58 protein-coding genes, 1 tRNA gene and 1 riboswitch (1 of these 60 running past the window's edge) are annotated in these 57,671 nt (G+C 42.2%); of the genes, 51 read left to right on the forward strand and 8 right to left on the reverse strand.

What is annotated here, in order from left to right; all coding sequences use genetic code 11:
• Positions 1–124: 124 nt before the first annotated feature.
• Positions 125–196 (reverse strand) — tRNA-Gln (locus DFR59_RS13275).
• A 145-nt stretch (positions 197–341) separates the two neighbouring features.
• On the opposite strand from DFR59_RS13275, the gene comGA reads away from it, so the two are divergent.
• Genes comGA through DFR59_RS13320 form a run of 9 tightly spaced genes read left to right on the forward strand, consistent with a single transcriptional unit; the run spans position 342 to position 5,008 of the window.
• On the forward strand, positions 342–1,436 hold the full coding sequence (gene comGA / locus DFR59_RS13280) for a competence type IV pilus ATPase ComGA (protein WP_114746276.1): 1,095 nt from the start codon (positions 342–344) through the stop codon (positions 1,434–1,436).
• Positions 1,402–2,406: a competence type IV pilus assembly protein ComGB gene (gene comGB, locus DFR59_RS13285; protein WP_158538387.1), complete on the forward strand. Its 1,005-nt coding sequence runs from the start codon at positions 1,402–1,404 to the stop codon at positions 2,404–2,406. The genes comGA and comGB overlap by 35 nt, the downstream gene beginning before the upstream one ends.
• 14 nt (positions 2,407–2,420) lie before the next feature.
• A complete protein-coding gene (comGC, locus tag DFR59_RS13290) occupies positions 2,421–2,729 on the forward strand; it encodes a competence type IV pilus major pilin ComGC (protein ID WP_114746277.1) in 309 nt (102 codons plus the stop codon).
• Positions 2,656–3,150, forward strand: a complete 495-nt coding sequence (gene comGD / locus DFR59_RS13295) for a competence type IV pilus minor pilin ComGD (RefSeq protein ID WP_114746151.1) — start codon at positions 2,656–2,658, stop codon at positions 3,148–3,150. Before comGC ends, comGD begins: the two co-directional genes overlap by 74 nt.
• Positions 3,140–3,472 (forward strand): competence type IV pilus minor pilin ComGE, encoded by a 333-nt coding sequence (gene comGE / locus DFR59_RS13300; RefSeq protein ID WP_114746152.1) that lies wholly within the window; start codon positions 3,140–3,142, stop codon positions 3,470–3,472. The genes comGD and comGE overlap by 11 nt, the downstream gene beginning before the upstream one ends.
• Positions 3,465–3,902 (forward strand): competence type IV pilus minor pilin ComGF, encoded by a 438-nt coding sequence (comGF, locus tag DFR59_RS13305; protein WP_114746278.1) that lies wholly within the window; start codon positions 3,465–3,467, stop codon positions 3,900–3,902. Before comGE ends, comGF begins: the two co-directional genes overlap by 8 nt.
• A complete protein-coding gene (locus DFR59_RS13310; protein ID WP_158538388.1) occupies positions 3,895–4,266 on the forward strand; it encodes a competence type IV pilus minor pilin ComGG in 372 nt (123 codons plus the stop codon). Before comGF ends, DFR59_RS13310 begins: the two co-directional genes overlap by 8 nt.
• 10 nt (positions 4,267–4,276) lie before the next feature.
• Entirely contained in the window at positions 4,277–4,786 is a 510-nt protein-coding gene (locus DFR59_RS13315; RefSeq protein ID WP_114746154.1) for a shikimate kinase, read from the forward strand.
• A gap of 39 nt (positions 4,787–4,825) precedes the next feature.
• On the forward strand, positions 4,826–5,008 hold the full coding sequence (locus DFR59_RS13320; protein ID WP_114746155.1) for a YqzE family protein: 183 nt from the start codon (positions 4,826–4,828) through the stop codon (positions 5,006–5,008).
• A 22-nt stretch (positions 5,009–5,030) separates the two neighbouring features.
• Here the strand turns inward: DFR59_RS13320 and DFR59_RS13325 are convergent, their stop codons facing one another.
• Together DFR59_RS13325 and DFR59_RS13330 are read right to left on the reverse strand one after the other, a co-directional pair.
• Positions 5,031–5,813, reverse strand: a complete 783-nt coding sequence (locus DFR59_RS13325; RefSeq protein WP_114746156.1) for a YqhG family protein — start codon at positions 5,811–5,813, stop codon at positions 5,031–5,033.
• Positions 5,782–7,482, reverse strand: coding sequence for a DEAD/DEAH box helicase (locus DFR59_RS13330; RefSeq protein ID WP_114746157.1), 1,701 nt, complete (start codon positions 7,480–7,482; stop codon positions 5,782–5,784). Before DFR59_RS13330 ends, DFR59_RS13325 begins: the two co-directional genes overlap by 32 nt.
• A 162-nt stretch (positions 7,483–7,644) precedes the next feature.
• A riboswitch (glycine riboswitch) is annotated at positions 7,645–7,733 on the forward strand.
• A gap of 305 nt (positions 7,734–8,038) precedes the next feature.
• Between DFR59_RS13330 and gcvT the strand changes: the two genes are divergently transcribed.
• Genes gcvT through gcvPB form a run of 3 tightly spaced genes read left to right on the forward strand, consistent with a single transcriptional unit; the run spans position 8,039 to position 11,967 of the window.
• Entirely contained in the window at positions 8,039–9,145 is a 1,107-nt protein-coding gene (gene gcvT / locus DFR59_RS13335; RefSeq protein WP_114746158.1) for a glycine cleavage system aminomethyltransferase GcvT, read from the forward strand.
• Between the two features lie 22 nt (positions 9,146–9,167).
• Positions 9,168–10,517 carry an aminomethyl-transferring glycine dehydrogenase subunit GcvPA gene (gcvPA, locus tag DFR59_RS13340; protein ID WP_114746159.1) on the forward strand — a complete coding sequence of 450 codons (1,350 nt, stop codon included), beginning with the start codon at positions 9,168–9,170 and terminating at the stop codon, positions 10,515–10,517.
• Complete coding sequence (gene gcvPB, locus DFR59_RS13345; protein ID WP_114746160.1) at positions 10,510–11,967, forward strand: aminomethyl-transferring glycine dehydrogenase subunit GcvPB; 1,458 nt, start codon at positions 10,510–10,512, stop codon at positions 11,965–11,967. The genes gcvPA and gcvPB overlap by 8 nt, the downstream gene beginning before the upstream one ends.
• 132 nt (positions 11,968–12,099) lie before the next feature.
• Here gcvPB and DFR59_RS13350 read toward each other — a convergent pair whose 3' ends face one another.
• Positions 12,100–12,519 carry a rhodanese-like domain-containing protein gene (locus DFR59_RS13350; RefSeq protein WP_114746161.1) on the reverse strand — a complete coding sequence of 140 codons (420 nt, stop codon included), beginning with the start codon at positions 12,517–12,519 and terminating at the stop codon, positions 12,100–12,102.
• 112 nt (positions 12,520–12,631) lie between these two features.
• Between DFR59_RS13350 and DFR59_RS13355 the strand changes: the two genes are divergently transcribed.
• The 3 genes from DFR59_RS13355 to DFR59_RS13365 all read left to right on the forward strand — a co-directional run bounded on the left by DFR59_RS13355 (position 12,632) and on the right by DFR59_RS13365 (position 17,521).
• Entirely contained in the window at positions 12,632–13,468 is an 837-nt protein-coding gene (locus DFR59_RS13355) for a lipoate--protein ligase family protein (RefSeq protein ID WP_114746162.1), read from the forward strand.
• A 443-nt stretch (positions 13,469–13,911) separates the two neighbouring features.
• On the forward strand, positions 13,912–16,476 hold the full coding sequence (locus DFR59_RS13360; RefSeq protein ID WP_114746163.1) for a vitamin B12-dependent ribonucleotide reductase: 2,565 nt from the start codon (positions 13,912–13,914) through the stop codon (positions 16,474–16,476).
• A gap of 160 nt (positions 16,477–16,636) precedes the next feature.
• Positions 16,637–17,521, forward strand: a complete 885-nt coding sequence (locus DFR59_RS13365) for a patatin-like phospholipase family protein (RefSeq protein WP_114746164.1) — start codon at positions 16,637–16,639, stop codon at positions 17,519–17,521.
• A gap of 7 nt (positions 17,522–17,528) precedes the next feature.
• Here DFR59_RS13365 and DFR59_RS13370 read toward each other — a convergent pair whose 3' ends face one another.
• Both DFR59_RS13370 and DFR59_RS13375 read right to left on the reverse strand, forming a co-directional pair.
• Positions 17,529–17,867: an SA1362 family protein gene (locus tag DFR59_RS13370; protein WP_114746165.1), complete on the reverse strand. Its 339-nt coding sequence runs from the start codon at positions 17,865–17,867 to the stop codon at positions 17,529–17,531.
• A gap of 64 nt (positions 17,868–17,931) precedes the next feature.
• Positions 17,932–18,876 (reverse strand): DUF1385 domain-containing protein, encoded by a 945-nt coding sequence (locus DFR59_RS13375; protein WP_114746166.1) that lies wholly within the window; start codon positions 18,874–18,876, stop codon positions 17,932–17,934.
• Between the two features lie 188 nt (positions 18,877–19,064).
• Between DFR59_RS13375 and DFR59_RS13380 the strand changes: the two genes are divergently transcribed.
• The 12 genes from DFR59_RS13380 to DFR59_RS13435 all read left to right on the forward strand — a co-directional run bounded on the left by DFR59_RS13380 (position 19,065) and on the right by DFR59_RS13435 (position 27,060).
• Positions 19,065–19,592 (forward strand): YqhR family membrane protein, encoded by a 528-nt coding sequence (locus DFR59_RS13380; protein WP_114746167.1) that lies wholly within the window; start codon positions 19,065–19,067, stop codon positions 19,590–19,592.
• Between the two features lie 92 nt (positions 19,593–19,684).
• Positions 19,685–20,131, forward strand: coding sequence for a type II 3-dehydroquinate dehydratase (aroQ, locus tag DFR59_RS13385; RefSeq protein ID WP_114746168.1), 447 nt, complete (start codon positions 19,685–19,687; stop codon positions 20,129–20,131).
• A 1-nt stretch (position 20,132) separates the two neighbouring features.
• The gene (locus DFR59_RS13390; protein WP_114746169.1) at positions 20,133–21,194 is read left to right on the forward strand and encodes a M24 family metallopeptidase; all 1,062 of its coding nucleotides are present in this window, start codon (positions 20,133–20,135) and stop codon (positions 21,192–21,194) included.
• Between the two features lie 22 nt (positions 21,195–21,216).
• Positions 21,217–21,774, forward strand: a complete 558-nt coding sequence (efp, locus tag DFR59_RS13395; protein WP_114746170.1) for an elongation factor P — start codon at positions 21,217–21,219, stop codon at positions 21,772–21,774.
• Positions 21,775–21,907: 133 nt separating this feature from the next.
• The gene (spoIIIAA, locus tag DFR59_RS13400; RefSeq protein WP_114746171.1) at positions 21,908–22,834 is read left to right on the forward strand and encodes a stage III sporulation protein AA; all 927 of its coding nucleotides are present in this window, start codon (positions 21,908–21,910) and stop codon (positions 22,832–22,834) included.
• 3 nt (positions 22,835–22,837) lie between these two features.
• Complete coding sequence (gene spoIIIAB, locus DFR59_RS13405; protein WP_114746172.1) at positions 22,838–23,353, forward strand: stage III sporulation protein SpoIIIAB; 516 nt, start codon at positions 22,838–22,840, stop codon at positions 23,351–23,353.
• 18 nt (positions 23,354–23,371) lie between these two features.
• Entirely contained in the window at positions 23,372–23,578 is a 207-nt protein-coding gene (spoIIIAC, locus tag DFR59_RS13410; RefSeq protein ID WP_114746173.1) for a stage III sporulation protein AC, read from the forward strand.
• A gap of 12 nt (positions 23,579–23,590) precedes the next feature.
• Entirely contained in the window at positions 23,591–23,983 is a 393-nt protein-coding gene (spoIIIAD, locus tag DFR59_RS13415) for a stage III sporulation protein AD (protein ID WP_114746174.1), read from the forward strand.
• 25 nt (positions 23,984–24,008) lie between these two features.
• Positions 24,009–25,205, forward strand: a complete 1,197-nt coding sequence (spoIIIAE, locus tag DFR59_RS13420) for a stage III sporulation protein AE (RefSeq protein ID WP_114746175.1) — start codon at positions 24,009–24,011, stop codon at positions 25,203–25,205.
• A 15-nt stretch (positions 25,206–25,220) separates the two neighbouring features.
• Positions 25,221–25,859, forward strand: a complete 639-nt coding sequence (gene spoIIIAF / locus DFR59_RS13425; RefSeq protein ID WP_114746176.1) for a stage III sporulation protein AF — start codon at positions 25,221–25,223, stop codon at positions 25,857–25,859.
• Positions 25,849–26,508 carry a stage III sporulation protein AG gene (spoIIIAG, locus tag DFR59_RS13430; protein WP_114746177.1) on the forward strand — a complete coding sequence of 220 codons (660 nt, stop codon included), beginning with the start codon at positions 25,849–25,851 and terminating at the stop codon, positions 26,506–26,508. The genes spoIIIAF and spoIIIAG overlap by 11 nt, the downstream gene beginning before the upstream one ends.
• 15 nt (positions 26,509–26,523) lie before the next feature.
• On the forward strand, positions 26,524–27,060 hold the full coding sequence (locus tag DFR59_RS13435; RefSeq protein ID WP_114746178.1) for a SpoIIIAH-like family protein: 537 nt from the start codon (positions 26,524–26,526) through the stop codon (positions 27,058–27,060).
• 49 nt (positions 27,061–27,109) lie between these two features.
• Here DFR59_RS13435 and DFR59_RS13440 read toward each other — a convergent pair whose 3' ends face one another.
• Positions 27,110–28,585: a methyl-accepting chemotaxis protein gene (locus tag DFR59_RS13440; protein ID WP_114746179.1), complete on the reverse strand. Its 1,476-nt coding sequence runs from the start codon at positions 28,583–28,585 to the stop codon at positions 27,110–27,112.
• A gap of 201 nt (positions 28,586–28,786) precedes the next feature.
• Between DFR59_RS13440 and accB the strand changes: the two genes are divergently transcribed.
• From accB to DFR59_RS13510, 14 genes are all read left to right on the forward strand, one after another.
• A complete protein-coding gene (accB, locus tag DFR59_RS13445) occupies positions 28,787–29,293 on the forward strand; it encodes an acetyl-CoA carboxylase biotin carboxyl carrier protein (protein WP_114746180.1) in 507 nt (168 codons plus the stop codon).
• A 12-nt stretch (positions 29,294–29,305) separates the two neighbouring features.
• Complete coding sequence (gene accC / locus DFR59_RS13450; RefSeq protein WP_114746181.1) at positions 29,306–30,658, forward strand: acetyl-CoA carboxylase biotin carboxylase subunit; 1,353 nt, start codon at positions 29,306–29,308, stop codon at positions 30,656–30,658.
• A gap of 19 nt (positions 30,659–30,677) precedes the next feature.
• Positions 30,678–31,094, forward strand: coding sequence for an Asp23/Gls24 family envelope stress response protein (locus DFR59_RS13455; protein ID WP_114746182.1), 417 nt, complete (start codon positions 30,678–30,680; stop codon positions 31,092–31,094).
• Positions 31,095–31,382: 288 nt separating this feature from the next.
• Positions 31,383–31,775 carry a transcription antitermination factor NusB gene (gene nusB / locus DFR59_RS13460; protein WP_114746183.1) on the forward strand — a complete coding sequence of 131 codons (393 nt, stop codon included), beginning with the start codon at positions 31,383–31,385 and terminating at the stop codon, positions 31,773–31,775.
• Between the two features lie 160 nt (positions 31,776–31,935).
• Positions 31,936–33,294, forward strand: a complete 1,359-nt coding sequence (gene xseA / locus DFR59_RS13465; RefSeq protein ID WP_114746184.1) for an exodeoxyribonuclease VII large subunit — start codon at positions 31,936–31,938, stop codon at positions 33,292–33,294.
• Complete coding sequence (gene xseB / locus DFR59_RS13470) at positions 33,284–33,511, forward strand: exodeoxyribonuclease VII small subunit (RefSeq protein ID WP_114746185.1); 228 nt, start codon at positions 33,284–33,286, stop codon at positions 33,509–33,511. The genes xseA and xseB overlap by 11 nt, the downstream gene beginning before the upstream one ends.
• A gap of 3 nt (positions 33,512–33,514) precedes the next feature.
• Positions 33,515–34,399, forward strand: a complete 885-nt coding sequence (locus DFR59_RS13475) for a polyprenyl synthetase family protein (protein WP_425454714.1) — start codon at positions 33,515–33,517, stop codon at positions 34,397–34,399.
• A gap of 161 nt (positions 34,400–34,560) precedes the next feature.
• Positions 34,561–36,453 (forward strand): 1-deoxy-D-xylulose-5-phosphate synthase, encoded by a 1,893-nt coding sequence (dxs, locus tag DFR59_RS13480; RefSeq protein WP_114746186.1) that lies wholly within the window; start codon positions 34,561–34,563, stop codon positions 36,451–36,453.
• A gap of 2 nt (positions 36,454–36,455) precedes the next feature.
• On the forward strand, positions 36,456–37,289 hold the full coding sequence (locus tag DFR59_RS13485) for a TlyA family RNA methyltransferase (protein WP_114746187.1): 834 nt from the start codon (positions 36,456–36,458) through the stop codon (positions 37,287–37,289).
• Between the two features lie 134 nt (positions 37,290–37,423).
• Positions 37,424–37,873, forward strand: coding sequence for a transcriptional regulator AhrC/ArgR (gene ahrC, locus DFR59_RS13490; RefSeq protein WP_114746280.1), 450 nt, complete (start codon positions 37,424–37,426; stop codon positions 37,871–37,873).
• A gap of 16 nt (positions 37,874–37,889) precedes the next feature.
• The gene (gene recN, locus DFR59_RS13495) at positions 37,890–39,578 is read left to right on the forward strand and encodes a DNA repair protein RecN (RefSeq protein WP_114746188.1); all 1,689 of its coding nucleotides are present in this window, start codon (positions 37,890–37,892) and stop codon (positions 39,576–39,578) included.
• 124 nt (positions 39,579–39,702) lie between these two features.
• Complete coding sequence (gene spoIVB, locus DFR59_RS13500; protein WP_114746189.1) at positions 39,703–40,995, forward strand: SpoIVB peptidase; 1,293 nt, start codon at positions 39,703–39,705, stop codon at positions 40,993–40,995.
• 326 nt (positions 40,996–41,321) lie between these two features.
• Positions 41,322–42,104, forward strand: coding sequence for a sporulation transcription factor Spo0A (gene spo0A, locus DFR59_RS13505; RefSeq protein WP_114746190.1), 783 nt, complete (start codon positions 41,322–41,324; stop codon positions 42,102–42,104).
• Positions 42,105–42,270: 166 nt separating this feature from the next.
• Entirely contained in the window at positions 42,271–43,008 is a 738-nt protein-coding gene (locus tag DFR59_RS13510; protein WP_114746191.1) for a glycerophosphodiester phosphodiesterase, read from the forward strand.
• An 18-nt stretch (positions 43,009–43,026) separates the two neighbouring features.
• Here the strand turns inward: DFR59_RS13510 and DFR59_RS13515 are convergent, their stop codons facing one another.
• Positions 43,027–43,290 (reverse strand): DUF2627 domain-containing protein, encoded by a 264-nt coding sequence (locus DFR59_RS13515; protein ID WP_114746192.1) that lies wholly within the window; start codon positions 43,288–43,290, stop codon positions 43,027–43,029.
• Between the two features lie 130 nt (positions 43,291–43,420).
• Here DFR59_RS13515 and DFR59_RS13520 point away from each other — a divergent pair, with 130 nt between their 5' ends.
• The 10 genes from DFR59_RS13520 to scpA form a co-directional block, all read left to right on the forward strand.
• The gene (locus tag DFR59_RS13520; RefSeq protein ID WP_114746281.1) at positions 43,421–45,493 is read left to right on the forward strand and encodes a sigma-54 interaction domain-containing protein; all 2,073 of its coding nucleotides are present in this window, start codon (positions 43,421–43,423) and stop codon (positions 45,491–45,493) included.
• Positions 45,494–45,621: 128 nt separating this feature from the next.
• On the forward strand, positions 45,622–46,524 hold the full coding sequence (gene yqiS / locus DFR59_RS13525) for a phosphate butyryltransferase (RefSeq protein WP_114746193.1): 903 nt from the start codon (positions 45,622–45,624) through the stop codon (positions 46,522–46,524).
• Between the two features lie 20 nt (positions 46,525–46,544).
• Positions 46,545–47,642, forward strand: a complete 1,098-nt coding sequence (bcd, locus tag DFR59_RS13530) for a branched-chain amino acid dehydrogenase (RefSeq protein ID WP_114746194.1) — start codon at positions 46,545–46,547, stop codon at positions 47,640–47,642.
• Between the two features lie 158 nt (positions 47,643–47,800).
• Positions 47,801–48,907, forward strand: coding sequence for a butyrate kinase (gene buk / locus DFR59_RS13535; RefSeq protein ID WP_114746195.1), 1,107 nt, complete (start codon positions 47,801–47,803; stop codon positions 48,905–48,907).
• Positions 48,908–48,923: 16 nt separating this feature from the next.
• A complete protein-coding gene (gene lpdA, locus DFR59_RS13540; RefSeq protein ID WP_114746196.1) occupies positions 48,924–50,348 on the forward strand; it encodes a dihydrolipoyl dehydrogenase in 1,425 nt (474 codons plus the stop codon).
• 123 nt (positions 50,349–50,471) lie between these two features.
• A complete protein-coding gene (locus tag DFR59_RS13545) occupies positions 50,472–51,470 on the forward strand; it encodes a thiamine pyrophosphate-dependent dehydrogenase E1 component subunit alpha (RefSeq protein WP_114746197.1) in 999 nt (332 codons plus the stop codon).
• 14 nt (positions 51,471–51,484) lie between these two features.
• A complete protein-coding gene (locus tag DFR59_RS13550) occupies positions 51,485–52,468 on the forward strand; it encodes an alpha-ketoacid dehydrogenase subunit beta (RefSeq protein ID WP_114746198.1) in 984 nt (327 codons plus the stop codon).
• A gap of 36 nt (positions 52,469–52,504) precedes the next feature.
• Positions 52,505–53,824 (forward strand): dihydrolipoamide acetyltransferase family protein, encoded by a 1,320-nt coding sequence (locus DFR59_RS13555; protein ID WP_114746199.1) that lies wholly within the window; start codon positions 52,505–52,507, stop codon positions 53,822–53,824.
• 157 nt (positions 53,825–53,981) lie between these two features.
• Positions 53,982–55,811 carry a methylmalonyl-CoA mutase family protein gene (locus tag DFR59_RS13560; RefSeq protein ID WP_158538389.1) on the forward strand — a complete coding sequence of 610 codons (1,830 nt, stop codon included), beginning with the start codon at positions 53,982–53,984 and terminating at the stop codon, positions 55,809–55,811.
• On the forward strand, positions 55,808–57,671 hold the 5' portion of the coding sequence (gene scpA / locus DFR59_RS13565; RefSeq protein ID WP_114746201.1) for a methylmalonyl-CoA mutase. Its footprint extends 296 nt past the window's final position; only the first 1,864 of its 2,160 coding nucleotides appear in the window; the start codon lies at positions 55,808–55,810; its stop codon lies off the right edge, out of view. Before DFR59_RS13560 ends, scpA begins: the two co-directional genes overlap by 4 nt.

Here is a 57,671-nt window from a genome sequence, read left to right on the forward strand (position 1 = left end):
ATCCCCAGCGGGGATAATATGGAGGAGCCGTATGCGATGACCCGCACGTACGGATCTGTGAGAGGCGCATGAATCATTCATGCGCCTACTCGATTTCCGCTATCAGGGCGCTTCCGCTTTTCTACTGGGCTAGCTGGATTCGAACCAACGCATGTCGCAGTCAAAGTGCGATGCCTTACCGCTTGGCTATAGCCCATCGATTACTATAATAATTTAACCGTCTTTTACTTTTGTTATTCAAAAAAATTCACGGTTCAGGGAGGAAAAAGGCATCTATTGTCGAATTATTGTTTTAATCCAAAGAAAAGGTGGTGAAAGTCATCGCAGATACAATCGAAGGCATGGCAAATGCTCTATTAGCTTCTGCAGTGGAACAGCAGGCAACAGATATTCATATTGTTCCAAGAGAAAACGACTACTCCGTTCAATTCAGATGTCTAGGCAGGCTGATCCCTCAAAAACCCCTCCCGATTTCCTCAGGCGACCGATTAATTTCCTATTTTAAATTTGTAGCAGAAATGGATATCAGCGAGAGCAGGAAACCTCAATCCGGTTCTTACAAACTTCATTTTTCCAATCATAAAGCCGCTCTGAGAATATCTACTCTTCCTACAGCCTATTCAAGGGAAAGCGTCGTCATCAGGATTCTTCTTCAGTCAGAACGGTATCCGATAGAGCGGATGTCATTGTTCCCGGCTTCATTTCAAAAACTTCAAGCATTTCTCTCCCATTCCCACGGTTTGATCTTGTTCACAGGGCCAACCGGCAGCGGAAAAACGACTACTTTATATTCCCTTATCCATTATTGTTCGCAAAATATGAACAGAAATGTCATTACACTCGAAGATCCAATCGAGAAGCAGCATGATGAATTGCTGCAGGTACAAGTCAATGAAAAAGCTGGCATAACCTACTCCACCGGCTTAAGGGCCATTTTAAGGCATGATCCGGATATTATTATGGTGGGGGAGATAAGAGATGCGGAAACCGCAAAGATCTCCATTCGCGCGGCGCTTACAGGGCATTTAGTCCTTTCAACTTTGCATACCCGTGATGCAAAAGGGGCGATTTATCGGCTTCTTGAATTTGGGATCAGCTGGCATGAGATAGAACAAACTCTTATAGCGGTATCAGCCCAAAGACTCGTTCATCTTAAGTGTATGAATTGCATCAAGGAAGAAAAAATATGCACCCACGAGCATTCACATTCAAAAACGGGAGTCTATGAATTGCTTTATGGGAAAAACCTGCACGCTGTCTTAAATGAAGCGAAAGGGGAGAAAGAGGAATACACGTACCCCACACTGAGGAATTTATTAAGGAAGGGGATAGCACTTGGATATGTTTCAAAAGAGGAATATATTCGCTGGGTACATTCAGAAGAGGAACAGTCTCAAGCCTATGGAGCAGGGGGAATTATTCCTGCTCCTAAGTGACCTGCTTCATCATGGCTTCACTCTCGTTGAAGCATTGAGCTTTTTGGCGAGGCTCCATGAAACATGGAAAAAGAGCATCGATAATGTAGTAGAATCGCTTTTTGAAGGGGAAACGTTCAATGACTCCTTATATAAAAACGAATTTGATCCCACCGCGTGTACCCAAATTTTCTTAGCTGAGAAAAATGGGAATTTGGAACATGCCCTTAAGCACTTAGGTGAATACATGATCCAACGAGAAATGGATAAAAGAAAAGTAATGCAACTCCTTCAATATCCTCTTGTTCTATTCATCATCCTTCTAGGGATCATCATGATAATGAAAACATTGCTTTTCCCACGGTTTTTCTCCCTTTATGCCTCAATGGGCTTCACTCCTTCAAAAGGAATGTCCTTGTATCTGAACACATTAAACAATATGCCTCTCTACTTAATTATTTTCCTGATTATAATGGTTTTTATTTTCACCATCTTTCATTTCATCATGAAGAGGTGGAGCGCGTTAAAGAAGGCTGAATTCATCAGTCGAATCCCTTTGCTTGGATTTCAGGCTGCTTTGATGAATAGCTACTTTTTTTCCCGTGAATGGGGATTTTTATTGGCATCCGGCCATTCGATTCAACAAGGATTGAAGATTATGGAACAACAGGAATTTCACCCATGGCTCAAGGAAGTTTCAGTGAGGATCCACGAACAGCTTCAGTCGGGTAAAACTTTTTCAGAATCTCTGCTAGGCTTCCGTTTTTTGAATCAAGACCTTTCATTGATTGTCCTTCATGGTGAAAAAAGCGGACAGCTTTCACAGGAATTGCTGTTTTACAGCCAGCATTGTCTGGCGTCCGGCAAAAAAAGTCTAGAAACGTGGCTGAAGTTCATTCAGCCCTCTACGTTCATCATCATCGCTGTATTCATCATATCGATTTACCTGTCTATCATGCTGCCGATGTTCAAGGCGATGGAAACAATATGAAAGGGAGTGGAACAATGAAGAATGAAAAGGGATTTACTTTGGTGGAAATGATGATTGTCTTATTGATTATTTCCATCCTGTTATTTATCACGATCCCCAATATCACAAAGCATACGGCTTCAATCAATGACAAAGGGTGCAAAGCATTTGTCAATATGGTCCAGGGACAGGTAGAAGCTTATTATATGGAGAATAAATCCTATCCTGCCACGGTGGAGGAACTGCAAGGGGCTGGGTATTTAAGGGAGAATGAAACATCTTGTGCCAACGGGGATGAGGTATCGATCGGAGCTGATGGAACTGTTTCCACCACGGGAAGCTGACGAGAATGGATTTACTTTAATTGAAATGATGGTTGTCCTTTCCGTTTTCACTGTAATTATGGCCGCTGGTTTAACCAAAATGGAAAGAATACCTTCTGTACTTGAAAGGGAGTTCTTTATTTCCGAATTGAAAGCAGATTTATATTATGCCCAGTCATATGCTGTCAGCCGGAAGGAAACGGTTTATATAAAATTTTACAGTGCCTCGGATCAATATCGTGCCTACAGAATCAGGGATAATAAGGTGCTTTTTGATAAAAAGCTCCCTGACAGTGTCGATCTATTAGACTCCAATTTACAGTCATTCATGATTTCAGGTGATGGTGATATAAGCAAATTTGGCACGTTGAATTTCAGTGTGTATCAAAAAGTTGTTCATATGAAAATTTTTATCGGAAAGGGGCGATTTGTTGTTCAATAACAGCGAAAGTGGATTTTCTTTAGTGGAATCTATCATTTCATTTAGTTTGATCATCATGCTTGTGTCCTCTCTGCTTCCTCTATTGCAGCATCTCTCACAGGATCTTAAAAATATGAAATTAAAGATGGATGCTTACCGGATACTTTATGAGCAGGTAGAGATGATGGCCTTGAATTCCATTTATCAAGGGACTGTGATAGAAAATCAATCCGAATACGGAGTGCAGGTGGATAAAGATCTAAATGGGGACTGGTTTGCCTGTGTGAAGTATATGGATGCATCTAATCAAAATGTAAGGACATGTTTTAATCAGAATGAATGAGAAGGGTTTTACTCTCGTTGAATCATTGATGGTCCTCCTGGTTTTTACTATCATCTGCAGTTTCCTGCCTTTGATTTTTTCTGCTTATCACTCATTTCGTTCCTTTGATCCAGGGATAGACTACGAGTGGGAGTTGTTTATGATTCAATTGCGAAATGAGGTCCATCAATCAGAGAGTGTTTCGGAGAGTGAGGGAAGAATCATACTCCAAACATCCCAGGGAGAAGTTTTATATGAAAAATATCAAAACGTGATCAGAAGAAGAGTGAATCAGCTCGGGCATGAAATTGTCCTGCAGGATATACAGTCGTCAGAATTAAAACTCGATCTCAATCAGGTAGTGATTTCGATTCAGTTTACTGATGGGGAAAGGCGCTCCGGCTCGATTGCACTTAAATCTTTCGCTGAAGGAGGAAGCATCAATGAATGAAAAGGGAATGGTTTTTCCGATGGTCCTCGTTTTGGCCATGGCAATGATGATCAGCCTTACAATCGGAGCATCCATTACCCTGGCAGAAAGGAAATATAGTCAGGAAATCATTGAATACTATAAGGTGAAGACAGCCACTATGCTTGCAGTGAGCTATATTCAGGAACATATAGAAGAATTAGATTCGATTTCAGCACAAGGAGAAATGACTTTCTCAACAGTGAGAATTCAGATAGAACCAGAAGAGATTGGAGACCAGTTGATCGTACATTTGTCTGCAGTTGGTGCAGAAGGCAGGAAATTTCCCATGACGTTCGTTTATAATAAAGAAACAAAAAAGATGATGGATTTTGATAACATCTAGGGGGACAACCATGAACACGAAAATTATTTACTTAGTTGGCTACATGGGGGCTGGAAAGACAACAGTAGGCGAGAGACTGGCGAATCTTTTGGGTGAAACGGTTTATGATACTGATAAAATGATCATTGAAAAGGAAGGCTGCAGCATTCAGGATATTTTCAGCCGGTATGGGGAAGAGCATTTTCGCCATTTGGAAACGGAAATCCTGAAAGAAACATCAATGTTAAAGGGGGTCATCACAACTGGCGGTGGGATGGTATTAAAAGAAGAAAACAGGGAACTCATGAAATCCTCCGGTACGGTCATATTTTTGGAATGCAATCCAATGGTCATCTTTTCGCGTATTAAAGGTGATGCAGAGCGGCCATTATTACAGAATAAAAACGAAATAGAGTTTTCCAGCCTTTATGAAAAAAGAAAGCCTTACTACGAAAAATCCGCCCACATTATTATCGATACCTCCAATTCATCAATCGACGAAGTTGTATCAGAAATAGAGAAGCGGTTAAATCGCAGGTAAAAGGGCATACTGTAGCCAAAAGAACTTGGTGGTGTCTGTATGTCTACAAATGATTATGTAAAGTTTATCACTCAAACTTTCGTGAAACATTTTGATCAGCCTGTCGCTGAGCGGAGGGAGCAGAGAAGCATCAGAAAAGATCAGAGGCCCTCTTTGCTCTTTCAGTGGTTCGGCGTCATTCCATATGCATTTATCATGATGTTCAAAAAGAAAAAAGTCTGATGGCTGCCATCAGACTTTTTTGTTATGAAAGATAGAAGATCCCGCCGTTAATGATTTCCATCGTGATGCGGGGTTCATAAAGTTCTTTCAATGCTTCCTTTTCCGTATAATAGGATTCAGGTTTTTCTATTGAATCGCCATAAAAGTGCTCAAGCAAGGCTAAATCCTCATCCCATCGCTTCAAGGCCGCCTGGCCCCAGCTCTCATCAAGCTGCGATAATTCATTTTCTAAATAAGTCTGGATCCGGTTAATTCCACTTGCGGGTCTGATGATAGGTGAAAGAGTAAAACAAAAATCAGGGATTTTAGGCGTCAACGGCCTTTGGGAAACCTGTTCATGAAATTCCTCCACCAGCTGTCCATTTATCAGGTTAAGACCAAATGATCGAAACACGTCTTTTTTTCGATCGCAGACGAAGGATACTTTCATATTGACCCCAAGCCAAGGGTGAAGGGGGGTCTGTCTGATTTGGAAGGCTGGCTGCTTTTCGTATAGCCTGACATATTTGGAAAGTTTCTTGGCTGATTGGAAAATCTGATGCAGCCGGGGGGAACCGAAATGAACATTTTCTCCCTTCATCCCTTCCGGAGCCGCGAGTGGGTCTGTAATGAAGGAAACTTTCATTGGATTTGGGATGCCCCCGGTCTTTTCTAAGTAGTGCCAGTAAAAGGGCCTGTTCATGAGCTCTTTATCCATATCGATGGTAAGCTGCACTTCCAGATACCCGTTTCCGCTCCCTGTCAACTCACACTTATTCGCTAAAAAATACTGTTCAAGAAATTGATGTATTTCTTGCTGCTGCATGGCGGGCTTCATCCTTCCCATAGGTTTCTGCAAATTGAATCATGGCGGTGAGATTCTCCATTTTGATATTCATCTCACCCTCAGATCGGGAATTGCCAAAGATATCAGCTAAATGGTCCTCGATTTTTCCAAATTCCAACTTGGTTAAAATATCATCTAGTTCTCCGATGACTCTTTCGAATAGGTTGATTTTTTCATAAAGGATCTTCAAGATATGTTCTTCCACTGTATTTTTAGTTGCAAAGTTGTATATATGAACATCTTCTTCCTGGCCCAACCGATGGACCCTTCCGATTCTCTGTTCCAATCTCATCGGATTCCAAGGGAGATCAAAGTTGATCATATGATGGCAGAACTGCAGGTTGATTCCCTCACCGCCCGCTTCAGTTGCAATCAGCACTTGGGCATGGTTTTGAAACAGTTCACGCATCCAGTCTTTTTTTCCTCTCTTAAAACCGCCGCGAAATGGAACTGAACTGATTCCATGCTGTTTCAGGTACCATTGCAAGTAAAGCTGTGTCGCACGATACTCCGTGAATATGATAACTTTATCATTGATTTGCTGAACCAGCTCCAGAACTTTTTCCGCTTTGGAATTTTTCGCGACTGCATCAACTTTCTGAAAAAGATGGGCTATTTTGTCTTGATAAGCCCGTGAAGGATTCTCTGTCTTTTCAATCATATTTTTTAATGTGAAGAAGACTGCTTCCCGGCTGCTGCAGGCTTCTCTTTGCAAGGTCATGATGGAGAAGGGACTTGTTGCAATGAAATCATGATGGCTTTTCAGAATTTGGAAAGAATCATAAAGCTCCCTTTCTTCTTTACTGAATTCAATCGGAATCGTTTGGACGTGCCGTTTTGTCCACTCAATGCCTGTATCAGACCTTCTATTTCGGATCATGACTTTATTGACGAGTTCTCTTAAATGTTCATCATCCTGGATGGACTGATCTCCCTTTTTATATTTCTCTGAGAAAATAGATTCATTGCCTAAATGGCCAGGCTTCAAGAGGGAGACTAGATGAAACACTTCCTCAATCTTATTTTGAATAGGGGTGGCAGTTAGCAGCAGACAGAATTTTTTCTTGAGATTTTGGACAAATTCATAATTCTTGGTTTTGTGGTTTTTTAGTTTATGAGCTTCATCGATGATGATGAGGTCATAATCCTGTTCATAGATCTTTTCCCGATGCGGCGGCCGTTTCGCTGTATCGATGGAGGATACGACGCAGTCGCACTGGTCCCAGACATAATCTTTCTTTTGGGCAACTGCAGGAATATGGAATTTCGTATTCAATTCAAATGCCCATTGCGATACAAGGGAAGCAGGGACGAGGATCAGCACTTTCTTGACCAGTCCCCGAATCATGTATTCTTTTAATATAAGTCCGGCTTCAATCGTTTTTCCAAGTCCGACTTCATCTGCCAGAATGGCTTTTCCGTTCATATTTTCCACCACCTGCCTGGCGACTTCCAGCTGATGGGGAAGCGGAGTCAAATGGGAAAGATGTTTAGGTGCCTGGAGACCTTCAAATTCCGGTATGATGAGATGCCGCTCCACTTCTACTGCTAAGTGGAACAAGTCCCAATTCCCCCATGGGCCATCATTGGCGAACCGCTCAGATAATCCTTCCGACCAGGAGGCATCAAACTCTATTTTAATAGGCATAGAAACAACTCCTTCTTATTCAAAAATTGATTGCCGAAAAGAATGGTTTAATGATAGGATGTAAGTAGATTTTGAATGATTCAAACATTTGCATATCAGAGACATTTCCAAAATCATTCATTATTGTTTTATTATGACCAATTTTCAATATAATATAGGCGAATGACGACAAGGGGAGAGACTGGTTTCCGGCGCCGAAGGAGCAAGCAGACAACTGTGAATCTCTCAGGCAAAAAGACTCTTGTTGGACGCAGCTCTGGAGAGTGTTTCAAATAGAGATGAGGCAGCGTTTATGCTGCGGGTATATGTTATCGAACTGATAGAATACTGCTTTATTGATCCTATGAAACATTCAAGGGCCACTAATTGCAGATGTTTGCCCGCTGCTTGCCGAACTTTATAATAGAAGCCACCAAAGAGGAAAGCCATTACATCATGGTAAAACTTTCAGGTCCAAGGACAGAGAAATCCAAAGAAAAAGGGATTTCTCTGTCCTTTTTTCATGGATAGAAGATGAGTGACTATTTTGGAAATGAATGTTGAAAGGGGAAGTGGCATGTCAAATTTAAAACGAACACCTTTATTTGAAGTGTACAAAAAGTATGGGGCAAAAACGATCGATTTCGGCGGCTGGGATCTTCCGGTGCAGTTTTCCAGTATCAAAGAGGAACACGAAGCAGTAAGGTCAACAGCTGGATTATTTGATGTATCACATATGGGGGAAGTCGAAGTCAAAGGGAAAGACAGCCTCGATTATCTTCAAAAATTGATGACAAATGATATTTCCAAGCTGAAGGATGGGGGAGCACAATATACAGCGATGTGCTACGAAAATGGCGGAACCGTGGATGATCTTCTTGTTTATAAAATGGAAGATAATCATTACCTTCTAGTCATCAATGCATCCAACATTCAAAAGGATTATGACTGGCTTGAAAAACATCTTGAAGGAGATGTTTCCATCCGTAATCTATCTGAAGAAACGGCTCAGCTGGCGCTTCAAGGGCCAATGGCGGAAACTGTGCTTCAACAATTGGCCAATCAGCATTCATTATCTGATATCAAATTTTTTAAATTTCAAACAAATGTAGATTTAAAGGGAATCCATGCACTTGTTTCCAGAACAGGATACACAGGGGAAGATGGATTTGAAATATATTGTGCTGCAGAAGATGCAGTTAAGCTTTGGGATGCTATCCTTGAAACAGGCAAAGAAGAGGGAGTCATTCCATGTGGGCTTGGAGCAAGGGATACACTTCGCTTTGAAGCGAATCTTGCTCTATACGGTCAAGAGTTGTCACCAGATATCACCCCGATCGAAGCAGGAATCGGATTTGCAGTCCGTGCTGATAAAGAAGCCGATTTTAATGGCAAATCTGTTTTAAAGGAACAAAAGGAAAATGGAGCGCCGAGGAAACTCGTCGGAATCGAAATGATTGACCGCGGCATTCCCCGCCATGGCTACGAAGTGTTCATTGGGGATGAAAGAATTGGCGAAGTGACGACAGGGACCCAATCCCCGACGTTGAAAAAAAATATCGGGCTTGCACTCATCAAATCAGAGTTCTCTTCATTGGACACTGAAGTTGAGGTGGAAATCAGGGGGAAACGCCTGAAAGCTGCGGTTGTAGCAACACCATTTTATAAAAGGCCAAAAAAATAAGGATTCGAAGGGAGATAGAAGGATGAAGCACCGTTATTTGCCGATGACTGAGCAAGACCAAAAGGAAATGCTTGACGCCATAGGTGTTGAGAACATCAATGAGCTATTCGAAGATATCCCTGAAAAAGTAAGATTCAATGGGGAATACAACATAAAAAAGGCTAAATCAGAAACGGAACTATTGAAGGAATTATCCGAATTGGCTTCAAAGAATGCAGACTTAAGGAGTCATGCTTCATTCCTTGGGGCTGGGGTTTATGACCATTATATCCCGACAATTGTGGACCATGTCATTTCCCGTTCTGAATTTTATACAGCTTATACTCCATATCAGCCGGAGATCTCCCAAGGAGAGCTTCAGGCGATTTTCGAATTCCAATCCATGATTTGTGAATTGACTGGCATGGATGTAGCCAACTCTTCCATGTATGATGGCGGAACATCCTTGGCGGAAGCAGCCATGCTTAGTGCCGGCCATACTCGCAGGAAAAAGATTGTGATTTCAGAAGCTGTGAACCCTGAATCCAGAGCAGTTGTCAAATCGTATGCTAAGGGACAATACATAGATGTCATCGAAGTCCCTCATAAAAATGGTGTGACGGATTTGGAAGCCTTGAAGGCGGAGATGAATGACGATGTAGCGGCAGTCATTGTCCAATATCCGAACTTCTTCGGACAAATCGAATCCCTGAAAGAAATCGAACCTATTGCTCATGACCATAAATCATTATTTGTCGTGTCGAGCAACCCTCTTTCATTGGGTGCCCTCACTCCCCCTGGCGCTCTTGGGGCAGATATCGTTGTGGGTGATGCACAGCCATTCGGCATCCCATCGGCATTTGGCGGTCCACACTGTGGATATTTTGCAGTTACGTCCAAACTGATGAGAAAAGTACCTGGAAGACTTGTTGGCCAAACAGTCGACGAGGACGGGAAACGCGGATTCGTCCTTACTCTTCAGGCAAGGGAGCAGCATATCAGAAGAGATAAAGCGACTTCTAATATCTGTTCCAACCAAGCGTTGAATGCATTGGCAGCTTCAGTGGCGATGACCGCGCTCGGCAAAAAAGGAATGGCTGAAATCGCCATGCAAAATATTCAAAAGGCTCATTATGCGAAACAGGCATTTAAGGAAAATGGATTTGAGGCCGTTTTTGATGGCCCATCCTTTAATGAGTTCGTCATTAAACTTCAAAAGCCTGTGAAAGAATTGAATAAAACATTGTTGAACCGATCAAAAATCATTGGCGGATACGATTTGGGACGCGACTATCCTGAATTGGAAAATCATATGCTGGTTGCCGTTACAGAGCTTCGCACGAAGGAAGAAATTGATACTTTTGTAAAGGAAGTGAGGGGTTCTCATGAATAATAGCCATCAATCACTCATTTTTGAAATATCTAAACCGGGAAGAGTGGGTTACAGCCTGCCTGAAATGGATATTCCGGAAGTTCCGGTTGCAGACTTGATTCCTGAAGAGTATATCCGAAAAGAGGAGCCAAATCTTCCAGAAGTATCAGAACTGGATATCATGCGTCATTACACCGCACTTTCAAGACGGAACCACGGAGTAGATTCCGGGTTTTATCCGTTAGGTTCATGTACGATGAAATATAATCCAAAAATCAATGAAAGTGTTGCAAGATACAGCGGTTTTGCCCATATTCATCCACATCAGGCTGAAGAAACCGTTCAAGGTGCGATGGAACTTATGTACGATCTTCAAGAGCATCTCATTGAAATCACCGGAATGGACGAGGTCACATTACAGCCGGCTGCCGGTGCACATGGTGAATGGACAGGATTGATGATGATCCGTGCTTACCATGAAGCAAACGGGGATTTGAAACGTACGAAAGTGATCGTCCCTGACTCCGCCCATGGAACAAATCCAGCCTCTGCAACTGTAGCGGGCTTTGAAACAGTTACGGTCAAATCCAATGAAAATGGCTTGGTAGATTTGGAAGACTTGAGAAGGGTCGTTGGGGAAGACACAGCAGCATTGATGTTGACAAACCCTAATACACTAGGATTATTTGAGGAGAATATCCTCGAAATGGCACAGATTGTCCATGAAGCAGGCGGGAAGCTTTATTATGACGGCGCTAATCTGAATGCTGTCCTTTCTAAAGCAAGACCTGGAGATATGGGCTTCGATGTGGTGCATTTGAATCTCCATAAAACATTTACCGGACCTCATGGCGGGGGTGGCCCTGGTTCTGGACCAGTCGGTGTTAAAGCAGATCTTATTCCTTACTTGCCTAAGCCAGTCCTAAGAAAATCGGATGAAGGATTCTATTTCGACTACGACCGCCCTGAATCCATCGGCCGAGTGAAGCCATATTATGGAAACTTCGGCATCAACGTTCGCGCCTACACGTATATCCGTTCTATGGGTCCTGATGGGTTAAAGGCTGTGACGGAATATGCCGTCTTGAATGCAAATTATATGATGAGGAAGCTTGCTCCATATTATGATCTTCCTTTTAACCGCCACTGTAAGCATGAGTTCGTACTGAGCGGAAAACGCCAGAAAAAGCTGGGTGTGCGTACACTGGATATTGCTAAACGTCTGCTTGATTTCGGCTATCATCCGCCAACGATCTATTTCCCATTGAACGTCGAGGAGTGCATCATGATTGAGCCTACTGAAACAGAATCAAAAGAAACGCTCGATGCATTCATTGATGCAATGATCCAGATTGCAAAAGAAGCAGAAGAGACTCCGGAAGTGGTGCAGGAAGCGCCGCATACCACTGTTGTCAAACGCATGGACGAAACACTTGCAGCAAGAAAGCCTGTTTTACGCTATCAAGCATAAAAATGAATAGAGAAAAGGGATCGGCCATGGTGCTGATCCCTTTTCTATTTGTTTGAATCCTGTCTATAAACTAAAAGCACCAGTAGACATCTACTGGTGCTTTAACAAATCTATAAGGATGGACGGCATCGATTATTTTTTCGCTTTCACTTTGCCAGTCCATTTTTTGAAACCGCCTTGAAGGTGGTTAAGGTTGCGGTAGCCTTTTCTGTAGAGCATCTGTCCAGCCCTTCCGCTTCTTAAACCGCTTTGGCAGTAAAGATAAACCGGCTGGTCGGGACGGATTTCCTTCATTCGTGTTCTTAGCTGGGATAATGGAATATTCCTGGCGCCTAAAACATGTCCTTCATCAAATTCGTTCGGTTCCCGTACATCGATAAGCTGGGCTTTCCGATAGCCTTCACGGAACTCTTCTTCGGATAATGTCTTAATGACTCTCTTTTGATAAAAGAAATTAAAAAGAGAGTAGGCGATGATCCCTGCTATTACTGCTAACAATATGTACAATGTTATTCCCCTTTCTAACAATAAAGCTACTTCTATTATAGTCATTTTATTGGCATAATCAAAGTATTAAAAAGCGGCGGGCTTTTGTTTTTTATCCAGATTTGATAGACTAATAAGCGGATTTTAAATAATAATGACAAAAAAGAAGGTTTGCAGCATGACAAAAGAGATTTGGCGTTTTATCGACTCGGGGAATTGTTCCCCTTCTTTTAATATGGCATTGGATGAAGCTTTGCTGGATTGGCATAGTGAAGGGAAAATCCCTCCTACGATCCGATTTTACGGATGGGATCCGGCCACTTTATCCGTCGGCTATTTTCAAAAAGTAGAAAAAGAAATCAATATGGATGCAGTAAGAGAGAACAAGCTGGGATTCGTTCGTCGCCCGACTGGCGGCAGAGGCGTCCTGCATGATCAAGAGCTGACATATAGTGTCATTGTGTCAGAAGAACATCCTGAAATGCCTAAAACCGTGACGGAAGCCTATCGAGTGATTTCTGAAGGTATTCTAAAAGGATTTCATGAGCTTGGCCTCGAAGCCTATTTTGCGGTGCCGAGGACGGAAGATGAGAGAAGCAGTCTGAAAAACCCACGATCAGCAGTTTGCTTCGATGCCCCAAGCTGGTACGAACTCGTTGTCGAAGGGCGAAAAGTTGCCGGGAGTGCACAGACAAGACAGAAGGGTGTCATCCTTCAGCACGGATCCATCCTGCTCGATCTGGATGAAGACTTGCTTTTCAGCTTGTTCAAGTATCCAAGCGAAAGAGTAAAGGAACGGATGCAAAAAGCCTTTAAGAGCAAAGCCGTTGCCATTAATGAGATCAGTTCGCGCAAAGTGGATCTGCATATGGCAAAAGAAGCATTCAAAAAAGGGTTTGAGGAAGGTTTGAATATAGAGCTTGAACCTTATACACTAACAGAAGATGAACTTTCCTATGTGAATCAGATCGCTAAAGAAAGATATGAAAGCGATGAGTGGAATTACAAGAGATAATGAGATAGACGAAAAAGCGGTGCCAAAAGGGGTATCTATTAACAATTCCCCTTTGGCCGCTTTTTTCTTTTTCTCACAAAAAATAAAAAATAAAGAGGATTGACAAAACAGAATCAGGTTTGAGGATATGTTTCGCAAGGTATTGATGAATGTACTCCATAACGCAAACTCTGAAATCTATAAAATGATGCAGAGAAAGAATGTTTCCCTCTCATTCCCTCGCTTTTTCTTTCATTTCTATCATATTCACAGTTTGACAATTTTCATAAGTTATGACCCAAAAACTATATATAGTATATGTCAAGTAAAAAATAACACAATATATTGTGTTTATTAGTTGAAAACAGAAGTGCATCTTTGATATAGTTATTTTGCCAAAGACAACAGAGAATAAATTCTGGTAGAAAAAGAATGGATTTATTTTATTTAAAGGAGCTGGCGTAATGTCGACTAGTATTCACCTGAAACCACAACTAAATAAGGAGCAGCTTAATAAGGATATTCAATTATTTTCTCAAGTCCACGAAATCACTCCGGACATGCATATCACACATAAAGGTGTTTCCCGCTTAGTCATGATTGATAGATACTCTTTCAAGGATACGGAAAAAATCACCCTATCAAAAGGCGATTATGTCGTTTTGACTATTAAAGAGGATCCTAAGTTCCCTGCAAGGGGGCTGGGTTACATTGTTGGAATCGACTGGGAGAAGAAAGAAGCAGACGTTCTTGTCGAAGAAGAATATAGAAGTGTGCTTGACAGCCAAGAAGAAATCGAGACAGGCATTGTAAAGAAATCTCTTGATGTTATTGAAAAGCCGCTTGAAATCTATTATGAGCAAATTGCTATGAGAAACGCGACTGGCCTTGCTTCTGTAGAGAAAACGGAAGAAAAGAAAAAAGAATGGTTTGAGAAATTCTATCATGAGCTTGTCAACCTCAATTTCATCCCTGCCGGAAGGGTATTATATGGGGCTGGTGCAGAGACAGACGTAACGTACTTTAATTGCTACGTCATGCCTTTTGTACAGGATTCAAGGGAAGGCATCTCTGAACACCGCAAGCAAGTGATGGAAATCATGAGCCGCGGAGGAGGCGTAGGGACTAACGGATCCACTCTCCGACCACGAAATACACTGGCAAAAGGAGTAAACGGAAAATCTTCAGGATCTGTCTCCTGGCTGGATGACATTGCAAAGCTTACTCACCTCGTTGAACAAGGCGGTTCACGCAGGGGAGCCCAAATGATCATGCTTGCCGATTGGCATCCGGACATTGTGGAATTCATCATTTCCAAGATGCAGAATCCAAGGATTCTCCGCTTCTTGATTGAAAACACAGAAGATGAACATATAAAGAAAATCGCGAATGAAAAATTGAAATTCACTCCTCTCACTGAGCAGGAAAAGGCGATGTATCAAGGAATTATTAATTATAAGCAAATCCCGGGCTATGGCGGATTTGATGAAAAAATCATCAAGGATGCAGAGCTTAAGCTTACGCTTGGCGGCAATTATTCCGTCCATAATTCCGAATTCCTGACAGGAGCCAACATTTCCGTTTGCTTGACCAAGGATTTCATGGAAGCTGTTGAAAAGGACGCTGAGTATTCCCTGAGGTTCCCGGATGTGGAGTCTTATAATGAAGAACAAATGAATCATTATAACGAAGAATGGCATAAGATCGGCGATGTGCGGGAATGGCAGGAGCTTGGCCATAAAGTCCGCACCTACAGAAAAATCAAAGCGAAAGAACTTTGGAACCTGATCAACGTCTGTGCCACTTACTCAGCAGAGCCAGGCATCTTCTTCATCGACAATGCCAATGATATGACGAATGCTAAAGCATATGGACAAAAAGTAGTAGCGACAAATCCGTGTGGGGAACAGCCTCTCGCACCATTTTCTGTCTGCAATCTTGCAGCTGTGAATCTTGCAGAAATGGCCGATAAACAAAATAAGACCGTTAATTTCGAAAAGCTGAAGCGCACTGTTGAAGTAGGGGTCAGAATGCAAGACAACGTCATTGATGCGACACCTTACTTCCTTGAAGAAAATAAAAAGCAGGCATTGGGCGAACGCCGCGTAGGGCTTGGTGTCATGGGTCTTGCCGATCTTCTCATCTACTGTGAAAAAGAATATGGTTCACCGGAAGGAAACCTTCTTGTAGATGAAGTATTCGAAGTGATCGCGACCACTGCCTACAGAACATCCGTCGATCTCGCTAAAGAAAAAGGAAGCTTTCCATTCTTGGATGGCAGCTCTGCAGAAGAAGGAAATCGAATCAGACAAGCGTTCATTGAAACGGGCTATATGAAAAAGATGCCTCAGGATATCAGGGATTCCATCCTGTCCCATGGCATCCGCAACTCGCATCTCCTTACAGTAGCCCCAACCGGAAGCACGGGGACAATGGTAGGCGTTTCAACAGGACTTGAACCATATTTCTCCTTCACTTACTATCGAAGCGGACGTCTGGGCAAGTTTATTGAAGTGAAGGCAGATATTGTGAAGCATTATCTTGATGCAAATCCGGGAGCGGACGAGAATGTTCTTCCTGAATGGTTTGTGACAGCCATGAGCCTTTCTCCTGAGGCCCATGCCGATGTCCAATGTGTCATCCAGCGCTGGATTGACAGTTCCATCTCAAAAACCGTTAATGCTCCGAGGGGTTATTCGGTTGAACAGGTGGAAAAAGTATATGAACGCCTATATAATGGCGGTGCAAAAGGCGGAACAGTCTATGTTGACGGAAGCCGCGATGCACAAGTATTGACGTTGAAGGCAGAAGAGAATTCATTTGAAGATAATGCTGATATCTCTCAGCCATCCTCTGACCAAAAACCTGTCGTACTTGTTGATACGATTCAAGAACTTCGATCCACAAATGTGAAAATCGGTTCAGAAGTCGGAAACACTTGCCCGGTATGCCGAAAAGGTGAAGTAAAAGAAATGGGCGGCTGCAATACATGCGATAACTGCGGCGCACAATTAAAATGCGGCCTATAATATAGAAGTGCTAGAAAGACTGCAAAGAAAGCTCTTTGCAGTCTTTTTTTTGGTTGAAAATGAAATACAGGCAGTTTTGGCTCACCCACTAATATTCAGTTCTAATTTCAGCCTCATACAATTAAAAATGTAAGAAGGAAGTATCAAAGGGGCTGAAACAATGTGGATTGACGGGGTTTTTTCAGGAGGAGGCATAAAAGGTTTCGCACTGATTGGAGCTATTCAGGCAATCGAAGAAAAAGGATTCCGGTTCAAAAGGGTTGCAGGGACTTCTGCAGGCTCCATCATTGCGGCATTTACCGCAGCAGGATTTTCGTCTGAAGAAATGATCCACTTATTAAATGAAACAGATGTAAAAGGATTTCTCGATATTCGCAGGCCTCTGCTGCCTCTCCCTTTTGCGAGATGGCTGCTGATTTACTGGAGATTGGGTGTTTTTAGAGGGAATAAGCTGGAACTGTGGCTGGAGGAGAAATTAGCCCAAAAAGGAATCTACACATTTTCAGACCTTCCAAAGGATTCACTTAGGGTGATTGCATCCGATCTGACAAACGGAAAACTGATGGTGCTGCCGGATGATTTAGAACGCTACGGCATTCCACCCGATTCTTTCCCGGTTGCAAGAGCGATACGAATGAGCTGCAGCATCCCTTATTTTTTCGAGCCTGTCCGATTGAAGGGCCTTGGTGGAACTAGCATCGTAGTGGATGGGGGAGTGTTGAGCAACTTCCCTATGTGGCTGTTTGATAAAGAAAATGTGAAGAATGTACGTCCTGTTCTTGGGATCAAGCTCAGTCCTGAAGGCAGCATGGCGGAGGCGAATAAAATCAAAAATGGCGTCCAAATGTTTGGAGCACTGTTTGAAACGATGAAGGATGCACATGATTCCCGCTATATTTCAAGGAAGCATGCGAAAAATATCATTTTTATCCCTGTTGAAAACATTCAAGCTACAAGCTTTGAAGTAACAGAGCAAAGAAAAAACGCCCTCGTTGAACTAGGGCGCCTGAAAGCCAATGAATTTTTCAAAAAATGGTGCTATTAAAATGGACTCAAAAAGCACGATTTTTCTTTTTGCCTTTTTTGCCTTCAATGACGGTCAAATTTGCCTGAGATTTCTTCCGAATCGGTTTTTTGCGGGATTGTAGGGAAGAGACACTGGCTGTTGGCCGTTTTTTATGTTTCTTTTTTGTTTTTTTCGCTGCTCTGATAAATGCTCTTTGGTCTTTCCCGTCCGGTTTTCTCATCCGAATTACTCGATAAATGAAGTATATGATGGCGGCTATGACGATAACAAATAAGGCCTGCCGCAGCAAATATGAAGGATTGGAGAAAAGCCCGATTAAGGCTAAAACGATGATTCCTGCAAGAAACCAATGACGAACGTTCACGAAAGCCACCTCCTATGAGCATGATGAGCATTTTTAGGACAATTTAAACCTTTCTTTGCAGAAATTATACAATTTCTTCTTCATCTGGATTCCCTTGCTCTTTATTTTCCATCTTCAGCATCTCTTTAAACGATGCAATGGCAACTTCCACTTGATCATCCGCAGGTTCCTTTGTTGTAAGCAATTGAAGCCAAAGGCCAGGATAGCCAAGATAACGAAGGACTGGCACACTTCTAAGTTTATTTGTTAATTGCAGTACTTCAAAAGATATGCCGAGCACAACAGGAATCAAAGCCAGCCTGTCGACGATCCTAAGCCAAAGCGGAGAAGTAGGGACAAGCATGTAAACGAATACACCAACAATGACAGTAAAGAGAATGAAGCTGCTTCCACAGCGATAATGGAGGCGGGATTGCGCCTGGACATTTTCGACTGTCAACTCCTTGAAATTTTCATACGTATTGATTACCTTGTGTTCTGCACCATGATATTGAAAAACCCTTTTGATGAGCGGCGTCATGGATACAAAATAAATATACGCCAATAGAAACAGCAGCTTGAAAAATCCTTCGACTAATACTTGGGAAAAATCGCTGCTGAAGATAGGACGAGTGAGCTGTGCAAGGAAAATCGGGACTAACGTGAAAATAAATTTCCCAAAAAGGAAGGAAATGACCCCAATTGTGGCAACCCCAAGGATCATAGATAATTTGGAGCCTTGCTGTTCCTTGATTGCTTCATCCTCTGCAGGGTCTACATCAAATCGCTCTGTAGAAAAATTAAGATGCTGTGAACCATTTGCACTCGCTTCAATAATGGCTACAATTCCTCGGATAAAAGGGATCTTCTTCAGTTTTTGAAAAACAGGACGGCTTCTTCTTGGAAGATGAAAAAATTCGATTGAATCGTCTTTTCTTCTTACTGCGGTGACCGTATGTTTTTTACCTCCGAACATGACCCCTTCGACGACAGCCTGGCCGCCATATGCAGGTCTTTCTTGTTTCTCCATGTTTCAGACACCAACCTAAGCTATTAGAATGTATTTATTTGGGTAGTTTTTCTTAAAACGTCCATAATAAATATATATTTCATTCTACTAAAAAATAGGGTCTGCGACTAGGTTTATGCGAGAAGGAATGATTTTTAAATGAAATGGATTTTTTTCTTTTGGACATACTAAGGTTGGAGGTGAGGGCTATGCCTGAAGAAAGTGGCCGTTTGGAACAGAATAAGAGGGAAAAGCCTATGTCGGCGCTTATGCTGGCAGTGATTACTGGATTTTGTGGAGGAATACTATGGAGCGGTATTGGTTATTTGGCCTATTTATTTCATTTTACAGCCATAAGTCCGCTCGTTATTTTAGAACCATGGGCAATCGGAAACTGGAAATATACATGGCTTGGCATGGTCATTTCCATCATAGCCATCGGAATTGTTTCGATAGGGGCTGCACTTGTTTATTATGCCTTCTTGAGGAAGATGAAAAACACCTGGCCAGGAATAGGCTTTGGAGTCGTTCTGTTTTTTCTTGTGTTCTTTGTTCTCAATCCGATCTTTCCCAGCATTAAACCTTTCACAGATATGGACCTTGATACACTCATTACTTGTGGGTGTTTGTATATTTTATTTGGGCTTTTTGTCGGCTATTCCATTTCATATGAAGAAAATGAACTCAGCCATGAGTATGAAAAGGCATCAGATGAAGAGCAGGAGCAGCACTCCTGATTACAGAAGAAACAGACAATTAAGTAGTGCTGTACATTTCATTTATGGTAGAATGTTCATTGAGAACATTCTTTTTTCATAAGGAGATGGCTATGTCAAAAATTCTTCTTTTGAACGGTCCAAACCTTAATCGGCTCGGCAAGCGTGAGCCGGATGTTTATGGGACCCTGACATTATCGGACATAGAAGAAAAAATTAAATCAGCGGGACAAGCACATGGATTGGATGTGGAATGCTTTCAGTCAAATCATGAAGGGCAGCTGATTGATAAACTTCATGAAATCGAAGATCGGGGGTTTGCAGGAGTCATATTTAATCCTGGAGCCTTCACCCATTACAGCTATGCTATAAGGGATGCCATTGCTGCTATCAATGTTCCGGTCATTGAAGTACATATTTCCAACATCCATGCAAGGGAAGAGTTTAGAAGCCATTCAGTTATGGCGCCTGTTACCGAGGGGCAGATTGTCGGCCTCGGCAGCGCAGGATATGAATTGGCGCTCTCAGTATTTATTGGACGAAAAGAGGGGGAGAATTAGAATGAAGAAACTAGAACAAGTTCGGGAACAATTCGCGGAAAAAGGAATCGATGGACTGCTGGTCACAAGCTCATACAACAGACGATATATGACAAACTTTACTGGCTCGGCCGGAGTTGCACTCATTTCCGGGGAAAAGGCATTATTCATCACTGATTTCAGGTATACGGAGCAGGCTGGAAAACAAGCTGAAGGATATGAAATTGTTCAGCACAAAGGACTGCTTCATGATGAAGTAGTGGCTCAGGCAGAAAAGCTCGGGATTAAGAAACTTGGCTTCGAATCCAGCTACATGACATTCTCTACTTATAAAACCTATGAAAATGCCTTTAAAGGGGAACTTGTCCCTGTGAATGGACTGATGGAAAACTTACGCTTGATTAAGACTCCTTCAGAGATTAAGATATTAAAGGAAGCGGCTGATATTGCAGACGCAGCCTTCAAACATATTCTAGATTACATAAAACCAGGTGTTACAGAACTTGATGTTTCAAATGAGCTGGAGTTTTTCATGAGAAAAGCCGGTGCGACTTCCTCTTCATTTGATATCATCGTTGCATCTGGATATCGTTCTGCCCTGCCGCATGGCGTTGCAAGCGATAAAATAATTGAAAAAGGCGATTTTGTCACGCTTGACTATGGTGCACTGCATAAAGGATATGTGTCAGATATCACCAGAACAGTTGCTGTAGGGCAGCCATCAGATCAGTTGAAAGAAATTTACGATATCGTATTGGATTCTCAGCTTAAATCAATGGAGCTAATCAAGCCGGGTATGACTGGCATTGAAGCAGATGCAATTGCCCGTGATTATATAACTGAAAAAGGATATGGTGACCAATTTGGTCATTCCCTTGGTCATGGAATCGGGTTGGAAGTGCATGAAGGCCCGGGATTATCCGTTCGTTCAGATATCGTCCTGAAGCCGGGGATGGTTGTAACGGTTGAACCAGGCATCTATGTACAGGGGCTTGGTGGTGTCAGAATCGAAGATGACACATTGATCACGGAAGATGGAAATGAAACACTGACCCACTCAACAAAAGATTTAATCATTTTGTAGTACAAGAGCAGGAGGAAAACACATGATTTCAGTAAACGATTTTAAAACAGGTCTTACAATTGAAGTAGACAATGGAATCTGGAGAGTTATGGATTTCCAACATGTTAAACCAGGAAAAGGAGCGGCTTTTGTTCGCTCGAAATTAAGAAATCTCCGCACTGGTGCTGTTCAAGAGAAAACGTTCCGTGCCGGTGAAAAAGTAGGAAAAGCTCAAATCGATAACCGCCGCATGCAATATCTATATGCAAATGGAGATCAGCATGTATTCATGGATAATGAATCTTATGAACAAATCGAACTTCCTGCAGCTTCTATCGAGTATGAATTGAAGTTCTTGAAAGAAAATATGGAAGTATCCATCATGATGTACCAAGGCGAGACTCTTGGAGTAGAACTTCCAAACACAGTTGTATTGGAAGTTACAGAAACAGAGCCTGGTATTAAAGGTGATACAGCTTCCGGTGGAACAAAACCTGCTACGCTTGAAACTGGATTGACTGTACAAGTTCCTTTCTTCGTAAACCAAGGAGATCAATTGATCGTCAATACGGTTGACAGTTCTTATGTATCACGTGCATAAATAATAAATAAAGCACAAAAAAACCGAGGGATTACCCCTCGGTTTTTTTGTGTTTTTTTTCATTTAGGTCATATTCAATTCAATTAAGAATACATTGTAGTATCGGAGAGGCTTGTACGAAGGAGGACCAGTTATGAAATCAATCATTGCTTTTTTGCCGAAATCGATTGCAGCACAAATTACAGATCTCCCTTCCCGTATTAAAGATGAAATGGAAGAAATAAGAATCAGAATTAACCGTCCACTAGAAGTTTCTGTGAGAGGAAACCCTCACTATCTTCCCTATATTGCAAGAGCGGAGGATGCAGAACAATTTTTGAATAACTTGAGCAATCACTCTTTTTACACATTGGAAGAGGAACTAAAAAGAGGCTATATAACTATTGAGGGCGGACATCGAATCGGACTTGCCGGGAAAGTAATACTTGAGCACGGGGAAGTGAAAGGAATTAGGCAGATCGCTTCCTTCAACATACGGATCGCGCGTCAGAAAATAGGATTAGCCAATCATTTGATAGATGAACTATATGATCATAATTGGTGCCACACGATGATCATCGGGCCGCCGCAATCCGGAAAGACAACATTGCTTCGCGATCTGGCAAGGATAATTTCCACCGGGGTGCCCGAAAAAGGAATCCCCGCCCTCAAAGTGGGGATTGTCGATGAACGGTCAGAAATTGCAGGGAGTGTACATGGGGTTCCCCAGCTCCAGTTCGGCCCAAGGGTGGATGTACTTGATGCCTGTCCTAAAGCAGAAGGGATGATGATGCTCATCCGATCGATGAGCCCGGATGTATTAATTGTAGATGAAATTGGAAGAGAAGAAGACAGTGCAGCGATTCAGGAAGCCATTCATGCAGGGATCACCCTCGTCATGACTACTCACGGACATTCTTTCGATGAAATAAAGAAAAGGCCGATTCTTCAGCCAATCCTTCAATCAAAAATATTTGATACTTATATTGAATTGCAGAGAAAAGAAGTACCTGGATCAGTTTCCAGGATTCTTGACGGGGATGGAAATCAGCAAAAAAAACGAAAAGCAGGTGTCTACTAAGTCATGATTAAAATCATAGGCGCCATATTCATATTGATCTCTACATCATGGGCAGGATTCGAAGCGTCAAAGCATCTGAGTGAACGGCCGAAACAACTGAGATGGCTGAAAACAGCCCTGCAGTCCTTAGAAGCAGAAATTATGTACGGCCATACTCCATTGCATGAGGCTGCCAGAAAAATTGCAAAACAGATGCCGCGGCCCCTTTCCTGGTTCTTTGAAGCGTTTGCAGGAAGATTGACCGGCTCAGACACCACAGTACGGGATGCATGGGAAGAGAGCATGAAGGAAATTTGGAAGCAGACTGCCTTCAAGCAAAGTGAATTCGAAATTCTGAAGCAATTTGGCGAAACACTCGGCAGGCATGATATCACAACACAGCAAAAACAGATCATACTCGCTTTGAATCATCTGGAAAGAGAAGAGCAGGAAGCACGGGAAAGGCAGAACCGCTATGAAAAAATGGCTAAGAGCCTTGGTTTTATGTCCGGCCTTTTATTGATAATTTTACTTCTTTAGAAGTTTGGGGGAGAAACAATGGGAATTGATGTAGATGTCATTTTTAAGATAGCTGGTGTAGGGATAGTGGTAGCATTCCTGCATACCATTCTTGATCAGGTAGGAAAAAAAGAATATGCCCAATGGGTCACACTATTTGGATTTATCTACATCTTATTCATGGTCGCCTCTATCGTGGATGATTTGTTTCAAAAGATCAAATCAGTCTTTTTATTTCAAGGCTAGGAGGGATTAGCGATTGAAATTGTCCAAATAGCTGGGATTGCCCTTATCGTCACATTCTTAGCACTTATCATTAAGGAGCAGAAGCCGAACTTTGCTTTTTTACTAGTTGTATTTGCCGGGTGTGCCATCTTCCTTTTTCTGATTGACCAAATCTATCTCATTATCGGCATGATCGAGAAAATTGCGGTCAATGCCAATGTAAATATGATTTATGTTGAAACAATATTAAAAATCATTGGTATTGCTTATATCGCAGAGTTTGCTTCCCACATTACGAAAGACGCAGGACAAGGGGCTATTGCAGCAAAAGTTGAGCTTGCAGGGAAGATATTAATTTTAGCCATGGCTGTCCCGATTCTGACTGTCATCATTGAGACCATCATTAATATGATTCCAAAGGGGTAGCCTTGGCACTATCCGAGGTGTTTCTATGCGGCAAAAAATCCAGGCTTCTATATTGTTAATGATCTTGATTTTATTTCTCTGCCCCTATGGTGTACAAGCTGCAGGAGAAAACGGTGCATCAGAAGGAAATCTGCAAGACAGCTTTGTAGAAGGTCAGGTCGATGATCTGGGGCTTGAAGAGCTGAAAGGTTTCTGGGAAGACATTGTATCCAAGTACGGTGGATATCTGCCTGAAAGCCAAAAGGGTAGTCTAGTTGATTTCATCAAAGGGGACAAGCAGTTCTCTATAAAACAATGGCTTTACGGGGTTTCGAAATTTGCGTTCCAGGAACTGATCATGAATGGGAAGCTATTAGGTTCATTAATTATGTTGACCATCTTCAGCATGTTCCTTCAATCTCTGCAAAATGCCTTTGACCAGGGGAATGTCAGTAAAGTTGCCTACGCCATTGTTTTTATGGTATTAATCATCATTGCCCTGAATTCATTTCATGTAGCGATTGAATATACACAAGATGCGATTAATACGATGGTCCATTTTATCATCGCCCTTTTCCCATTGCTTCTGGCATTGATTGCTACTTCCGGCGGTGTAGCTTCAGCGGCTTTTTTCCATCCGGTCATCATTCTTTTGATGAACACAAGTGGATTGCTGATTGAGTATGTGGTTCTTCCTCTTTTATTCTTATCTGCTTTACTAAGCATTGTCAGTACACTTTCCGACCAGCATAAAGTCACTCAGCTGGCACAGCTCCTCCGAAATTGGAGCATCGGCCTCCTGGGGATCTTCATGACGGTTTTTTTAGGAGTCATATCCGTCCAAGGTGCAGCCTCAGCAGTGACCGATGGAATTACCATAAGAACGGCCAAATTTGTAACAGGCAATTTCATCCCTGTCATAGGGAGAATGTTTACGGATGCAACAGACACGGTCATATCTGCTTCTGTGCTCCTGAAGAATACGGTAGGGATTGCAGGGGTAGCCATCCTCCTTTTGATTGCAGCCTTCCCGGCCATAAAGATTTTGGTCATTGCCTTTATTTATAAACTGGCGGCAGCCTTGCTTCAGCCCATCGGCGGAGGACCGGTCATTGCCTGCCTGGATACAATCAGCAAGAGTGTGATATATGTCTTTGCTGCTTTAGCAATTGTGTCCTTCATGTTTTTCCTGAGTCTTACCGTGATGATTGCAGCTGGAAACATAACCTTGATGATCCGGTGAAAGGGGGAGTGGAGAATGAGTTTTCTTGTGCAATGGATAACTAATATTATCATGTTCATATTGTTAACGGTTGTCATGGACATGCTGCTTCCCAATTCCTCTTTTAAAAAATATACGAAAATGGTGACGGGGCTGCTGCTTATCACGATTATTCTAACGCCTCTTTTAAAACTGATGTCCTCTAATTTTGAACAAGTTTTTAATGGAGCGGTGATCCAGGACCCGGCAGAAAGCGAACAAGTAGAAAAATTAATAGAAAATAAGAAAAAAGAAATACAAGCCTCACAACGTGCATATATTTTAAAACAAATGGCTGTCCAACTAAAAAAGGACGCTGAAGAGGAGTTGATTGATCAATTTGGTATAGGAATCCAATCCGTCGAGCTGGTAATGCAGAAAGATAATGAACAAAACTTTCCTGATAATCTGGAAAAGGTAGTCGTTTATCTCGGTGAACCGCAAGATGATAATCACCAAAATGATATTGAAGCGGTAAAGCCGATTACTATAGATTCCAGCTCAGACAAAGATCCTAAGAAGACATTTAAGAATGAAAACGAAGTGATCGACCTCTTGGCCAACAGATGGAATTTAGATGCACAAAGAATCCAAATTCATTATGAAGGGGGGATTTCAGGAAAACATGAATCGTGAAAAGGGACCATTGGACTGGCTTAAATCGCAGTTATTAGGCAAAAAGGAAGAATCCGGTCCTTCAAACAAAAAAAACGGAAAGATTCAATACTTAGTGATCCTTCTGTTATGCGGCGTCGCATTCATGCTGATAAGCAGCATGTGGAAGTCAGGAGCTGCTGAATCTTCTCAGGAAACATTGGCAAATGGCGATGGTGGAAGTCCTGCCGCAGAAACATTCGGTTCAGTAAAGGATGCTCCAAACAAGAGTATGGCTGATTACGAAAAACAATATGAGAACCAGCTGAAAGAAGCCCTTGATCAGATGGCAGGGGTCAGCAGTGTCACTGTTGTCGTCAATGTAGAGGCTTCAGAGCAAAAAGTATTCGAAAAAAACACTAATGACCAGAACCAAATCACAAGTGAATCCGATCGTGACGGCGGTCAGCGGAAAATAGAAAATCAAACGAAAGATGAGCAGTTGGTCATTATCCGCAATGGTGAAAAAGAAGTCCCAATCGTGAGAGAGACAAGAAAGCCTGAAATCAAGGGTGTTCTCATCGTAGCGAAGGGGGCAGAAAATATTCAAGTGAAAAAATGGATCATTGAAGCAGTGACCCGCGTCTTGGATGTACCAAGCCACAGAGTTGCTGTCATGCCGAAAAAATAAAAGGGGGATTTATAAATGCTACTTAAAAAACAAACGGTTTGGTTATTGACAATGTTAAGTCTGGTTGTGGTGCTTTCAGTTTATTATGTGACTTCTCCAGCGCCGAAAACGTCAGACTTGGCGGCAGTGCAGCAAGGCAAAAAAGGTGATGAAAAAGCATCTGCGGATCAAAAGGGTGTTGACGTAGTAACAGAACAAGCTGGGGATGAAGTATTTGAAACTCTTAGACTTGAAGAACAAGACATGCGCAGCGAACTTCGCCAACAGTTGACTGAAATGGTGGCATCACCTGATCTAAGTGCAGAAGAAAAGAGCAAAGCCTACGAGCAAATGCAGCAGCTGACTGAACTTGAAACTAAAGAAAAAGTATTGGAAAGCGTAATCCAGTCCATGGGCTATAAAGATGCATTAGTGCGTGCTGATGGAGAAAAAGTGCTGATTACAGTAAAAGCAAACGAAAAGTCAGCAAAAGCAGCCAACCAAATCATCCAAAAAGTCGGAGATGAACTTGGCGATATGGAAAAAATAGCTGTGGAGTTCCAACCGGAATAACAAAAAACGAAAGCGCCGGAATTGGCGCTTTCGTTTTTTGTTTCAATGATTAACATAATCCAATCAAATTATCTGTAGCTTTCGTTGAGTCAGCTACTAGCTGATTCAATCCAATGAATTGGGAAGTCTGGCTGTTCATTGCTGAAGTCAATTCCTGCAAGATCGCACTGGCTTGATCCATCAGGCTGCTGAATTCATTGATCCTGCTTTCGATGGTTACTGAAGACTGGGCAACTTCCATCGCGAAGCCTTTATAATGGTTGAAACCCAATTGTAATTCTTCGAATGTCCCCTTAATGATTGAGAACATCGATTGAGTTTCGATCGCGAGCTCTTTCTGTATACCTAATCTGTCCACTGCTGTATCTACATCCTTTAAGACTTCCGTTGTTTCATCCCGCACCTTCAATAAATTTGATGAGATGTGATTGGCAGTGATATTGGTGATGTCCGCTAATTTACGCACCTCTTCAGCAACTACTGCAAAACCTTTTCCGCTTTCTCCAGCCCTTGCTGCTTCAATTGACGCATTCAGAGCCAGCAGATTTGTCTGTTTTGCAATATCCTGTATCGTCAATGAATGGACGCTTGCTTCTTCATTCAGTTTTGTAAGGCCATTGATTTTTTGGCTCAGCAGTGCAACGACTTCAGAAAAATTAACGAGCTCCTTCTGAAGGTTGTCCATGTATGTTGACCCTTTTAAACTGACTGAACCTGCCTCATTTGCCTTATCATTTAATTCCACTGCCTGCTGGACCATTTTTTGTACCCTCTGATTGGATAGGGAGAGTTCTTTTGATATTTCATGTATATTATTGTTTTGTGCCTGAACACCGGTGGCAATCCCCAAAATATCCTGATTCATCGCTTGAGCGGAAGAAACAGCAGAGTCGCTTTCTTCCTTAACTTGCTTAAGCATCCTTAAAAGGACGGAGGTATTTTCAAAGATCGCTTTTTGGTTTTTTTCTTCTTTTCCTAAAAGATCCAGAGTCTGATTCTGGAGTTCCAATAGGTTGGCTTCCATTTTCTTTGATATGCTTAATTGAAACAGCAGCAAAATAGAAACAAGTCCAAACAAAAGAAAAATAGTGACATAATTTTTAGATTCATAGGGCAGTTCCGAATGGTGCAGAATAGTAAAAATGATATTAATCCCAAAACCAAAAAGGATGCTTAAAAGCAGTATGTTTCTTTTCATGTATATGGCTGAAGTAGCTAAAACAAAATAGACGAGGAAGTAGGCAGTGGGGGAAATACTGTTCTGCATGATTACAAACATCACAGAAGCAACGATTATTGTGGCAATGTACGGGATTCCTTTTGTCCATTTCCCCAAAAAATGCAGCAATGCAATGATTCCTACGCCTGCTCCCCCTGCAATGACGATGGACAATATCACAGCCAGGTCCTTTTTCATGGCTAAATCTACAGCCGCTGCAAGAAGGACAGAAACAAAAGCAGCTTTGACAACTAAAGAGTTCTTGCGGATTAAATCTTCATGTTTTAATGATTCCAACGATTTCACTGTTATTCTCTCCCTAATACTTTTCTCCTATATATTGAATTGAATTCGCTTTCATTAGACAAATATCCTCTTTTTTCGGTAAAATTCAATTGGGCCGATTTTTACCGTTGAGTGGTCTTACCAATCTTTTATTGAATTTACGGTAGAAATTATCGTATGATATTAGTAGCTAGTCATAATTTATGTTAGGAGATGTATGTCATGTTAAAAGTTCAAGAAATTCGTGAGCTTATTAAATTAGTCGATCAATCCAGCATTAATGAATTTGTTTATGAATATGAAGGTTCAAAAATTGAAATGAAGAAAAAGGTTGAAGGTGCAGCTGCACCAGTACAAGCTGCAGCAGTTCCAACACCAGCTCCGGCTCCTGCCGCACCAGCTCCGGCAGCGCCTCCAGTACAAGCACAGGCACCAGCAGCTGAAGCAGTACAGCCTGCCGCAGCAGAGCAGCCAAAAGAAGATCAAAACTTACATAAAATCACTTCACCGATGGTAGGAACTTTCTATGCATCCCCATCCCCGGATGCTGATGTTTATGTAAAACCGGGTTCTAAAGTAAGTTCTGATTCTGTCGTCTGCATCGTTGAAGCAATGAAGCTTTTCAATGAAATCGAAGCAGAAGTAAACGGCGAAATCGTTGAAATCCTTGTAAAAGATGGACAACTAGTAGAATACGGACAGCCATTATTCTTGGTAAAGCCTGAATAAGGAGCGATATTCATGATTAAAAAGGTATTGATTGCAAATAGAGGAGAAATAGCGGTCCGCGTCATCAGGGCCTGCCGTGAAATGGGCATTGAATCAGTCGCAGTATATTCCGAAGCTGATAAAGAAGCCCTTCATGTACAAATTGCTGATGAAGCCTATTGCATAGGTCCAAAAGCATCCAAAGATAGTTATTTAAACTTTACAAATATCATCAGTGTAGCTAAATTGACTGGCTGTGACGCCATTCATCCCGGCTACGGATTCCTTTCTGAGAACTCAGATTTTGCGGAGCTTTGCAGAGACTGCAATATCATTTTCATCGGTCCGAGCCCGGAAGCCATTTCAAAAATGGGAACAAAAGATGTTGCGAGGGAAACGATGCGAGAAGCAGGCGTTCCAATCGTACCAGGCTCAAGAGGAATCGTTAAAGATATTGATGATGCATTAGCCCTTGCCAATGATATGGGCTATCCTGTTATCATCAAGGCGACTGCTGGAGGCGGAGGGAAAGGCATCCGCGTTGCAAAAACAGAGCAGGAGCTCATTAAAGGGATCAATATCACTCAGCAAGAAGCCATGACTGCTTTTGGCAATCCTGGGGTATATATTGAAAAGTACATTGAAGATTTCCGTCATGTTGAAATTCAAGTGCTTGCTGACAACCATGGAAATGTTATCCACTTGGGAGAAAGGGACTGCTCTATTCAGAGAAGGCTACAAAAGCTTCTTGAAGAGACTCCTTCACCTGCATTGGATGGGGAAACAAGGGCAGCAATGGGGGAAGCAGCTGTAAAGGCGGCGCAGGCAGTCGATTATTCAGGTGCTGGTACAGTGGAATTCATCTTCGACCATGTTAACCGTAAATTTTATTTCATGGAGATGAATACCCGCATCCAAGTAGAGCATCCAGTAACGGAAATGGTTACAGGGGTTGATTTGATCAAAGAACAAATCAAAGTCGCATCAGGAGAAAAACTTTCTTTGAAACAGGATGAAGTGACGTTCAACGGGTGGGCAATAGAATGCAGGATCAATGCAGAAAATCCGGAAAAGAACTTTATGCCTTCAGCGGGTAAAATTGAAATGTACCTGCCTCCCGGCGGACTTGGTGTACGAGTGGATTCAGCGGCATATCCAGGCTATTCAATTCCACCTTACTACGATTCAATGATTGCGAAAGTCATTTCTTATGGGGCAACGAGGGAAGAAGCCATCCAAAGAATGAAGCGTGCATTGAGTGAGTTTGTTGTCGAAGGCGTCCATACAACGATTCCGTTTCACATTAAACTACTGGAACATGAAACATTCGTTGGCGGGGATTTCAACACGAAATTCCTTGAAAAATATGATGTTATGAATTCATAATTATATGGGGGTGTCATTTATGGCTGAAGACCAAAACTATAATGTTCTTGAAATGGATCAGGGCAACGACGGCCTTGGCAAGGTGGAAATTGCACCAGAAGTCATTGAAGTCATTGCAGGAATCGCAGCTTCCGAAGTTGAAGGTGTTGCCCAAATGAGAGGAAACTTCGCGACTGGTGTAGTCGAAAGACTCGGAAAGAAGAACCACGGAAAAGGCGTCAAGGTAGAGCTGACAGAAGAAGGCATTAAAGTCGATGTATACTGCCTGATGAACTTTGGAGTTTCCATCCCTTCAGTGGCACAGAAAATCCAGGATAATATCCGCCAAGCCTTATTGAATATGACTGCACTTGATGCAGATGAAGTAAATGTCCATGTAGTGGGCATCCAATTCGAAAACCAAAAGATTGAAGCGGATTATGAAACCGAAGAATAATGATTGATATGGGGGGCTCCTTAAAGGGGCTCCTCTTTTCATTTGAAAACTGTCCAGCTGCAGCGCCCAGCCCCTCGAGTCTTAAGCCGTACCTCTACGGAAATCAGGATTTCCTTCGAGTTCCGTCTTATGCTGGTCGGGGCTAAACTGGGCGCTTCCGCTTTTCTTATAAGTATTAAGAATTATTCCTCTATTACAATACTCGTGCTTTCATTCCTTCATTTATGCTATTATCTTCTTATGACGAATTGAAAGATTGAAATTGATTTTAAAAGGAGCAATAAATAAATGAAAAGACGTACTGCCCGTGAAAAAGCGCTTCAAGCCCTTTTCCAAATGGACATGAATGATATCTCTGCCTCAGATGCAATTGAACATGTGCTTGAAGGCAAGTCGAACGATGAATACCTGCAGCAGCTTGTAAGCGGAACTATGGAACATAAAAATGAAATTGATGATAGAATTCAGTCTAACCTGCAAAAATGGAAGCTTGAACGCCTGGCAAAAGTAGACCGAAATATCATGAGAGTTTGTGTTTATGAAATGTGTTTCGTTGAGGATATGCCGCCTAATGTTGCCATCAATGAAGCGATAGAAATCGCCAAAGTGTTCGGGGATGATCAATCAAGCAAATTTATCAATGGAGTCCTTTCAAAAGTAAAAGATTCCTTGAATAAGTAACAGAATGCCCTGCTGTCTAACAGCATTGAAAAAATTCACTAAAACTATTTTAAAAGCTGCCTTTATCGTTTCCGGCAGCTTTTCTTGTCCAGCTCCAGCGCCCAGCCCCGATCAGGGCGCTTGCGCATTTCTTTAAATTTGTTGTAAAGAGGTGGGAGTAATGTCAGAAAACCGCTATCTTTCTGTAAAAGCGCTAACAAAATACATAAAGAAAAAGTTTGAAATGGACCCTTATCTGAAAGATGTATTTGTAAAAGGGGAAATTTCGAATTTCAAAAGACATTCCAGCGGACATATGTATTTTACATTGAAAGATGATAAAGCCCGTATTATGTCCGTTATGTTTTCATCTTCAGCGGCCTCGATAAAATTCCAGCCTGAAAATGGAATGAATGTATTGGTTCGTGGTGACATTTCAGTCTTTGAATCAAGCGGACAGTACCAGATTTATGTAAAATCCATGGAGCCCGACGGTATTGGTGCTCTTTATTTAGCCTACGAACAGTTAAAGGAGAAGCTTGAAAAAGAAGGACTATTTCTACAGTCCCGAAAAAGACAAATCCCTTCCTATCCCCGTACAATCGGAGTCATCACTTCGCCAACCGGTGCGGCTGTAAGAGACATTATCACGACTGTCAGAAGAAGGTATCCGATTGGTAAAACACTCATTATCCCTGCACTGGTGCAAGGGGAAAAAGCAGCTGCCTCAATTGTGGATGCCATTGCAAAAGCGAATGAAATAGGAGGAATCGATGTCCTGATCGTTGGACGTGGAGGGGGATCGATTGAAGAGTTGTGGTCCTTTAATGAAGAAGTGGTTGCACGTGCAATCTATCATTCCTCCATTCCCGTAATTTCTGCAGTAGGCCATGAAACGGATTTTACCATAGCGGATTTTGTGGCAGATTTAAGGGCTCCGACTCCAACCGGGGCAGCCGAATTGGCAGTGCCGCACATAGAAGAGATTCTTGATAGAGTGATGAATCAGCAGATGAGGCTGATTAGAAGTATGAGAACGAGGGTTGAGTCTCATAGAAAAGCTCTTCAAAGACTTCAACAAAGCTATGTTTTTAGAAATCCAATTAAGCTATATGAGCAAAAAATGGTCCAATTGGACAGGCTGACAGAAAGGCTCCAAAGAGAAAAATCCATTTACTTCCAAGCTTTTGAGGATAAAGTGAATCACTTAACGATGAGGATGGAACGGAATCATCCGCAAAGGAAATTGGAGCAATCAGTAGAAAGACATAAAGGGCTGGATAAATGGCTGCAGCGGAATATGGCCGGGATTTTGGAGAAAAAAAACCAAACATTCGCCAAAAGCCTTACTGCGCTTGAAGCACTTAATCCATTGAAAATAATGGATAGGGGCTATAGTGTCGCTTATACTGAAGATAGGCAAGTTGTGAAGTCGATCGGACAGCTTAAAGCAGGCCAAAACCTTAAGGTCCATTTAAAAGATGGACAGCTGCAATGCACTGTGGATGAAATAAAGGAGGACTCTTACAATGAACGATGATAAATTGACCTTTGAACAGGCGATGGAGCAGCTCGAAGCCATCGTACAAAAGCTTGAGGATGGGGAAGTTGAACTCGAAGAAGCAATTACTATCTATCAAAAAGGGATGGAACTCTCTAAACTTTGCCACGATAAATTAAAAAGTGTGGAAAATCAATTGACCAAAGTCTTGACTGAAGATGGCGAAAAAGATTTTTCGCTCCAAGAGGAGGATTAAATCTTGTCACCTGTCTTGAATGAATTTATGAAAAAATGCATCAAAGTGATTGAAGTGGAATTAGAAAATGCAGTCCAAAAATTAAATACACCAGAACGCCTGAAGGAGGCAATGCTTTATTCCCTTCAAGCTGGAGGTAAAAGGCTGCGCCCTGTATTATTAATGGCTACTTTAAAAGCATTCAATAAAGAAAAGAAAATGGGCCTGTCTGCTGCGTGTGCCCTTGAAATGATCCATACATATTCCCTGATTCATGATGATCTTCCAAGTATGGACGACGACGATCTCAGGAGAGGGAAACCTACCAATCACAAAGTTTTTGGCGAAGCATTTGCCATTCTTGCAGGGGACGGCCTGCTGACTTACAGTTTTCAGCTGATTGCAGAAGACGAAAGCATATCACCTCAAACACGTATGAAACTGATCTCCCTGCTTGCAAAATGTGCAGGTCCTGAAGGGATGGTCGGCGGCCAAGCAGCGGATATTGAAGGAGAAAATAAATCCCTTGGCCTCGAGCAATTGGAGTATATCCATCTTCACAAAACAGGGAAACTCCTTGTATTCAGTGTTCTTGCAGGTGCAATCATCGCTGGAGCCAATGAAGAGGAACTGCAGCAATACGAAAGATTTGCTGTGAATCTAGGCCTTGCTTTTCAGATACAAGATGACATCTTAGATATTGAAGGAGATGAATCAAAGATCGGAAAGCCTGTAGGCAGTGATGCCGACAATCAAAAAAGCACTTATCCTTCCATTCTCTCATTGGATGGGGCAAAAGCAAAACTTGCTGAACATGTATCCTTGGCAAAGGATGCCTTGAAAGCCGCAGGGCACAATGCGGAATTCTTAATTGGCATCACCGATCTTGTTGCAGAGAGGGATCATTGATATACAACAGTTTGAGTGTATGATTATAGATATGGTATAATACGGTCATTGATATAATGGCGCATTTTAAATTTTTTAACTCAATAACAATGAAAAAGGTGCCGTTATCACATTGTGTGTTAGCGGCATAAATATTAATTGATGAAAGTGAGTGATCCGTGATGGATCTATTATCGATAAAAGACCCCAGTTTTCTCAAAAAAATGAACAAAGAGGAACTAGAGCAGCTCAGTGGAGAAATAAGACAGTTCCTGATCGAGAAGCTTTCTAAGACTGGCGGTCATATCGGACCTAATCTTGGGGTGGTTGAACTGACGCTTGCACTTCATAAGTGCTTCGACAGCCCGCAGGATAAACTGATCTGGGATGTAGGACATCAGTCTTATGTGCATAAGATTTTAACTGGACGTGCGGGGGAATTCGATACACTTCGCCAATATAAGGGGTTATGCGGATTTCCAAAGAGAATCGAAAGCGAACATGATGTATGGGAAACCGGACACAGCTCAACATCGCTTTCTGCAGCAATGGGGATGGCCATTGCAAGGGACTTGAAAAAAGAGAAATCATTCATTCTCCCAATCATAGGAGATGGTGCCCTTACAGGCGGGATGGCTTTGGAGGCGCTTAACCATATCGGTGATGAAAACAAGGACATGATCGTTGTTCTTAACGACAATGAAATGTCCATAGCCCCAAATGTTGGTGCCCTTCACAAAGTTTTGGGCAAACTGCGGACTGCAGGAAAATACAGATGGGCAAAAGACGAACTTGAATATTTATTAAAGAAGATACCGGCTGTAGGAGGTAAGCTTGCCTCGACTGCTGAAAGAATTAAAGACAGCATGAAATACTTCCTTGTATCCGGCATGTTTTTTGAGGATCTTGGATTCACCTATCTGGGTCCAGTCGATGGTCATGACTTTGAGGATCTATTCGAAAACATTCAATACGCGAAAAAGACAAAGGGGCCGGTCCTTCTCCATGTGATTACAAAAAAAGGAAAAGGATTCCACCCTGCAGAGTCTGACATAATCGGGACTTGGCATGGAACCGGACCATATAAAATTGAAACTGGTGATCTAATCAAACCGGTCAGTGCACCACCTGCATGGAGCAAGCTTGTAAGTGAAACGGTCAGGAAGCTCGCAAGGGAGGATGAACGGATTGTTGCCGTCACCCCAGCGATGCCTGTTGGTTCAAAGCTTGAAGGGTTTGCAAGTGAATTCCCTGATCGAATGTTTGATGTCGGAATTGCCGAGCAGCATGCTGCGACAGTTTCAGCAGGATTAGCCATTCAAGGGATGAAGCCATTTTTAGCCATTTATTCTACCTTCCTTCAGAGGGCATATGATCAGGTCGTGCACGACATTTGCCGTCAGAATCTAAATGTATTCATTGGAATCGACAGGGCAGGACTTGTTGGCGCAGATGGTGAAACGCATCAAGGCGTCTTTGATATCGCATTTTTAAGACACTTGCCAAACATGGTCTTGATGATGCCAAAAGACGAAAATGAAGGACAGCATATGGTCAAGACAGCTATTGATTATGATGCAGGTCCGATTGCGATGAGATTCCCTAGAGGCAATGGCTACGGGATTCCAATGGACGAAGAGCTTAAAACGCTTCCGATCGGTTCCTGGGAAGTATTAAGGGACGGAGAAGATGCAGCCATCCTAACATTTGGAACGACAATTCCAATGGCAATGGAAGCGGCAGACGAACTTTCTCAAATGGGCATTTCAGTCAAAGTAGTAAATGCGAGATTCATTAAGCCGATGGATGAAAAGATGCTTACCGATATCATGTCGGCGGATATGCCAATCCTGACTATTGAAGAAGCGGTGCTCCAAGGCGGGTTCGGAAGTGCTGTATTGGAATTTGCCCATAATCATGGCTTCCATCGTACTGTCATCGATCGAATGGGGATTCCAGATTATTTTGTTGAACATGGAAGTGTCGATAAATTACTCGAAGAAATCGGGCTTACTAAAGAACAGGCAGTATCCAAGATACAGGCATTAACACCAAAAAAACAAAAAAGGGCTTGAACATGAAAGCAAAAAAACAGCGTGTAGATATACTTTTAGTTGAAAGAGGTTTAGCTGAAACGAGGGAAAAGGCAAAAAGGGCAGTAATGGCCGGGATTGTCTATTCCAAAGAAATGAGGCTGGACAAGCCAGGAGAAAAAGTGAGCGAAGATATCCCCCTTACTGTTAAGGGGAATATCCTCCCTTATGTCAGCCGCGGCGGTCTGAAGCTTGAAAAAGCATTGAAAGAGTTCAACGTGGATGTACAAGGAAAGATTATGATTGACATCGGTTCATCCACGGGAGGATTTACTGATTGTGCACTTCAAAATGGCGCTAAGCTGTCCTATGCATTGGATGTCGGCTATAATCAGCTTGCATGGAAATTAAGGCAGGATGAAAGAGTCGTCGTTATGGAAAGGACGAATTTTCGGTATGTAACGCCTGAAGATTTGCAGGAAGGCCTTCCTGAGTTTTCCTCGATTGATGTATCCTTTATTTCCTTAAAGTTGATCCTGCCAGTTTTGAAGACATTGCTTGTGCAGGACAGCGACGTCGTGGCGTTAATCAAACCCCAGTTTGAAGCCGGCAGGGAACAAGTGGGCAAAAAAGGCATAGTCAGGGATCCGAAAGTGCATGAAGAAGTATTGAAAAAGGTCCTTTCTTTTGCATCAGAAGAAGGATACATCCTAAAAAACCTTTCCTTCTCACCGATAACCGGCGGAGATGGCAATATTGAATTTTTAGCCCATATCAATTGGGGCGGGGATGACTCCGATGCCATCGAGGATATGGATCAAAAAATAAAAGAAGTGGTCTTGGAAGCTCACCAACAGCTGAAGTCCAAAGAAAAATAGCTTGTACTTAGGTACAGGCTTTTCTTTTACACATTATTGGGAAAGAATCATGTACAAGGAAGAAAAAATAAGCTAACATGTTCGTATATAGTAGAATATTTATACAGATTGGTTAGGGGTTGCAATCATATATGATGAATAAAGGACAGCGGCATATTAAAATAAGAGAGATTATTGCACAGAACGATATTGAAACGCAGGATGAATTAGTCGATGAATTAAAGAGTGCCGGATTCAACGTAACGCAGGCAACCGTTTCAAGGGATATTAAAGAACTTCACTTGGTTAAGGTCCCTTTAATGGATGGCCGCTATAAGTACAGCCTTCCTGCAGACCAAAGATTCAATCCGCTCCAAAAGCTTAAACGATCATTGACCGATGCTTTTATCAGATGCGATACCGCAGGTCATTTGCTTGTTATGAAAACATTGCCGGGAAATGCCAACGCAATCGGTGCGTTGCTGGATAATTTGGATTGGGACGAGATCCTCGGAACCATTTGTGGTGATGACACATGTTTAATTATCTGCAGGACGGAAAATGATACAGAAATAATCTCCAAAAGGCTTATTGACATGCTTTGAATGAGGTGAATGATACTTGCTGCAAGAATTATCAATAAAAAACTTCGCAATTATAGATGAATTGACGGTTTCACTTGAAAAGGGACTTACGGTTCTCACAGGAGAAACAGGTGCAGGAAAGTCCATCATTATTGATGCTCTATACTTGCTTGCCGGAGGAAGGGGTTCCTCGGAGTTTGTTCGGCATGGCGAAAAGAAAGCTGAGCTCGAAGGATTGTTTATCTTAGAGGATCAAAAACATCCCTGTTATGTTAAAACAGCTGAATTAGGCATTGAAATAGAGGAAGGTATGGTTGTCCTTCAGCGGGATATTTCCAGTAATGGGAAAAGTGTGTGCCGAGTGAACGGAAAACTTGTCACGATTGGGATTCTTCGTGAAATCGGATCTTCGCTTGTAGATATTCACGGTCAGCATGAACATCAAGAGCTGATGGATGAATCTTCCCATATCAGGCTGTTGGATCAATTCGGAGAAAAAGAAATTGCAAGAGCGCTGAAAAATTATAAAGAGGTTTTTTCACGTTATGACCAGACAAAGAAGCGCATAACGCAATTGAGTGAAAATGAACAACAGATGGCTCATAGGCTTGACCTTATCCAATTTCAGTTTAATGAGATCCAAAAAGCCAATTTGAAAATCGGCGAAGACTTGGAACTAAGCGAGGAAAAAAAGAAATTGGGAAATTTCGAAAGATTGGCTGAATCGATGCAATCAGCCTATTCCGCTCTCCAAGGGGAGCAAAAGTCGTTGGATTGGGTCAGTTTGGTGATGGGTCATCTTGAAACTGCAGCTGAATTGGATAGTGAGCTCAATGGAGCTTTAGAAGCGGTTTCCAATAGCTTCTATGCACTCGAAGACGCAACGATGACAATACGAAATCATTTGGATATGCTTGAATTCAATCCTGAACGTTTAAATGAAATTGAAGCAAGGCTAAATGAAATCAACGGTCTGAAACGGAAGTACGGGTCTTCAATAGAAGAGATTGCAGAATACAGTGCAAAGATCGAAGAAGAAATTGATGCGATAACCAATCGCGATAACCATTTGCATAACCTGCAAAAAGAGCTTTCTTCTTTGGAAAAAGATCTATCCATTGAAGCAGATGAATTAAGTGCCTTGAGAAAAAAATGGGCGAAAAAGCTGACTGACAGCATCCATAAAGAATTAAAGCATCTTTACATGGAAAAAACCGTCTTCCAGGTTCAATTTGATGAAGCTGCGAACGGATTTAAGAAAGATGGAATGGATGCGGTTGAGTTCTTCATATCAACAAACCCCGGAGAACCGCTAAAACCAATTGCGAAAGTTGCTTCAGGTGGAGAGCTCTCGAGGATGATGCTTGCGCTTAAAACCATTTTCTCGCAGCATCAAGGCGTCACGTCGATTATATTTGATGAAGTGGACACAGGTGTAAGCGGCAGGGTCGCTCAGGCAATAGCTGAAAAAATTCACCAGGTTGCTTCACATTCACAGGTCTTATGCATTTCCCATCTCCCGCAGGTCGCTGCAATGGCGGATACTCATCTTCTTATCCAAAAAAACATTGCAAGCGGACGGACAACAACCTCTGTCACACCGCTTGATAATGACACTAAGATCAAGGAAATCGGTCGGATGATTTCCGGTGTAGAGATCACAGACCTTACAAAAAAACATGCTCAAGAACTATTAGAATTGGCACATTCCATGAAACAAACTTGAAAAGCTATCCAAAATGGGTAGCTTTTTTTCTTTACCTGCTTGTTATATTTGACTCGCTTCAAGGCTAAATTAAGATTGTAGCCAATCATAAGTGTGTGGATTAGAAGCGAGGAGAGTGAAAAGTTTGAAATGGGAACATCTTAGAAAATTAATTGGTGGAATTCTCCTTGTTTCACTTATTTCCGTATTATTCTACAAACCTTTCCAACAATATCTGGAAATTCCAGGAACAATCACTTTATTTGAAGGTCAGTCACAATCTTTTTCAACTTCGAATGCTATTTCTGCAGCAGCGATGAGTGGATCGGCATCTGCTTCTGAAGAAAATCAACATACAATTAAAATTGATGCAAAATCACCAGGCAAAGATGACGTTTTATTGGAATTTGCCGGTTTTCCGATTAAAAAGGTCAATGTGAATGTACTAAAGGATTACAAGGTCATTCCAGGCGGCCAATCCATCGGGGTAAAACTTAATACCCTTGGGGTCCTCGTAGTAGGTCATCATCTTGTATCAACCGACAAAGGGAAAGTATCACCAGGGGAAAAAGCAGGAATCCAGGTTGGTGACATCATTACTGAGATAAACGGTAAAAAAATTGAAAACATGGCAGATGTGGCACCTTTTGTTCAAAAGGCCGGTGAAAGCGGACAAGAGCTTAAAGTCATTGTACAAAGGGATCATAAAATCATAAAAACGAACTTGATGCCCATGAAGGATTCGTCAGAGGATGAATACAAGCTTGGATTGTACATCAGGGATTCAGCTGCAGGGATCGGCACCATGACATTCTATGATCCCAAGACCAAGAAATATGGAGCCTTGGGACATGTCATTTCAGATATGGATACGAAAAAACCAATTGTAGTGGAAGACGGACAGATCTTGAAATCTACAGTGACATCGATTGAAAAAGGGAGCAATGGGAATCCGGGGGAAAAGCTGGCCCGTTTTTCTCCTGACCGTGAAATAATCGGCGACATCAACCGCAACAGTCCATTTGGTATTTTTGGAAAGCTGCATCACGGCTTGGATAACGGTTTGCTTGATAAACCGATGCCTATTGCATTATCAAATCAAGTCAAAGAAGGACCGGCAAAAATACTGACAGTAGTGGATGGAGATCAAATCGAAGAATATGACATTGAAATCGTGAGTACAATCCCACAAAAATTCCCTGCAACAAAAGGGATGGTCATTAAAGTGACAGATCCTAAACTGCTTGCAAAAACAGGTGGGATCGTTCAGGGGATGAGCGGAAGCCCGATCATTCAGAATGGAAAACTAATTGGAGCGGTTACACACGTATTTGTGAATGATCCCACTTCGGGATACGGTGTCCATATTGAATGGATGCTTCATGAAGCTGGGATTGATATTTACGGTGATAATGAAAATGAAAATAAGGCAGGCTGAACAAAAGCACCGATTAAAAATCGGTGCTTTTGTTAATGGATATGCTTCCATAAAAATAGATAAAAATAAAAAATAACATAGAATACACTTGCAAATCAATATGTTTTTGCTATCATATAGATAAATAAAATTCGACAAATCGATAACCGGTTTTATCGAATGTAGTCGAAAACAAGAGAAAACAAGAGGATTTAAAAGAAAATATATATTTTTTAACATTTTTTCAAAAAAGAAAAGGAATTTTAGTTGCATTGTCGAATTTGTCAATTACAATAATATTTAGATAAATAAAAAATGGATTTATTTAATTGAGGAGGAAACCTTTAGTGAAGAAAATTAAAGTATGTATTGTGGATGATAACCGTGAATTAGTTGGACTCTTGAATGATTATATCGAGTCCATGGATGATATGGAAGTTCTTGGTGTGGCGCATAATGGACAGGAATGCCTTCAGATGCTTGAAGAAGCTGAACCGGATGTTTTAGTCCTTGATATTATCATGCCTCATCTTGACGGATTGGCTGTTTTAGAGAAGCTTAGGGAAAATCCTCGATCCACTATGCCAAACGTAATCATGCTTACTGCTTTTGGCCAGGAGGATGTGACAAAGAAAGCAGTCGAATTAGGCGCATCTTACTTCATCCTGAAACCGTTCGATATGGAAAACCTTGCAAGCCACATTCGACAAGTGAGCGGGAAAACAAATTCATTCATTAAAAAATCTTCCTCCATTAGATCAGCCGAACAAAAGCCGAGAAATCTCGACGCAAGCATTACCAGCATCATCCACGAAATTGGTGTGCCTGCTCATATTAAAGGATATCTTTATTTGAGAGAAGCAATCTCAATGGTTTATAACGATATAGAGCTTCTGGGATCGATCACTAAAGTTTTATATCCAGATATCGCAAAAAAATATAATACCACTGCAAGCCGTGTGGAACGAGCAATCCGCCATGCCATAGAGGTTGCGTGGAGCAGGGGGAACATTGAATCGATTTCATCCCTGTTTGGATACACAGTATCTATGTCGAAAGCCAAGCCGACGAATTCTGAGTTCATCGCGATGGTGGCAGATAAGTTAAGGCTGGAACATAAAGCTTCTTGAAAGAGTGAGAATCAATAAACGATAAAAAAGCTTACAGGGGAATCTCTCTGTAAGCTTTTTTACACGATTTCAGCTAATATTTAAACAAAAGTGCCATTATACTATTATAAGTAGGGTGATGGGTCACCTATAATAAAATCGACAATCATGTTGGGATGGTGAAAAAATGGCTTTTACACAAATTTTTGCTCATAGGGGTTCTGCGGGTACACACCCTGAAAATACAATGTCATCTTTCAAAGAAGCTGAAAAAGCAGGTGCGGATGGGATTGAACTCGATGTCCAGCTTTCCAAGGATGGAGAGGTAGTTGTTATTCATGACGAAACACTAGATAGAACGACGAATGGAAAAGGGTTTGTAAAGGATTTTACACTTGAGGAACTAAAGAAATTGGATGCCAGCTATAAATTCAATACATTTTTTAAAAAGCCGAGAATACCATCGTTCCGTGAAGTTTGCGAATGGCTAAAAACCAATGAACTCTTATGCAATGTAGAATTGAAGAATGGAGTCTTTCCATATCCGCAATTGGAGGAAAAAGTGATTGCGCTCGTGAGGGAGTTTGGATTGGAGAACCGGATCATCATCTCCTCGTTCAACCACTACTCCATTGTTTATTGCTTTCAACTTGCCCCTGAGATCGAAATAGCCCCGCTTTACTCAGAGGGATTATTCATGCCTTGGATCTATGCGCAGTCCATCAGGGGGAAGGCGATACACCCTAATCAACGGGCTGCACCGGACGAAATCGTTGTGTCATCCATGGAAAACGGAATTGCTGTCAGACCCTATACAGTCAACAAAAAAGAAGACATGATCAGGCTGTTTAATATCGGCTGTTCTGCCATCATCACTGACTACCCCAAAAAGGCTCTTGAATTAAGGAAACAAACGAATGAATAGTAAAAAGACAGGTTGGTTTCAATCGCCAGCCTGTCTTTTTTTATGCTCGTTTTTTTTAAAACGTTCCTGGACTTTCCCTCTTTTTCGATCACGATAAAAGATAAACCCTGCAATGAAGCTTAATCCTCCGATGAAAAAAATCAATCCGCTCAGAAATTGGACCCATAAATATGGAAAAGGCGGCTGCAGGATCCCGAACGTCATATCACGCATAAGTTTTATTCCAAGCGCCGCGAAAATACCTGGAATGACCATGATAAGTAAAGCAAATAAACGAATCATATCCAAACTCCTTTAACTGCTGTCAAAAAAATCATATCTTATCATCCAAATTTGTCAAGGAGTTAAATATTCACTACAATAAAGAGGTGTGAAAGAATTTGCACATTTTTTCGCGAATGGAGGAAAAATTTTGCAAAATGTTCTTGTGGTTGGTGGAGGAAAAGGTGGGCTGGCTATTTTAAAGCTTTTGAGAGAATCCACTGCCATGAAAGTCACTGCAGTTATCGACCCGAATCAATCAGCACCGGGTATTGCTTTTGCCATAGAAGAGGGAATACCTGTTGACGAAGATTGGAAAAACCATTTGGATGAGTCGGTGGATATCATAATTGAAGTAACCGGCAGCGATGAAGTATTCAGACAGCTTCGAGAGGCGAGGCACCCTGAAGCAGTATTGATACCGGGAAGCGTCGCATTTTTAATGTCCACGCTCTTAGATGAAAAAGAAGAACTGATTTCTAAATTGACGAATCAATCGTACTTTCATAATTTAATTTTTGATTCTGCAGATGACGGCATGGTCGTCATTGATCCGTCAGGCAAGGTGATACTTTTTAATCGCAGTGCTGAACGTATGGTAGGTGCTTCCCGGAATTTTGCTCTTGGAAAGAACATTCATGACGTCATTCCCGGCAGTAAGCTTCCGCGGGTTATTGAAACAAGAAGGATTGAAACGAATCAGGAGCTGGTTCTGCATAACGGGATGAAGATCATCACCACGAGGATCCCGCTAATCGGAGAAAACCAGCAATTGTTTGGCGCCATTTCTGTCTTTAAGGATATTTCAGAAGTGGTGAACCTGGCAGAAGAGATAACAAATCTTAAAGAAATTCAGACGATGCTTGAAGCCATCATTCAATCCAGTGATGATGCGATATCTGTTGTGGATGAAGACGGCCGGGGTATATTGATCAATCCCGCCTATACCCGCATTACCGGACTTACGCAGGAGAGGGTGATCGGACAGCCGGCCACTGCAGATATCTCAGAGGGTGAAAGTATGCATTTGAAAGTCCTGCAGACAAGAAGGGCAGTCAGAGGCGTGAAGATGCGCGTTGGCCCAATGAAAAAAGAAGTGATTGTCAACGTTGCTCCAATAATCGTGAATGGAAAATTAAAAGGAAGCGTCGGTGTTATCCATGATGTTTCTGAAATCCAGTCATTGACCAATGAATTGGATCGGGCAAGACAGATTATCAGGACATTGGAAGCAAAATATACATTTGAAGATATAATTGGCAGCTCGGAAGAAATGATGCTGGCTATAGAACAGGCCAAGCTTGGAGCGAAGACGCCTGCGACGATACTGCTCAGGGGAGAATCGGGGACGGGAAAAGAGCTGTTTGCTCACGCCATCCATAATGCCAGCGACCGGAAGTATAACAAATTCATAAGAGTGAACTGCGCGGCCATTTCTGAGTCGCTTCTCGAGAGTGAACTGTTCGGCTATGAAGAAGGGGCCTTTTCAGGAGCGAAGCGTGGAGGGAAGCGAGGACTCTTTGAAGAGGCCAATAACGGCAGTATTTTTCTTGATGAAATCGGTGAACTGAGCGTCAATACCCAAGCGAAGCTATTAAGGGTCCTGCAGGAGCATGAAATTGTCAGGGTTGGTGGCACAAAGTCCATTCCGATTAATGTACGGATCATTGCCGCGACCAACGTCAATTTGGAAAAAGCAATAGCGGATGGGACTTTCCGGGAGGATCTATATTATCGGCTCAACCGGATGCCGATCCAGATTCCACCGCTCAGGACACGGAAAGAAGATATCCAAAGCTTGAGCGAAAGATTGATTTACAAAATCAATCAGGATTATGGCAGAAACGTGGAAGGTATGACGAGTGGTGCATTGAACAAACTAATGGCATATGAATGGCCAGGGAATGTTAGAGAGCTGGAGAATATTCTTGGAAGGGCCATTATTTTCATGAATTACACTGATAAGATAATCAGTTCAGAGCATCTTGAAATATTAGACCAAGGCACTGACGCTCAGGAGAAGAAATCAACGGGGATAATGGTGGCTCCGGAAGGGATAAGCCTTGCGGAATTAGTTGAACGATTTGAAAAGGAACATATAGAAAATATACTCCGGCAAAATAATGGGAATAAAACAGCAGCAGCCAAACAATTGGATGTCTCTATCAGGAATCTTTATTACAAGCTGGATAAATATAAGATTGCAACTGATGACATGCAATAATTTGCATACTATGAAAAAAGTTGCATACAAAAATAAAATAAAATAAAGCGTTTTCAATGTTTTTATTTTGGCACGGTTCTTGCATAATGGATAATGTAAGAATAAATGAAGGGGTTGAGGCAGACAATATGAATTTACACTCACTCATTGAAAAAGCAACCCAAATGAATAAAGCAGCAATAGCTGTTGCAGCTGCCGAAGACAAAGAAGTAATCGAAGCTGTTGCGGCTGCGGCAGAAAAAAACATGGCCAAATTTCTTTTGTTTGGCAATCAAGACAAAATTAAAGCAGTCATTAAAGAGACTGCGCCACAGCTGGCAGAGGATGCCCAGGTTTCCATCATCCAAGCTGAAACAGCTTCAAAAGCATGTGAGCTTGCAGTAAGATCCGTACATAATGGAGAAGCTGATGTGCTGATGAAAGGAAACGTTCCAACAGCTGTCATCTTAAAAGCTGTTTTGAATAAGGAGTATGGCTTGAGGACCGGCAATGTGCTTTCGCATGTAGCCGCTTTCGAAGTCCCCGGCTATGACCGCTTGATTTTTGTGACGGATGCAGCGATGAATATTGCACCAGACTTGAATCAAAAAGCTCAAATCATTCAAAATTCAGTTTCCATTGCCTCTTCCATCGGAGTGGATATGCCGAAGGTTGCACCACTTGCAGCTGTTGAGGTAATCAATCCTGTCATGGAAGCCACATTGGATGCAGCCGCTCTTACACAGATGAATGCCCGCGGGCAAATCAAGAATTGTATAGTAGACGGACCATTGGCATTAGATAATGCAGTTTCCATTGAGGCTGCAGAACATAAAGGCATTCACAGTCATGCTGCTGGACAAGCAGACATTCTACTCGTGCCTAATATAGAAACGGGAAATGTCCTATATAAATCACTGATTTATTTTGCCAATGCAAAAGTTGGTGCAGTTATCGCAGGTGCTAAAGCCCCAATCGTATTAACTTCAAGATCTGACAGTGCAGAAAGCAAGCTGAATTCATTAGCGCTGGCAATCTGTTCATTAGGATAATATCTGAGGAGGAAATTATAATGAAAATTTTTGACTACATGACAACATATGACTATGAGCAATTGGTATTTTGCCAAGATGAACAATCCGGATTAAAAGCAATCATCGCTATCCATGACACAACGCTTGGACCTGCATTGGGCGGTACTCGCATGTGGACATACGAGTCCGAGGAAGCAGCAATTGAAGATGCATTGCGCCTTGCAAAAGGAATGACTTATAAAAATGCAGCAGCAGGATTGAATCTTGGCGGAGGAAAGACAGTTATCATCGGCGACCCTCGCAAAGATAAAAATGAAGCGATGTTCCGTGCATTCGGACGCTTTATCCAAGGATTGAACGGACGCTATATCACAGCAGAAGATGTAGGTACAACTGTGGCAGATATGGATTTAATCCATGAAGAAACAAACTTTGTTACAGGGATTTCACCGGCATTCGGTTCTTCCGGCAACCCATCTCCTGTAACGGCATTCGGAGTATACCGCGGAATGAAAGCGGCAGCAAAAGAAGCTTTCGGTACAGATTCCCTTGAAGGCAAGACAATTGCAGTACAAGGTGTTGGAAACGTAGCATTCAACCTTTGCCGTCATCTTCATGAAGAAGGCGCAAACTTGATTGTTACTGATATCAATAAAGAAGCTGTTCAAAGAGCAGTGGAAGAATTCGGTGCAAAGGCAGTAGATCCAAATGAAATCTACAGTGTTGATTGTGATATCTTTGCTCCATGTGCCCTTGGTGCAGTCATCAACGATGATACAATCCCTGTAATCAAAGCTAAAGTCATCGCTGGTGCAGCTAACAATCAGCTGAAAGAAACTCGCCATGGCGATACGATCCACGAAATGGGCATCGTCTACACTCCGGATTATGTCATCAATGCCGGCGGTGTTATCAATGTAGCCGATGAATTATACGGATACAATGCAGAAAGAGCAATGAAGCGTGTAGAACAAATCTACAATAATGTAGAAAAAGTTTTTGAAATTGCTAAACGTGACAATATTCCTTCTTATGTTGCTGCGGATCGTATGGCTGAAGAAAGAATTCAAACTATGAAAAATTCCCGCAGCCAATTCCTATTGAACAGCAAACATATTCTTAACCAACGCGTGTAAAGGACTTTCTTTATCGCTTGCTGAATTTGAATAGATGGTTTAGAAACGCTTGGCTTCCATGAAGCGAGGCGTTTCTCCCATTTGGATGAATAGTGTGAATTTTCATGAACTGTTTAATTTAATGAAGAAACCCACACATTTAATTGGAGGTTACAAACGTGCAAGAGAAAGAATATCGAATACTCGTCATCAACCCTGGATCGACTTCAACGAAAATCGGCGTTTTCGATAATGAAAAGGATATTTTGGAGAAAACCATTCGTCATGATGCAGATAAAATAAATTCTTTTGAGAATATCATCGATCAATATGAATTCCGAAAAGAAATGATTTTAGAGACACTTGACGAAGAAGGCATCAACATCTCTAAACTGAGTGCCGTATGCGGAAGGGGAGGCCTGCTCCGCCCAATTGAAGGGGGAACTTATGCGGTCAACGAAGCCATGCTTGAAGATCTGCGCATCGGCTTTTCCGGCCAGCATGCTTCTAATCTCGGGGGGATCATTGCCTTTGAAATTGCTTCCGGCCTAAATATTCCATCGTTTATCGTTGATCCGGTCGTAGTCGATGAATTGGAGCCGCTTGCAAGAATATCAGGATTCTCCTTGATTGAGAGAAAGAGCATCTTCCATGCGCTCAATCAAAAAGCCGTTGCCAGAAGAGTGGCTAAGCAAATAGGGAAGCGCTATGAAGAGCTTAATTTGATTGTCACCCATATGGGAGGCGGGATTACAGTAGGCGTTCATAAGAATGGAAAAGTCATAGATGTCAATAATGGATTAACAGGCGACGGCCCCTTCAGCCCTGAGCGTGCCGGGACTGTTCCTGCAGGTGACTTGATCGACCTTTGCTTTTCAGGTGAATATTATCGTGATGAAATCATGAAAAAGCTTGTAGGACAAGGCGGACTTGTTGGATACTTAGGCACAAATGATGCGGTGCAGGTGGAGAAAATGATTGCTGATGGCGATCAAAAGGCAAAGCACATCTATGATGCCATGGCCTATCAGATTGCAAAAGAAATCGGATCAGCAAGTGCAGTCCTGGACGGAAAAGTAGATGCCATCATTTTGACAGGCGGATTAGCATATGGAAAAGACTTTGTGGCAGAGATCTCCCGCAAAATCAATTGGATTGCTGACGTTATCATCCATCCTGGTGAAAATGAGCTCCAGGCACTTGCAGAAGGTGCATTGAGGGTCCTTCAAGGTGAAGAAGAAGTGAAAATGTATCCTGGTAGTGTTAAAGATAAGACAATTGTTTAAATAGGAGGCAATACAAATGGCTCAAGAATATGATTTGGTCATCCTTGGCGGAGGAACAGGCGGCTACGTAGCTGCAATCCGTGCTTCTCAGCTTGGCTTGAAAACGGCTGTCGTTGAAAAGAGCAAACTGGGTGGAACATGTCTGCATAAGGGGTGCATTCCAAGTAAAGCCCTTTTGAGAAGTGCAGAAGTTTTCCATACAGCTAAACGCGGGGAAGAATTCGGGGTTGTCATCCCGGAGGTTTCTGTAAATTTCCCTCGTGTCCAAGAACGCAAGAACAGTATTATCGATCAGCTTCATAAAGGCGTACAGCATTTGATGAAACAAGGAAAGATCGATGTGTTTGAAGGGACTGGACGCATTTTAGGGCCATCAATTTTCTCGCCTATGCCAGGCACCATTTCTGTTGAAATGAATGATGGAACTGAAAACGAAATGCTCATACCGAAAAATGTGATCGTTGCAACAGGATCACGTCCACGTTCCTTGCCGGGGCTTGATATTGACGGAGAGTTTGTTCTTTCCTCAGATGAAGCTCTTCAATTGGAACAGCTGCCAAAATCAATCATCATTGTCGGCGGCGGTGTCATTGGAATCGAGTGGGCATCCATGCTGACTGACTTCGGAGTAGAGGTAACTGTAGTAGAATATGCTGACAGAATCATCCCGACAGAAGATCACGAGATTTCTAAAGAAATGCAGCGCTTAATGAAGAAAAAAGGTGTTAAAATCACCACTGGAGCGAAAGTCCTTCCTGAAACCCTTAATAAGGGAGAGGGAGAAGTATCCATCAGTGCAGAAATTAAAGGCGATCAAAAAACCTTTACTGCTGAAAAGATCCTTGTTTCTGTCGGCCGTCAAGCCAATACAGAAAATATCGGGATTGAAAATACGGATATCGTCATTGAAAAAGGCTTCGTTAAAGTCAATAACTATTTCCAAACAAAAGAAAGCCACATCTATGCGATCGGGGATGTGATCGGCGGCCTTCAGCTGGCACATGTTGCTTCACATGAAGGAATCACTGCAGTAGAGCATATTGCCAATGAAAATCCTCATCCAATGGATTACACAATGGTATCGAAATGTATTTACAGCAATCCGGAGGTAGGGAGTGTCGGATATACTGAACAGGAAGCAAAAGATAAAGGCTTCAATGTCAAGACAGGAAAGTTCTCATTCCGTGCAATTGGAAAAGCGCTTGTATTTGGAGAATCTGACGGATTCGTCAAAATCGTTGCCGATAAAGATACAAATGATATCTTAGGAGTTCACATGATTGGACCGCACGTAACCGATATGATCTCTGAAGCTGGTCTTGCACGTGTTCTTGATGCAACCCCTTGGGAGGTAGCAAATACAATCCATCCGCATCCGACATTGAGCGAAGCAATCGGGGAAGCTGCACTGGCAGTAGATGGAAAAGCAATTCATTCTTAAAAGTGAATGGTCATTTGAATTTGATAACTGAATAGGGAAAGATCAGGGTTATTAGGACTGAATTAGTTTGCTTCAGCTCCTGATCTTCTCCTTTATTAAATATATTTTAGGAGGTTCTTTTAAATGGCAGAAAATCGTCATAAAGCTCTAGGTTTGACAGATGAAAATGTTTTAGAAATGTATGAAACAATGCTGATGGCCCGCCGTATTGATGAACGCATGTGGCTGTTAAACCGTTCTGGAAAAATTCCTTTCGTAATCTCATGCCAAGGCCAGGAGGCTGCACAGATTGGAGCGGCATTTGCACTTGATCGTGAAAAAGACTACGTACTTCCTTATTACCGCGACATGGGTGTTGTGCTCAGATTTGGCATGACAGCAAAAGAATTGATGCTATCCGGCTTTGCAAAAGCTGAAGATCCAAACTCCGGCGGACGTCAAATGCCAGGACATTTCGGACAGAAGAAAAACCGCATTGTCACAGGTTCATCCCCTGTTACAACACAAGTTCCACATGCTGTGGGAATTGCATTGGCTGGGAAAATGGAAAAGAAAGACCTCGTAACCTTCGTTACATTCGGTGAAGGCTCTTCCAACCAGGGAGATTTCCATGAAGGTGCCAACTTTGCTGGTGTACATAAACTTCCGGTTATCTTTATGTGTGAAAACAATAAATATGCCATCTCTGTTCCAATCGAGAAGCAATTGGCTTGTGAAAATGTATCTGACCGCGCCATCGGCTATGGTATGCCTGGTGTGACTGTAGATGGAAACGACCCGCTTGAAGTATACAAAGCTGTCAAAGAAGCTGCAGACCGCGGCCGCAGAGGCGAAGGTCCAACATTAGTTGAAACGGTTTCTTACCGATTGACTCCTCACTCCTCTGATGACGATGATCGTTCATACCGCTCACCAGATGAAGTGGCGAAAGCAAAAACACTCGATCCAATCATTACATTTGGAGCTTACTTGAAAGAGACAGGCGTCATGACTGACGAAATTGAAAAAGAAATCAACGACCGAGTGATGAAAGAAGTCAACGAAGCAACAGATTATGCTGAAAATGCTCCTTATGCAGATCCGGAAACAGCATTAAAATACGTTTATGCAGAAGAGAAATAAGGGGGAAGAAAACGATGCCAGTAATTTCTTATATTGATGCCGTTACAATGGCGATCCGTGAAGAAATGGAACGCGATGAAAAAGTATTCGTATTAGGTGAAGACGTAGGTAAAAAGGGAGGCGTTTTTAAAGCGACTCATGGTCTTTATGATCAATTCGGCGAAGAGCGTGTCATTGATACACCTCTTGCTGAATCTGCTATTGCAGGTGTAGGAATCGGAGCAGCCATGTATGGAATGCGTCCGATTGCTGAAATGCAGTTTGCTGATTTCATCATGCCTGCAGTAAACCAAATCATTTCAGAAGCGGCTCGCATCAGATACCGCTCAAACAATGATTGGAGCTGTCCAATGGTCATCCGTGCCCCTTATGGAGGCGGAGTCCACGGTGCTCTTTACCATTCTCAATCAGTAGAAGCAGTTTTTGCAAACCAGCCAGGGTTGAAAATTGTCATGCCTTCTACACCTTATGATGTAAAAGGCCTGCTTAAAGCAGCCATCCGTGATGAGGATCCTGTATTATTCTTCGAGCATAAGCGTGCATACCGCTTAATCAAGGGAGAAGTTCCTGAGGATGACTATGTACTTCCAATCGGGAAAGCAGATGTAAAAAGAGAAGGCGAAGACATAACAGTCATCACTTATGGCTTAAGTGTGCATTTCGCACTTCAAGCTGCAGAAAGACTTGCTGAGGATGGCATTGAAGCTCATATCCTTGACCTTCGTACAATCTATCCATTGGATAAAGAAGCAATCATCGAAGCTGCTTCTAAAACAGGAAAAGTCCTATTAGTTACAGAAGATAACAAAGAAGGCAGCATTATCAGTGAAGTTTCTGCCATCATTTCTGAAAACTGTCTATTTGATCTGGATGCTCCTATCATGCGACTTGCAGGGCCGGATGTACCAGCGATGCCTTATGCACCTACTATGGAAAAGTACTTCATGATCAACCCAGATAAAGTTGAAAAAGCGATGCGTGAATTAGCAGAGTATTAATCGATAACAACTTAAGATTCAAAGGAGGTTTCTTCAGTGGCAGTAGAAAAAATGAAAATGCCTCAGTTAGGGGAAAGTGTAACTGAAGGTACAATTAGTAAATGGCTTGTAGCACCTGGTGATACAGTCAATAAATACGATCCCATTGCAGAAGTTCAAACGGATAAAGTAAATGCGGAAGTCCCATCTTCCTTTTCAGGTGTGATTAAAGAACTGATCGGTCAAGAAGGGGATACTCTGGAAGTAGGGGAATTCATCTGTTCCATCGAAACAGAAGGCGGCAGCACTGAAGAAGCATCTTCAGAAGATAAGCCTGCTGAAAAAATGGAAAAAACCGAGCCTGCGAAGGACAAAAAACCTTCAGCAGCTCCTGTTAAGAGAGAGCCTGGCAGCAAAGCGCGGTATTCTCCAGCTGTCCTAAAGATTTCACAAGAACATGATATTGATTTGAATCAAGTAGAAGGAACAGGAAAAGAAGGAAGAATCACTCGAAAAGATCTAATGAAGCTGATTGATTCCGGCAACATTCCGAAAGCTGGAGATGCACCATCTAAACCAGTAGAAGCTGCTCCGGAAAAAGCACCTGCTCAAGAAGCTCCAGCAGCTGCTCCAAAAGCACAAGCAGCACCTGCTCCATCTGTACCTGTGGCAGCAGGGGATATCGAAATTCCGGTTACAGGCGTCCGTAAAGCGATTGCAGCCAATATGCTCAGAAGCAAGCATGAGGCACCGCACGCTTGGACAATGATGGAAGTGGATGCGACAAATCTGGTTGCATACAGGAATGAGATTAAAGGTGAATTCAAGCAGCGTGAAGGCTTCAATCTTACTTTCTTTGCGTTCTTCGTAAAGGCAGTTGCCCAAGCATTGAAAGAATTCCCTCAGATCAACTCTATGTGGGCTGGAGATAAAATCATCCAGAAGAAAGATGTCAATATTTCAATTGCAGTTGCGACAGATGATGCATTGTTCGTACCAGTGATTAAAAATGCTGATGAGAAGACAATTAAAGGCATTGCAAGAGAAATCACTGAACTTGCCAATAAAGTCCGTACAGGCAAATTGAAATCAGATGATATGCAAGGAGGAACATTCACAGTCAATAACACTGGTTCCTTCGGTTCTGTTCAATCCATGGGTATCATCAATTACCCTCAGGCAGCAATCCTGCAGGTGGAGTCCATCGTTAAACGCCCTGTCGTGATGGATAATGGCATGATTGCAGTAAGAGATATGGTCAACTTGTGCATGTCCCTTGACCACCGTGTTCTTGACGGATTAATCTGCGGCAGATTCCTGCAGCGCGTAAAAGAAATCATCGAAAACACATCCAAACAAAGCACATCCATCTATTAATAAAATGAAAAGGCTGATCCCAAGGGATCAGCCTTTTGAATGTTTATTGTTAAATCACTCGTTTTTTTATATACTAAAATAGTAAAAAATAATAAAGATTTAGAATTTTTTTAAATAAAAATGTAAACGATTTCAACGCATGAAAGGGGGAAAGGAATTGAGCATCGATCAAATGAAATCTCAATCCTTTAAGCTCAGAGAACTAAGTGAATGGGAATCACTTGCAGAAAAAACACTCAAAGGAAAATCCATCGAAGATCTCTGCACAAAAACCTATGAAGATATCGAAATCAAACCCTTATATACAAAAGAAGACAGACCTGATTCAGCCGTACTGCCTTCAGCTAAGAAGAACAACGACTGGTACATCGCACAAGAAGTGACAGCCAGCTCCCTGAAAGAATTAGAAGAAAAAATCAGCAATGCATTGTCAAGGGGACAGGACTGCATATCATTTTCATTAAAAGGAATCAAAACCTCACCAGAAGAGATGGAACAATTCCTGCAGGCAGTTTTTGAAAAGAATCAAACCCTGTATATCAATGATCATGAAACTGTGAAAAAAATACATCACTTTTTTACAGAAAAACCTGACTTTAATGGGGTTTTAGCATTTGATCTTTTTACGCATGGACTGCAAAATGGAAAATTGATCAATAAGGAATCTGCAGCTTTTAAAGATTGGCTTAATCAGATTACCACATTGAAAAATTCCGGATCTAAATTAAGGACGATTGAAATCAATACGTCCATTTATCAAAATGCCGGAGCAAGTGCTGTACAAGAAATTGCTTACGCATTATCAGAAGCAGTGGAATACCTGGAGATTGTAAAAGAGAATGGCTGGGGCATCCATGAAGCCGTAGAGCACATGGTCTTTCATTTTTCCATAGGAAGCCAATTCTTCTTGGAGATAGCTAAATTAAGGGCATTTAAGCATCTGTGGAAGGCTATTTTAAGAGAATATGGAGTCATGGAAGAAATGGAGGCGGTTATCAGCGCTGAAGATTCCCTCATGACCAAGTCAGCATTGGATCCATATGTCAATATGCTCAGGACAGGAACTGAGGGATTTGCTGCGGTGGTCGGCGGTGTAGACTATCTTCATCTTTCTTCATTCAATGAAACCTTTGAAGAAAGAAGTGTATTTTCTGAAAGATCAGCACGCAGCATGCAGCTGATTTTGAAAGAAGAAGCCCACCTTTCCAAGGTGCATGATCCAAGTGCCGGATCGTATTTCATTGAAAACCTGACTTCCGAAATGGGACGTAAAGCCTGGGACTTCTTTGTAGAATTGGATGACAGGGGAGGGATTATAGAAGCCCTTCTTTCCGGGACCATTCAAAAGGGCATTTCTGAAATCGCCGGTAAACGGGAATGGGATGCAGCTGTACGAAAGAATGCCATGATTGGGACAAATATATATGCCAACTTGTCAGATTCCGTTTGGGATGACTGCCTCGGTTCAGAAGAAGGGGCATTTGATATGGATGACTATGCAAGGGTCGAACGGATCCTTCCGTTCAGGCTCTCCACTGCGTTTGAAAAATTAAGGAGTAAAGCCAAAAAAGCTGAATTAAATGGCAAGAAGCCTTTAGCCGGCTTGATTTGCCTCCAAACATTGAAGGCTCATAAAGCACGGGCCGACTTTGCGTCAGGATGCCTGGCAGCAGGCGGCATTGATGTCATTCTAAGCGGTCCTTGCCACACTGCTGAAGATATCGAAGCTTTCATTATGCAGAATCCACTCGATTACTATGTCATCTGCGGCACAGAAGAAGGTTATGGGGAGATGGCGCAGGAAACGTTAGAAGTCTTGAGGGCACATGCACCAAATGCAGTTGTGGATATTGCAGGGAAGCCTTCTGAGGATGATGAATCCATTCTAAAAAGTAATGGATTGAATGGCTCAATTTACTTAAAGCAGAACCTGGTTGAAAAACTGCAATCACTGTTATTGATTTGGGAAGGAGCTGAAGAAGCATGAGTAAGCCTTCTTTTAAACAAATAAACCCATTTTCAACGTATGGGACGCAACAACCATTACATGAAAATGATGTTATCAAGTATGGAACCAATGAAAATATCACTATCAAATCACGATATGTCGAATCGGATATCAATAGTGCTGAACATCTGGAAGATTTACCAGGTCTTGCTCCATTCACGAGAGGCCCCTATCCTACGATGTATGTGAACCGCCCTTGGACAGTAAGGCAGTATGCAGGATTTTCAACAGCAGAAGAGAGCAATGCCTTCTATAGAAGAAACCTTGCAATGGGCCAAAAGGGTTTATCGGTAGCGTTCGACTTAGCCACACATAGGGGCTATGACTCCGATCACCCCAGGGTAGAAGGGGATGTAGGGAAAGCAGGCGTTGCCATCGATTCCATTCTGGATATGAAGATTTTATTCGATGGGATCCCGCTTGATCAAATGTCTGTTTCGATGACAATGAATGGTGCTGTACTGCCAATCATGGCATTTTATATCGTCACAGCGGAAGAACAGGGAGTCGAAAAGGAAAAGCTCGCTGGAACGATTCAAAATGATATTTTAAAAGAATATATGGTAAGGAATACGTATATCTACCCTCCTGAAATGTCGATGAAGATCATTGCCGACATTTTTGAGTATACATCCAAACATATGCCGAAATTCAACAGTATAAGCATCTCGGGCTATCATATGCAGGAGGCTGGCGCCACTGCGGACATCGAATTGGCCTACACATTGGCAGATGGATTGGAATATGTAAGGACAGGCCTGTCTGCAGGCATAAATATTGATTCTTTTGCTCCGAGGCTTTCTTTCTTCTGGGCAATCGGCATGAATTATTTCATGGAAGTCGCAAAGCTGAGGGCTGCCAGAAGGATTTGGGCAAAGATGATCCAGGAGTTTTCTCCGGAGAATGCCAAGTCACTGGCTCTTCGCACACATTCCCAGACATCCGGCTGGAGTTTGACTGAACAGGATCCATTCAATAATGTGACCCGAACATTAATTGAAGCACACGCTGCTGCTATGGGGCATACTCAATCGCTCCATACGAATGCACTTGATGAAGCCATCGCACTTCCAACAGACTTTTCGGCACGAATTGCACGAAATACACAGTTATATCTGCAAGAAGAAACAGGAATCACCAATGTAATCGATCCATGGGGAGGATCCTACTATGTAGAAGCCCTTACTCATGAATTGATGGAAAAAGCATGGGCACATATCGAGGAGATTGAACAGCTCGGCGGGATGACAAAAGCAATTGAAACCGGACTTCCAAAGATGAGGATTGAAGAGGCGGCTGCTAAGCGGCAGGCAATGATCGATTCCGGCAAAGAGTCCATCATTGGCGTCAATAAATTCCGCCTGGATAAAGAAGATCCGATTGAAACGCTTGATATTGATAATACGGCTGTACGTCAAAAACAAATTCAGCGATTGCAGCTGCTGAAATCTGAAAGAGATGAAAAAGCAGTCGCCGGGACACTGGCTGCATTAAGTGAAGCTGCCAAAAACGGTGAAGGGAATTTATTGGAACTTGCGGTCGAAGCGGCAAGAGCGAGAGCGACGCTTGGGGAAATTTCAGATGCTGTTGAAAATGCATGTGGACGCCATAAAGCGGTCATCCGCTCGATTAGCGGTGTATACAGCAATACTTTCACGAACGAGGAAGAAATTGAATCTGTCCGTCAATTGACTGAGGAATTCCTGGAAAACGAAGGAAGAAGACCAAGGATCATGATTGCCAAAATGGGTCAGGACGGACATGATCGGGGAGCAAAAGTCATTGCTACCGCATTCGCTGATTTAGGATTTGATGTGGATATTGGTCCATTGTTCCAGA

This window comes from Falsibacillus pallidus (assembly GCF_003350505.1).
In the GTDB taxonomy this organism is placed as follows: domain Bacteria; phylum Bacillota; class Bacilli; order Bacillales; family DSM-25281; genus Falsibacillus; species Falsibacillus pallidus.

Excerpts from the sequence above, each read along its gene's own strand:
- DFR59_RS13375 (WP_114746166.1), bottom strand. The coding sequence starts at position 18,876 with ATGGAGAAACAAGAAAGACCTGCATATGGCGGCCAGGCTGTCGTCGAA.
- xseA (WP_114746184.1), top strand. The coding sequence starts at position 31,936 with ATGTCAGAAAACCGCTATCTTTCTGTAAAAGCGCTAACAAAATACATA.
- DFR59_RS13545 (WP_114746197.1), top strand. The coding sequence starts at position 50,472 with ATGGCAGAAAATCGTCATAAAGCTCTAGGTTTGACAGATGAAAATGTT.
- xseB (WP_114746185.1), top strand. The coding sequence starts at position 33,284 with ATGAACGATGATAAATTGACCTTTGAACAGGCGATGGAGCAGCTCGAA.
- DFR59_RS13360 (WP_114746163.1), top strand. The coding sequence starts at position 13,912 with ATGTCGACTAGTATTCACCTGAAACCACAACTAAATAAGGAGCAGCTT.
- comGD (WP_114746151.1), top strand. The coding sequence starts at position 2,656 with ATGAAACATCTTGTGCCAACGGGGATGAGGTATCGATCGGAGCTGATG.
- spoIIIAF (WP_114746176.1), top strand. The coding sequence starts at position 25,221 with ATGAGTTTTCTTGTGCAATGGATAACTAATATTATCATGTTCATATTG.
- DFR59_RS13550 (WP_114746198.1), top strand. The coding sequence starts at position 51,485 with ATGCCAGTAATTTCTTATATTGATGCCGTTACAATGGCGATCCGTGAA.
- lpdA (WP_114746196.1), top strand. The coding sequence starts at position 48,924 with ATGGCTCAAGAATATGATTTGGTCATCCTTGGCGGAGGAACAGGCGGC.
- DFR59_RS13455 (WP_114746182.1), top strand. The coding sequence starts at position 30,678 with ATGGCTGAAGACCAAAACTATAATGTTCTTGAAATGGATCAGGGCAAC.
- DFR59_RS13380 (WP_114746167.1), top strand. The coding sequence starts at position 19,065 with ATGCCTGAAGAAAGTGGCCGTTTGGAACAGAATAAGAGGGAAAAGCCT.
- gcvPB (WP_114746160.1), top strand. The coding sequence starts at position 10,510 with ATGAATAATAGCCATCAATCACTCATTTTTGAAATATCTAAACCGGGA.
- comGC (WP_114746277.1), top strand. The coding sequence starts at position 2,421 with ATGAAGAATGAAAAGGGATTTACTTTGGTGGAAATGATGATTGTCTTA.
- DFR59_RS13390 (WP_114746169.1), top strand. The coding sequence starts at position 20,133 with ATGAAGAAACTAGAACAAGTTCGGGAACAATTCGCGGAAAAAGGAATC.
- DFR59_RS13325 (WP_114746156.1), bottom strand. The coding sequence starts at position 5,813 with ATGCAGCAGCAAGAAATACATCAATTTCTTGAACAGTATTTTTTAGCG.
- yqiS (WP_114746193.1), top strand. The coding sequence starts at position 45,622 with ATGAATTTACACTCACTCATTGAAAAAGCAACCCAAATGAATAAAGCA.
- spoIIIAG (WP_114746177.1), top strand. The coding sequence starts at position 25,849 with ATGAATCGTGAAAAGGGACCATTGGACTGGCTTAAATCGCAGTTATTA.
- DFR59_RS13310 (WP_158538388.1), top strand. The coding sequence starts at position 3,895 with ATGAATGAAAAGGGAATGGTTTTTCCGATGGTCCTCGTTTTGGCCATG.
- DFR59_RS13330 (WP_114746157.1), bottom strand. The coding sequence starts at position 7,482 with ATGCCTATTAAAATAGAGTTTGATGCCTCCTGGTCGGAAGGATTATCT.
- DFR59_RS13350 (WP_114746161.1), bottom strand. The coding sequence starts at position 12,519 with ATGACTATAATAGAAGTAGCTTTATTGTTAGAAAGGGGAATAACATTG.
- gcvT (WP_114746158.1), top strand. The coding sequence starts at position 8,039 with ATGTCAAATTTAAAACGAACACCTTTATTTGAAGTGTACAAAAAGTAT.
- ahrC (WP_114746280.1), top strand. The coding sequence starts at position 37,424 with ATGAATAAAGGACAGCGGCATATTAAAATAAGAGAGATTATTGCACAG.
- DFR59_RS13435 (WP_114746178.1), top strand. The coding sequence starts at position 26,524 with ATGCTACTTAAAAAACAAACGGTTTGGTTATTGACAATGTTAAGTCTG.
- spoIIIAC (WP_114746173.1), top strand. The coding sequence starts at position 23,372 with ATGGGAATTGATGTAGATGTCATTTTTAAGATAGCTGGTGTAGGGATA.
- DFR59_RS13320 (WP_114746155.1), top strand. The coding sequence starts at position 4,826 with ATGTCTACAAATGATTATGTAAAGTTTATCACTCAAACTTTCGTGAAA.
- spoIIIAB (WP_114746172.1), top strand. The coding sequence starts at position 22,838 with ATGATTAAAATCATAGGCGCCATATTCATATTGATCTCTACATCATGG.
- spoIIIAE (WP_114746175.1), top strand. The coding sequence starts at position 24,009 with ATGCGGCAAAAAATCCAGGCTTCTATATTGTTAATGATCTTGATTTTA.
- comGA (WP_114746276.1), top strand. The coding sequence starts at position 342 with ATGGCAAATGCTCTATTAGCTTCTGCAGTGGAACAGCAGGCAACAGAT.
- accC (WP_114746181.1), top strand. The coding sequence starts at position 29,306 with ATGATTAAAAAGGTATTGATTGCAAATAGAGGAGAAATAGCGGTCCGC.
- efp (WP_114746170.1), top strand. The coding sequence starts at position 21,217 with ATGATTTCAGTAAACGATTTTAAAACAGGTCTTACAATTGAAGTAGAC.
- DFR59_RS13365 (WP_114746164.1), top strand. The coding sequence starts at position 16,637 with ATGTGGATTGACGGGGTTTTTTCAGGAGGAGGCATAAAAGGTTTCGCA.
- DFR59_RS13510 (WP_114746191.1), top strand. The coding sequence starts at position 42,271 with ATGGCTTTTACACAAATTTTTGCTCATAGGGGTTCTGCGGGTACACAC.
- comGB (WP_158538387.1), top strand. The coding sequence starts at position 1,402 with ATGGAGCAGGGGGAATTATTCCTGCTCCTAAGTGACCTGCTTCATCAT.
- nusB (WP_114746183.1), top strand. The coding sequence starts at position 31,383 with ATGAAAAGACGTACTGCCCGTGAAAAAGCGCTTCAAGCCCTTTTCCAA.
- aroQ (WP_114746168.1), top strand. The coding sequence starts at position 19,685 with ATGTCAAAAATTCTTCTTTTGAACGGTCCAAACCTTAATCGGCTCGGC.
- DFR59_RS13515 (WP_114746192.1), bottom strand. The coding sequence starts at position 43,290 with ATGATTCGTTTATTTGCTTTACTTATCATGGTCATTCCAGGTATTTTC.
- DFR59_RS13485 (WP_114746187.1), top strand. The coding sequence starts at position 36,456 with ATGAAAGCAAAAAAACAGCGTGTAGATATACTTTTAGTTGAAAGAGGT.
- DFR59_RS13355 (WP_114746162.1), top strand. The coding sequence starts at position 12,632 with ATGACAAAAGAGATTTGGCGTTTTATCGACTCGGGGAATTGTTCCCCT.
- bcd (WP_114746194.1), top strand. The coding sequence starts at position 46,545 with ATGAAAATTTTTGACTACATGACAACATATGACTATGAGCAATTGGTA.
- DFR59_RS13315 (WP_114746154.1), top strand. The coding sequence starts at position 4,277 with ATGAACACGAAAATTATTTACTTAGTTGGCTACATGGGGGCTGGAAAG.
- spoIIIAA (WP_114746171.1), top strand. The coding sequence starts at position 21,908 with ATGAAATCAATCATTGCTTTTTTGCCGAAATCGATTGCAGCACAAATT.
- comGF (WP_114746278.1), top strand. The coding sequence starts at position 3,465 with ATGAATGAGAAGGGTTTTACTCTCGTTGAATCATTGATGGTCCTCCTG.
- accB (WP_114746180.1), top strand. The coding sequence starts at position 28,787 with ATGTTAAAAGTTCAAGAAATTCGTGAGCTTATTAAATTAGTCGATCAA.
- gcvPA (WP_114746159.1), top strand. The coding sequence starts at position 9,168 with ATGAAGCACCGTTATTTGCCGATGACTGAGCAAGACCAAAAGGAAATG.
- dxs (WP_114746186.1), top strand. The coding sequence starts at position 34,561 with ATGGATCTATTATCGATAAAAGACCCCAGTTTTCTCAAAAAAATGAAC.